Origin of the sequence: Chthonobacter rhizosphaerae (genome assembly GCF_013839525.1) — a bacterium.
GTDB classification, from domain to species: Bacteria; Pseudomonadota; Alphaproteobacteria; order Rhizobiales; family Pleomorphomonadaceae; genus Chthonobacter; species Chthonobacter rhizosphaerae.
Window position 1 is genome coordinate 1 of the sequence record NZ_JACDIS010000014.1, and the last position, 57,671, is coordinate 57,671.

The 57,671-nt window shown below is 65.9% G+C and carries 40 protein-coding genes, 1 tRNA gene and 3 pseudogenes (1 of these 44 running past the window's edge); 15 read left to right on the forward strand and 29 right to left on the reverse strand.

The window, feature by feature from the left end:
• Nucleotides 1–223 precede the first annotated feature (223 nt).
• On the reverse strand, nt 224–1,243 hold the full coding sequence (locus HND91_RS19395; protein WP_181708266.1) for an IS110 family RNA-guided transposase: 1,020 nt from the start codon (nt 1,241–1,243) through the stop codon (nt 224–226).
• A 376-nt stretch (nt 1,244–1,619) separates the two neighbouring features.
• Here HND91_RS19395 and HND91_RS19400 point away from each other — a divergent pair, with 376 nt between their 5' ends.
• A complete protein-coding gene (locus HND91_RS19400) occupies nt 1,620–3,578 on the forward strand; it encodes a sensor histidine kinase (protein WP_181708267.1) in 1,959 nt (652 codons plus the stop codon).
• A gap of 834 nt (nt 3,579–4,412) precedes the next feature.
• Here the strand turns inward: HND91_RS19400 and HND91_RS19405 are convergent.
• The 3 genes and pseudogenes from HND91_RS19405 to HND91_RS19415 all read right to left on the reverse strand — a co-directional run.
• Nucleotides 4,413–4,673: pseudogene (locus HND91_RS19405) on the reverse strand (integrase core domain-containing protein); the annotation flags it as partial.
• A 233-nt stretch (nt 4,674–4,906) separates the two neighbouring features.
• Entirely contained in the window at nt 4,907–5,758 is an 852-nt protein-coding gene (locus HND91_RS19410; RefSeq protein ID WP_181708268.1) for a transglutaminase family protein, read from the reverse strand.
• A gap of 187 nt (nt 5,759–5,945) precedes the next feature.
• Nucleotides 5,946–6,197, reverse strand: coding sequence for a hypothetical protein (locus HND91_RS19415; RefSeq protein ID WP_181708269.1), 252 nt, complete (start codon nt 6,195–6,197; stop codon nt 5,946–5,948).
• A 382-nt stretch (nt 6,198–6,579) separates the two neighbouring features.
• Between HND91_RS19415 and HND91_RS19420 the strand changes: the two are divergent.
• Nucleotides 6,580–6,873: pseudogene (locus HND91_RS19420) on the forward strand (Ros/MucR family transcriptional regulator); the annotation flags it as partial.
• A 299-nt stretch (nt 6,874–7,172) separates the two neighbouring features.
• On the opposite strand, the gene HND91_RS19425 reads toward HND91_RS19420, so the two are convergent.
• From HND91_RS19425 to HND91_RS19435, 3 genes are all read right to left on the reverse strand, one after another.
• Nucleotides 7,173–7,370 (reverse strand): IS3 family transposase, encoded by a 198-nt coding sequence (locus HND91_RS19425; RefSeq protein WP_181708270.1) that lies wholly within the window; start codon nt 7,368–7,370, stop codon nt 7,173–7,175.
• On the reverse strand, nt 7,370–7,720 hold the full coding sequence (locus HND91_RS19430; protein WP_181708271.1) for a helix-turn-helix domain-containing protein: 351 nt from the start codon (nt 7,718–7,720) through the stop codon (nt 7,370–7,372). Before HND91_RS19430 ends, HND91_RS19425 begins: the two co-directional genes overlap by 1 nt.
• Nucleotides 7,721–8,936: 1,216 nt before the next feature.
• Nucleotides 8,937–10,108, reverse strand: a protein-coding gene (locus HND91_RS19435) for an IS3 family transposase (RefSeq protein WP_246329587.1) whose coding sequence is annotated in 2 segments (ribosomal slippage) — nt 8,937–9,847 and nt 9,847–10,108 — 1,173 coding nt in all. Because the reading frame shifts where the segments join, the coding sequence is not laid out codon by codon here.
• Between the two features lie 840 nt (nt 10,109–10,948).
• On the opposite strand from HND91_RS19435, the gene HND91_RS19440 reads away from it, so the two are divergent.
• Nucleotides 10,949–13,099 carry a putative bifunctional diguanylate cyclase/phosphodiesterase gene (locus HND91_RS19440; protein ID WP_181708272.1) on the forward strand — a complete coding sequence of 717 codons (2,151 nt, stop codon included), beginning with the start codon at nt 10,949–10,951 and terminating at the stop codon, nt 13,097–13,099.
• Nucleotides 13,100–13,651: 552 nt separating this feature from the next.
• On the opposite strand, the gene HND91_RS19445 is transcribed toward HND91_RS19440, so the two are convergent.
• The 9 genes and pseudogenes from HND91_RS19445 to HND91_RS19485 all read right to left on the reverse strand — a co-directional run bounded on the left by HND91_RS19445 (nt 13,652) and on the right by HND91_RS19485 (nt 25,743).
• Nucleotides 13,652–16,468, reverse strand: a complete 2,817-nt coding sequence (locus HND91_RS19445; RefSeq protein WP_181708273.1) for an ATP-dependent Clp protease ATP-binding subunit — start codon at nt 16,466–16,468, stop codon at nt 13,652–13,654.
• A 243-nt stretch (nt 16,469–16,711) separates the two neighbouring features.
• Nucleotides 16,712–16,927 (reverse strand): hypothetical protein, encoded by a 216-nt coding sequence (locus HND91_RS19450; protein ID WP_181708274.1) that lies wholly within the window; start codon nt 16,925–16,927, stop codon nt 16,712–16,714.
• 154 nt (nt 16,928–17,081) lie between these two features.
• Entirely contained in the window at nt 17,082–18,368 is a 1,287-nt protein-coding gene (locus HND91_RS19455; RefSeq protein ID WP_181708275.1) for an EAL domain-containing protein, read from the reverse strand.
• A gap of 75 nt (nt 18,369–18,443) precedes the next feature.
• Nucleotides 18,444–20,153 carry a putative bifunctional diguanylate cyclase/phosphodiesterase gene (locus HND91_RS19460; RefSeq protein WP_246329588.1) on the reverse strand — a complete coding sequence of 570 codons (1,710 nt, stop codon included), beginning with the start codon at nt 20,151–20,153 and terminating at the stop codon, nt 18,444–18,446.
• Nucleotides 20,154–20,274: 121 nt separating this feature from the next.
• A complete protein-coding gene (locus HND91_RS19465; RefSeq protein WP_181708277.1) occupies nt 20,275–21,252 on the reverse strand; it encodes a GlxA family transcriptional regulator in 978 nt (325 codons plus the stop codon).
• Between the two features lie 623 nt (nt 21,253–21,875).
• On the reverse strand, nt 21,876–22,463 hold the full coding sequence (locus HND91_RS19470) for a hypothetical protein (protein ID WP_181708278.1): 588 nt from the start codon (nt 22,461–22,463) through the stop codon (nt 21,876–21,878).
• Between the two features lie 23 nt (nt 22,464–22,486).
• Nucleotides 22,487–23,662, reverse strand: a complete 1,176-nt coding sequence (locus HND91_RS19475) for a zinc-dependent alcohol dehydrogenase (RefSeq protein ID WP_181708279.1) — start codon at nt 23,660–23,662, stop codon at nt 22,487–22,489.
• Between the two features lie 589 nt (nt 23,663–24,251).
• Nucleotides 24,252–24,938, reverse strand: a complete 687-nt coding sequence (locus HND91_RS19480; RefSeq protein ID WP_181708280.1) for a TMEM175 family protein — start codon at nt 24,936–24,938, stop codon at nt 24,252–24,254.
• A 298-nt stretch (nt 24,939–25,236) separates the two neighbouring features.
• Nucleotides 25,237–25,743, reverse strand: a pseudogene (locus HND91_RS19485) (type 1 glutamine amidotransferase domain-containing protein).
• Nucleotides 25,744–26,370: 627 nt separating this feature from the next.
• On the opposite strand from HND91_RS19485, the gene HND91_RS19490 reads away from it, so the two are divergent.
• Both HND91_RS19490 and HND91_RS19495 read left to right on the forward strand, forming a co-directional pair.
• Nucleotides 26,371–27,468, forward strand: a complete 1,098-nt coding sequence (locus HND91_RS19490) for a glycosyltransferase family 4 protein (RefSeq protein ID WP_181708281.1) — start codon at nt 26,371–26,373, stop codon at nt 27,466–27,468.
• A gap of 12 nt (nt 27,469–27,480) precedes the next feature.
• Nucleotides 27,481–29,658: a glycogen debranching N-terminal domain-containing protein gene (locus tag HND91_RS19495; RefSeq protein ID WP_181708282.1), complete on the forward strand. Its 2,178-nt coding sequence runs from the start codon at nt 27,481–27,483 to the stop codon at nt 29,656–29,658.
• On the opposite strand, the gene HND91_RS19500 is transcribed toward HND91_RS19495, so the two are convergent.
• The 9 genes from HND91_RS19500 to sbmA form a co-directional block, all read right to left on the reverse strand.
• Complete coding sequence (locus HND91_RS19500; RefSeq protein ID WP_181708283.1) at nt 29,589–31,733, reverse strand: PAS domain S-box protein; 2,145 nt, start codon at nt 31,731–31,733, stop codon at nt 29,589–29,591. The genes HND91_RS19495 and HND91_RS19500 overlap by 70 nt on opposite strands.
• 1,049 nt (nt 31,734–32,782) lie before the next feature.
• Nucleotides 32,783–34,240: a site-specific integrase gene (locus tag HND91_RS19505; RefSeq protein WP_181708284.1), complete on the reverse strand. Its 1,458-nt coding sequence runs from the start codon at nt 34,238–34,240 to the stop codon at nt 32,783–32,785.
• A 103-nt stretch (nt 34,241–34,343) separates the two neighbouring features.
• Nucleotides 34,344–34,420 (reverse strand) — tRNA-Arg (locus tag HND91_RS19510).
• Between the two features lie 223 nt (nt 34,421–34,643).
• Nucleotides 34,644–36,110: an ATP-binding protein gene (locus tag HND91_RS19515; RefSeq protein WP_181708285.1), complete on the reverse strand. Its 1,467-nt coding sequence runs from the start codon at nt 36,108–36,110 to the stop codon at nt 34,644–34,646.
• Between the two features lie 54 nt (nt 36,111–36,164).
• Nucleotides 36,165–37,613 (reverse strand): dihydrolipoyl dehydrogenase family protein, encoded by a 1,449-nt coding sequence (locus HND91_RS19520; RefSeq protein WP_343057420.1) that lies wholly within the window; start codon nt 37,611–37,613, stop codon nt 36,165–36,167.
• Complete coding sequence (locus HND91_RS19525; protein WP_181708286.1) at nt 37,586–38,458, reverse strand: TVP38/TMEM64 family protein; 873 nt, start codon at nt 38,456–38,458, stop codon at nt 37,586–37,588. The genes HND91_RS19520 and HND91_RS19525 overlap by 28 nt, the downstream gene beginning before the upstream one ends.
• Nucleotides 38,459–38,614: 156 nt before the next feature.
• Nucleotides 38,615–40,204, reverse strand: coding sequence for a gamma-glutamyltransferase family protein (locus HND91_RS19530; RefSeq protein ID WP_181708287.1), 1,590 nt, complete (start codon nt 40,202–40,204; stop codon nt 38,615–38,617).
• Nucleotides 40,205–40,235: 31 nt separating this feature from the next.
• Nucleotides 40,236–41,075, reverse strand: a complete 840-nt coding sequence (locus tag HND91_RS19535; RefSeq protein WP_181708288.1) for a sulfite exporter TauE/SafE family protein — start codon at nt 41,073–41,075, stop codon at nt 40,236–40,238.
• Between the two features lie 114 nt (nt 41,076–41,189).
• The gene (gene sbmA / locus HND91_RS19540; RefSeq protein WP_181708289.1) at nt 41,190–42,452 is read right to left on the reverse strand and encodes a peptide antibiotic transporter SbmA; all 1,263 of its coding nucleotides are present in this window, start codon (nt 42,450–42,452) and stop codon (nt 41,190–41,192) included.
• A gap of 473 nt (nt 42,453–42,925) precedes the next feature.
• Here sbmA and rpmH point away from each other — a divergent pair, with 473 nt between their 5' ends.
• The 6 genes from rpmH (at nt 42,926) to HND91_RS19570 (ending at nt 48,261) form a co-directional block, all read left to right on the forward strand.
• Nucleotides 42,926–43,060, forward strand: a complete 135-nt coding sequence (rpmH, locus tag HND91_RS19545; RefSeq protein ID WP_181708290.1) for a 50S ribosomal protein L34 — start codon at nt 42,926–42,928, stop codon at nt 43,058–43,060.
• Nucleotides 43,061–43,134: 74 nt separating this feature from the next.
• Nucleotides 43,135–43,530, forward strand: coding sequence for a ribonuclease P protein component (gene rnpA / locus HND91_RS19550; protein WP_246329591.1), 396 nt, complete (start codon nt 43,135–43,137; stop codon nt 43,528–43,530).
• Nucleotides 43,523–45,328 (forward strand): membrane protein insertase YidC, encoded by a 1,806-nt coding sequence (yidC, locus tag HND91_RS19555; protein ID WP_181708292.1) that lies wholly within the window; start codon nt 43,523–43,525, stop codon nt 45,326–45,328. Before rnpA ends, yidC begins: the two co-directional genes overlap by 8 nt.
• Before the next feature lie 64 nt (nt 45,329–45,392).
• Nucleotides 45,393–46,001 (forward strand): ribosome biogenesis GTP-binding protein YihA/YsxC, encoded by a 609-nt coding sequence (gene yihA, locus HND91_RS19560; protein WP_343057422.1) that lies wholly within the window; start codon nt 45,393–45,395, stop codon nt 45,999–46,001.
• Between the two features lie 509 nt (nt 46,002–46,510).
• Nucleotides 46,511–47,383 carry an acetylglutamate kinase gene (gene argB, locus HND91_RS19565; RefSeq protein ID WP_425485502.1) on the forward strand — a complete coding sequence of 291 codons (873 nt, stop codon included), beginning with the start codon at nt 46,511–46,513 and terminating at the stop codon, nt 47,381–47,383.
• A 185-nt stretch (nt 47,384–47,568) separates the two neighbouring features.
• Complete coding sequence (locus tag HND91_RS19570) at nt 47,569–48,261, forward strand: pyrimidine 5'-nucleotidase (protein WP_210272808.1); 693 nt, start codon at nt 47,569–47,571, stop codon at nt 48,259–48,261.
• 9 nt (nt 48,262–48,270) lie between these two features.
• On the opposite strand, the gene HND91_RS19575 is transcribed toward HND91_RS19570, so the two are convergent.
• Nucleotides 48,271–49,392: a patatin-like phospholipase family protein gene (locus HND91_RS19575; protein WP_181708296.1), complete on the reverse strand. Its 1,122-nt coding sequence runs from the start codon at nt 49,390–49,392 to the stop codon at nt 48,271–48,273.
• A 275-nt stretch (nt 49,393–49,667) separates the two neighbouring features.
• Between HND91_RS19575 and dapD the strand changes: the two genes are divergently transcribed.
• The 3 genes from dapD (at nt 49,668) to HND91_RS19590 (ending at nt 52,711) form a co-directional block, all read left to right on the forward strand.
• Complete coding sequence (dapD, locus tag HND91_RS19580) at nt 49,668–50,531, forward strand: 2,3,4,5-tetrahydropyridine-2,6-dicarboxylate N-succinyltransferase (protein WP_181708297.1); 864 nt, start codon at nt 49,668–49,670, stop codon at nt 50,529–50,531.
• A 373-nt stretch (nt 50,532–50,904) separates the two neighbouring features.
• Complete coding sequence (gene dapE, locus HND91_RS19585; RefSeq protein WP_181708298.1) at nt 50,905–52,110, forward strand: succinyl-diaminopimelate desuccinylase; 1,206 nt, start codon at nt 50,905–50,907, stop codon at nt 52,108–52,110.
• A 4-nt stretch (nt 52,111–52,114) separates the two neighbouring features.
• Complete coding sequence (locus HND91_RS19590; protein WP_181708299.1) at nt 52,115–52,711, forward strand: hypothetical protein; 597 nt, start codon at nt 52,115–52,117, stop codon at nt 52,709–52,711.
• Nucleotides 52,712–52,752: 41 nt separating this feature from the next.
• On the opposite strand, the gene HND91_RS19595 is transcribed toward HND91_RS19590, so the two are convergent.
• From HND91_RS19595 to betI, 3 genes are all read right to left on the reverse strand, one after another.
• On the reverse strand, nt 52,753–54,141 hold the full coding sequence (locus HND91_RS19595) for an MFS transporter (protein WP_181708300.1): 1,389 nt from the start codon (nt 54,139–54,141) through the stop codon (nt 52,753–52,755).
• 225 nt (nt 54,142–54,366) lie between these two features.
• Complete coding sequence (betA, locus tag HND91_RS19600) at nt 54,367–56,022, reverse strand: choline dehydrogenase (RefSeq protein ID WP_181708301.1); 1,656 nt, start codon at nt 56,020–56,022, stop codon at nt 54,367–54,369.
• Nucleotides 56,015–56,599 carry a transcriptional regulator BetI gene (betI, locus tag HND91_RS19605; protein ID WP_181708302.1) on the reverse strand — a complete coding sequence of 195 codons (585 nt, stop codon included), beginning with the start codon at nt 56,597–56,599 and terminating at the stop codon, nt 56,015–56,017. The genes betA and betI overlap by 8 nt, the downstream gene beginning before the upstream one ends.
• Before the next feature lie 371 nt (nt 56,600–56,970).
• Between betI and HND91_RS19610 the strand changes: the two genes are divergently transcribed.
• On the forward strand, nt 56,971–57,671 hold the 5' portion of the coding sequence (locus tag HND91_RS19610) for a choline ABC transporter substrate-binding protein (RefSeq protein WP_181708303.1). The gene runs 241 nt beyond the window's last position; the window shows 701 of its 942 coding nt (coding positions 1–701); the start codon lies at nt 56,971–56,973; its stop codon lies beyond the right edge, outside the window.

Consider the following 57,671-nt stretch of genomic DNA (forward strand, 5'->3'; position numbering starts at 1 on the left):
TTCTGTATTCGGTCTATCTCCGTCAAGGCCGTTTCCGGAGCGCGCCGCGGGTTCCTTGCTTCTGTCCGTGGTCGGGCGAGCCGCCACATGATGGGATTCGGTGGATGGTCGGTCCAAGCTCTTCGGCGTAGTTGCCCGCTGGTAGGCGAGCGCCACGACAGATCATGCGAACTCAACCATCCCACGCCCCGCGACGGGCGCCTCGAGGACCAGCGTCGGGGGACTACGCCGCCGCAGTCCAACGGAACTCGGTTTCGTCGACCCACATGCGGTGGAGGACGACCGCCATCTTTCTCGCCAGGGCCACCTTTGCTCGCTTGGTGCCCTGTCGTTGCGCGATGCGGACGGCCCAGGCCTTGATGGGCGACCATCGGGTCGATGGTCTCAGGACGACGTTCGCAGCCTCGAACAGAGCCGTACGCGTCTCTCCATCGCCCACCTTTGTAATTCGCCCCACCCGGTCAACCTCTCCGGATTGGTACCGGCGCGGAGTGAGTCCGAGGTAGGCACCCACTGATCGGGAATGTCGGAACCGATGCGGGTCGTCGACGGTCGAGCGGAACGTCAACGCGGAGACTGGACCTATTCCCGGCATCGTCATCATGCGGCGGCAGGCGGCGTCACCGCGGACAATCTTCAGTACAAGGCGATGCAGTCGGGCATACTCCCGCATCAGCGCCTCGCGTGCGGCGAGAAGCGGCTCCATGATCGAAGCCAACATGGCGTCTCCTGCGACCAGATCGCGGACACGTGCGGCGAACGATATCCGCGACACCACTCCTACCTTCAGCCCGAAGGGACGCAGCAACCCTCGAATGACATGTTCAGCAGCGGCAACAGAACGAACGACGTGCTTGCGAGCGCCGGCGAGGGTGCGCGCCTGCTGACTGTCGATGCTCTTGACGTGGACCGGCTTGAACCATCCAGTCCTGGCCACTTGAGCAATGCCGCGGGCGTCGTTCCGATCCGTTTTCACAGGCATCGCAAGGAGCGCTGCCTTGACCTGGCGCGCTTCCATGCTCACAGCGGGAAAGCCCAGCTTCAGCAAATTGGCGGTTAGCCACTCCGACGTCGGCCCCGCCTCGAGGCCCACCCGCTCGATCGCGCCTGACCACGGCCCGAGAAAACCAGCGATCGAGGGCGGGTCCGCAGACGTGGTCCCTTCGCGGACGACCTTACCGCCGCCGTCGATCACGCAGATCGCAACGGAGTTCAGCGAGACATCGAGGCCGACGTAGACCATAGCGCTCCTCCCTGGTCGGATTCGGCCTGACATCGTGCAGATACCAACGCGCTTAAGCAAACAGGGTCACGCGATCGAGACCGAATACCCCATCTCCTCGCTGAACCGGCTCTTGCGCATTCTGCGTCTCCTCATCGACGGATCCTAGCTTCTGAGCGAGGGCATTCCAGGGGGCAAGGTCACCAAGCCTCCCCCGCGGCTTTCGATAACTCTCGGCAGGTACGCGGCGCGTTCTTCGGAGCCCTGGGTCCCTGTCAATTCGAACCGGATCAACGGCGTAAACCATTTCAGCTATACAGTCTCATTGAAGCTATGGTCGCTAAGCGAGGGCCGAGTGAGCCTAAGTCAACGTCTCGTGCTATTTGCGGTTATCGCGATGTTTCCGGTCGCGGCGGTCGTCATTTTCCTTGAACATGAGCTCAGGTCCGCCCGCGAGGTAGAGGTGGCCGATCAGGTCCGCCGTCAGGCTCAGGGCGCCGCTTCGGAGATGGGGCGACTCATTGAAAGCGTGAGGACGATGCTTGTGGCCGTTGCAGTGTCACCAGCCGTCCTGGGCACCCGAGAGCAATGCACGGCATATTTGTCTGAGGTCGTACGCCGACTGCCGCAGACCTACTCGATCGGGGTTGTCGGTCCCGACGGCGCCTTGATATGTCGCAACCATCTTGTTGAAGGTCAGCCGAATTTTTCGGATCGGGAATACTTTAAGGAGGCGCTCGCGTCCCACGAGACGCATGTCGGTCTGTACACCGTGGATAGGGTGACAGGGCGTCAGGTGCTACCGATCGCTCAGCCGAACCATGCGCAAAATGGCTCGATCAGGAACATGGCCATCGCCTATCTGGATCTTGAATACCTGAGCAGGATCGTTGAGCAATGGGACCTGACGCCTGGCAGCTCTCTGACTGTCGCAGACCGCCAGGGAGTGATCCTCGCCAGGAACCCCCTGCCCAGCCAGTTTATAGGACATAAAATACCTGACCAGTTTCTGCCGTGGGTCACGGGCTCCACTCCGGGCACGGCCGAAGTGCTCAGCCAGGATGGCGCGACCCGCATCCTTGCTTACGTTCCGGCGGGCGCTCCTCCTATCCGGGGGCTTTATGTCAGTTCGGGCGTCCTGAAGGAGGCCGCCTTCGCGGCCGTGAACCGGTCCCGGATACAGAGTCTCGCTGTCGTTGCGGTCGGCCTTCTCGCGTCGGTGACTAGCGCGATTGCAGCAGGGCGATATTTCGTCCGCCGCCCAGTCTCGCACTTGATCGGGATCGCGGACGCTTGGCGCGAAGGACGCCGGGAAACAAACTCCGCTCGGCCGTCGGGCCGCGAATTCGCCGAAATTGCGGAAGCGCTCGACCGAATGGGCACGGAGCTAAAAACACGCCAGGAAAGGCTTCATACGATCATCGGACAAGCGCCCTATCCTCTCCTGCTCCAGGCGGAGGGCGGGGAAATTATAGAAGCCAGCGAGAGCTGGTGGACCCTTTCCGGCCATACGCCAACCCGGTGCGCAAGAGAGTGGGTCCGGAACGCCTTCGGACGCGAGCTGGAGGGCGAAGTAGACCCTGTCCTAAACCCATTTTCTGTTCCAGACGGCGGCAGATCGACCCGGGCAGAGCGGGAGCTAAGGAATGTGGATGGCGAGCCACTATTCTGGGAGTTCGGCGTCGTTGCCCTTGGAACGCTTCCTGACGGTCGAGCTCTGCGGTTGCTTGCGGCCGCTGACGTCACCGAGCGGAGATTAGCCGCACGGCGGCAGGAGGTCCTCGTTGCTGAGTTGAACCACCGCGTGAAGAACACCCTGAGCGTGGTGCAGGCAATCGGGATGCAGACTGCAAAGGGGGTGCACGGCGGCCAGGAGTTCAGCGATAAGTTCACTGATCGCCTTGCCGCCCTCGCGCGCACGCATGACCTACTGACCCGCAGCTCGTGGCTACCGGTCAATTTAAGGGACATTCTGGACGCGGAGTTGTCCCATTTTGCGGAACCAGGTCGCCTCGAGATGACCGGGCCAGACATCCGCATTCCGGCCGAGGTAGCGGTCTCGCTATGCCTGATCACGCACGAGATGACTACAAATTCGGTAAAGTACGGTGCCCTCTCGCACGAGGGCGGGCGACTCTCAATCTGGTGGCGGGAGGGTGCTGGCCCCTCGCTTGAGTTGGAATGGGTGGAGTCGGCGGCAGTGCCTATCGTCCAACCCACGTCCCGCGGGTTCGGATCGCGCCTTATTGAACGGACAATCGCATCCATCGGCGAGGGCCGATCAGAATTTAAGGAGAACGGGCTCCATTTCTCCATAAGGGTGCGGCTGGACTCGGCGAATGCCGCTGCGGCCTAAGTTGCAGTGGAAGTCGTAGCGCAACCCATGTGAGGACTTCCGCGCGCCATCGTCTGTTGCGATGCCTTCCGTGCCTATCCACCGCTGGACGGCAGGCTCTTAACAGAAAACCATGGTCTCCTTGGCGCTCCTCGCTAGACCGAAGGATGTGCCGAATGACACTGCCGCGCGAACGCTGATGTGTCTAGGTGCAGCGGTAGCCCGTTAAGCTTTTAATGGTACAGGGCACGCGCACCACGGTCACGGCACGACTACGGCAATGAGCGCCGGGTTGTCCGGCCGCGGTTGCCGACTGCCAGTTTCATGGCCACTCAAGCGGTCGGAGGTACTTAGCACGGCCAGTCACGATGAGGTGCTGCAACTGATGCAGAATGTGGAGGCCGCGTAGGCCTCGGCGGAGGACACCTTTAACGGAGCGGAGGCCGTACTTGCCGCAGCTTGGGAGCGATACGACGTCTTTGTGGACGAGTTCGCCGCGCTAGGCCAGACCACAATGGTGTTGGAACGCCAGCGCCTCTCTAGGGAAGAGAAGCCGAAGACCTGCGTGTTGGCGGGGTGACTGCTCGTTGCGTAACGAACCGAGTGCGGTTAAGCCCGCAATCTTCTCCCTCGTCCCGGCGCCCGGGTTCGTGGTCAATGTCGGCGCGGGCAAACGCGTCGAGCATTGTCGCCCACGCCGATGTCGGCGGACTTGCTGGCGGTTCTAAAGGGAATGGGCGTTGGTGTTGGAGTGATCTGCCACTGCTTCTTTCCTCCACGTCGGGTTAGAGTCCGGCCTGACGTTGGACCGAACCCCAACGTTGGAGCGCCGGATGTTAGAGTTTCCGGTCTTCATCACGGTGGCGGGCTGGCTGTGCCACCGGGGTTCTGCAACGAGATCGGGACCTTGTTCCCGATCGCCCCATGCGGGCGCTCCTCGTTGTAGTAGCTGCACCAAGCCTCCAACTTTTCGCGCGCGTCGGCAAGGGTCAGGAACCAGTGCGCGTTCATGCACTCGCTCCGAATGCGGCTGTTAAAGGCTTCTGCGAAGGCGTTGTCGGTCGGCTTACCTGGACGGGAGAAGTCCCGGGCGACGCCGTGGGCATAAGCCCACAATCCCCTCAAGCTACCGTCTCCGCCCGAACCGTATCCAAAGTTCAAACGGTGGTAGGAGCGGAAAATCAACAAATTTATTGCTCCCAATCGGCCGGTGATTTCCGCTCGAGGCATAGCTAATGAAGGAAGCCCCCTGCTGCCACCGGGGGGCCTCCTTTTGAGCGATCCCGCGCCTCATCAACTGTCCTCTAGTGGGCGCCTGCATCGGGCGGAGCGTCACCCCGCGAAATCTGTCAGTCGGACATATAAACCTCGACCGTCATCCCGATGTAGGCACCGGATGGACCTGTGAAGCTCCCACTGACTGGCATGATCCGGTCCATGTCGGCTCCAATTGCGACAGGGACCAAGTTAAAGCTTCCCATGGCGGCGTTTGTCGGATCGAAGGCGATCCAGCCAGCCCCTGGAAGGAAAACTTCGCTCCACGCATGGGTCGAACGGGCCGGACCTGATGCGTTTCGGTCGTGATAGTAGCCGGACACCAGTCGTGCAGCGAACCCAAGCGAGCGCACGGCCTCAACGAAGAGAACAGCGAAATCCCGGCAGGAGCCTCGCTTGTTTTCTAGCGTTTCGAGTGGAGCCTGCGTGCCTTCCGGCTCCCGGGCCTCATACGAGAAGGCTCCGGCAATCCCAAAGTTGATGTCGCGAAGCAGCGCTAGGGAATTGGTCGGGGCGCTCGCAACAAAGCCACGCGCCCAGTTGGCTAGCACACCGTTGGGATCGGGATAGCTAGACACAATCAAGCTTCCAAGGTCCCGTATGTCCGCAGAGGCATAGGAAAACGGGTGTTGGATTACGGAGCCGGCGATATCAAAAACAGGCCAAGGCGGCGACGAGACGGCCAGATCCACGTCGCTCTCGATAACGAGGTGATCCGCCATGGACGAGAAGGTTGCCGTCGCGACCGCGTTTCCAAGCGCATCTTCGGCCCAACTCAGCGACGCTTGGGGGGTTGTCTGCAGGTCGCATCGGCGGACATGCACCGCAAGCCCGTCCCGAGGACGCAGGAGCAGACGATGAGGGTTGAGCGCGACGGGAGCGTTATAGCGATAAATCGTCCGGTGTCGAATTCGCATGTCGTCCATCTTCCCTGTCCGGTCGCAATCGCCACGCTGTAAGTGGATCATGCCCGACGACACTGCGGATTACCTAGTCTCCTGAGTGGGCTGGCTATCTCCGAGATCAAAATCGGGCAAGCTATCCCCTCGCGTTGCAGCCTAAGCATGCCGGGCATCCAATGTTGTAGGGCAACGGATGACCGCATACCGCCGGTCAGCGGCGGTCGGCTTCAATGGCAGCCGCTAACTCGCCGGGATCAATCTCAAACACTTCCTGCAGACCGCCTCGATGGCCGATAGGCGGCGTGAATAGACGGACGGTTTGGCGGAAAGCGAGGAAGGACAGGCCTGGAACCTCCTCATTGTCCGTAACGACGCGATACGTTCCTGCGCCCTGCTCACAGCCCACACCGGTCAGGGTGAATGGATGAGTGAAGGTCACGAGTGCTTCTTGGGAGTGTGACATTCTAATCTCCTCAAGCTGAACTGATCCTCCCCTCATCGTACAACTCATCAGCACGACGGAAAGTTGACCATTACGAGCAAAAAAGGCTTAGCTGTGCTTCTTGGTTCCGCTTGTGATTTAAGAGAGCGCTTCGCGATATGCGTGTAGCGGGGCGTTTCGCGCTATCGCTCAGAGCCGGCCGGCGCCGCAGGTGATTGCGAACTGGCAGGCGCCGGCCGGCTCCACCCCGCGCGTGGCCCCACGCAGGGCCGGTTCAGGATGCAATACGTCAGGGCATGTTGTCCTGATTTTTTCCTCTAGCAAACAACACACCGCCGCAGCTCTGGCGACGCCTGACCATTCGTGATGCTACAAGTGCCCGGTCGAACAAGGCGGCCACGAACCGCTTGGAGTAATCAAGAAGTCCGTAACACCGGACTACATCGTGTGCCTGGAGGATGGGAAAGAATTCAAATCGCTGAAGCGGCACCTGCACACACACCACAACATGTCGCCGGACGAGTACCGGGCCAAGTGGGGCCTGCCGGTCAACTATCCGATGGTGGCGCCGAACTATGCGGCGGCCCGATCGGAGCTCGCCAAGAGCATGGGCCTTGGTCAGCAACGGAAGAAGGCTGTGACCGCGGCGGTTGCCCCTAAGCGGACGCCCCGCAAGAAGGCCGAACCTGCGGCGTAATAGTCGAAGCTAGCTGGCGGGAGCCGCTCTCGCCGGCAGCACTCCAGGTTTCTCAGGGTCAAAAAGCAGTTTTCCCTTGGGCTACGTCGTGCTGGCGCTCACTGCGGGCAACGATCTGAAGTATGTCGTCCGGCAACGATTTATGCAGGGCCGACGCTTTGGATCATGACCTGGCATTCCAACATCAATCTCACTATCTGGTCTGAACCGTCGGGGAGCCGGTCCGCGACGAGATTGGGAAAGATCGGGTGGTCGTGGTCACTGTCGGCGGTCGCGACGTGACACCGGCGGGTGCGGGGTTAGAGGCCGTGCTCGCGTATCAACCTCCTGATCTTCTTGTAGTTCACGACGAGACCCTGATGCCAGAGCGCCGCGCGGACGCGCCGCCACCCGTAGCTCTCGAACGCTTCGCAGATGGCTGCGATCGCCTCGACGACGGCCGTGTCATCGCAGGCCTTGGCCTCTCCGTAGTAGTAGGTGGAGCGCGCGATCCCCATCAGTTCGCATCCGTCTGAGATGGAGAGATTGTTGGGCCGGTGATCACGGAGGTACTGCCGCTTCGCGCGCGCGGTGCGTTTTTCAGAGCCTTCTTCAGAAGCTCGAGCTCCATGGCCTGCTTGCCGACGAGCCGCTCCAGGGGAGCGGTCCGTGTCTCGTATTCCTGGCCCACGTCGGCCGCCACCGCCTCCTCGTCCAAGGCGCCGGCCTGATGCATCTCAAGCCAGATCCGGATGAGGTTGCGCGAGAGGTCGTGCCGTTTGCCGAGCGCGTGGAGCGTCTCGCCCGCCAGATACTCCTGGGCGGCCTGCCGTTTGAGCGCGGTGCTATGGGTGCAGTGTCTGCTCATGGGCTTTCATCCTTCGAAAGCCCGGACCCCTGTCAGTTCGAAGACCGGATCCTGTCGGCCGCAAGGGCCACTCCAGATCTCCCGCTCACGGGGTAAAAATCGCACCCGAAACACAGTTAGATGGCGAGTCACCAATTTTACGCCGGCAAAACCGGGCGTCCAGCAAGCATTATACCACGCCGGATTGCGGTCAGCATCCGAACGCTGCACCGCCCCCGGCAAAGTACTCACATATGTTAATTCGCTGAAGTTCAGCACAGTCTGAATGGAACGGTAGCGCGCTACATGAATTAAAGAGGAAACGCTCTAGTAGGTAAACTAGTCTGGAAGACAGCCGGACATATCGTGACAACGTCTGCAGCTAAGGTCTTTATACGTGGTCAGGAAACAATTCCGGTTCGGAATTAGCCCCTAAATAGGGCGGCTTTGGGAAATAACCGTTGCAGGCACAAGATCCTCTGAGGACGGCGTGCGGGCGCTAAGAACATATGCCGATAAGTTAGTCGAACGACTATGAGCAAAGAAGTTGGTGAAACATGGACCGGGCCAAAATCCTCGAGTCGCTGCAGGCATCAATCGGGCCGGACTCCAGTGCTCGCATTGGGGAATCTAATCCTGTTCGGGTTATCGTGTATAGGCCGGACGAAATTTCGGATCAGTTGATCGAAGAGGCGGTGGAGTCTCTCAGAGCCGAGGGCATTGTAGGAGCATCGGAGTTGTCGGCTGTTACTGTGGCCTTCGACTCGAGGCTCGGCACCACATGCAAGCGCATCAGAGTCAAACCAGCCAAGGCCTGATCGCAGGCGACGCACTTTTGCGCAGTGTTTTCCCGGCTCGCCTGAAGGTCGTGCCGGTGATCCTCACGACCATTGAAGGGGCTAATCTCCGAATGCGGGCACTGGTCTTTCTGCAGCTTCCCGTCACGCGTCGCCGTGCCCAGCGCCGGAGCTTTATCCTGTAGCCATTTTCGTAGCGAGGACGTGAGCCTCGATCTCATGCTCAATCAAAATAAGCTCCGATGCGCCGAATCCTAGTGTTAATCGTCGTTCTCGAGTGAACTGAACCACACGAGGCGGCTTGCCCGGAGAACATCGCCGGCGAGGCAGTATGATGGATCGACAAGCTTGGAAACTTGCAGCCGCATACCAAAGCAAGTACGGCGATGTAGGAGATCTTGCAAAAAAACTGTTGCACGCTCTCGCAGAGGCGAATGAGCTCAAACGAGCACTCGCCGAGCGTGATGCCGAAATCGCCAAGCTAAGGCGGGTGATCCTCGAACCAGACCGTAGGGGCGGAAGGTGATAATGGCTTGAGGGCATCGTTTGAGGGCGGGTGCATCTGACCTGCCACTAAACCTGCATCCAGCGGCGACTAGAACCTCGGCGGATTGTGCGCCATGTGGCGCAGCTGGAGCAATGGTTGATCGGCGGAGCTGTTCGGCGTTGAGCAGCTGATCGGCCACTGCGGTGAGATTAGCCGCGTAGACGGCCGGGGTTTGGTAGCCGAGAGCCGAGTGAGGTCGGCTCCGGTTGTAGTCGTCCGCCCAGGCGAGCATAACGTTTGAGGTGAACTCCGTCCCATGATCGGAGACGATCATGCCCGGCTTGCCACGCCGGGCGATCAGGGTCGTCAGTTCCCGCACGACACGCCGCCCCGAGATCGACGTGTCCGCAATCGCGACAAGGCACTTCCGGGTCACGTCGTCGACGACGTTGAAGACCCGAAAGCGCCGCCCGCAGGCCAACTGGTCATGGACGAAGTCGACCGACCAGCGGGCGTTCGCCTTCGCCTCGACGAGGATCGGCGCCCTGGTACCGACAGCGCGCCGCCGGGCCCGCCGCTTCCTCACCGTCAGCCCCTCCTCGCGGTAGAGCCGGTAGATCCGGTTGATGCCCGACGGCTCGCCGTCCCGGCGAAGGAGGACGAAGAGGCGACGGTATCCAAACCGGCGACGTTCGTTCGCCAGAGCCCGCAGACGCTCGCGTAGTGCCGTGTCCGTCGGGCGTTGTGAGCGGTAGCGTATCATCGTCCGATCTGCCGACACGATGCTGCAGGCCTGTCGCTCCGAAAGGCCCAGCACGGCCTTCAGATGCGCGACCGCTTCGCGCTTGGCGGCGGGCCCTAACATTTTTTTGCGAGAAGCTCACGAAGCGCGGCCGCGTCGAGCATCGACTCCGCCAGCAGCTTCTTCAACTTCGTATTCTCTTCCTCGAGCGTCTTCAGCCGCCTGGCTTCGGACTCGTCCATGCCGCCGTACTTGGCCTTCCAGTTGTACAGCGTCGCCTTGGAGATCCCGTGCTTCCGCGCGAGGTCCGCAGCCTTGGCGCCCGCCTCGTGCTCCTTCAGCACCCCGATGATCTGGTCCTCAGTGAACCGTGCTCGCTTCATCTGTCCGTCCCTCGTCAGGCCGGACTGTAACGCCACGTGGAGGAAAGAAGCAGAGGCAGGTCACCGCGCCTGCAAGACGCTCGGTCAGCACCGCTCAACACAGCGCAAGGTGCCGCGGGGGACGAGGCAGCTTCGCTACCGTCGAACTACACCACGCAGTGGGACACGACCCTTCCACGCTCGCGGCACTACCACTGACGATCATGAACACCGACCAAGACATCTCCTCCGCAATGACTCTGGAATTCCAGAGTGGCGGGCACCGTTTTCCATTCCATCTGCATCGGAGTACCCCTCTCACGATGGTCGTTGGATGTGAAAAGGGGGCACCGACTGACGCTGGTGGCCCCCTCAGCCGCCTCCCCGTTGAGGCGCGGAACAGCGATCCGTCTCTCGTTCTAAGCCGAATGACCAAACATATGTTGATTGGTTCCCCAGGTGAGAATGTCCTACGGGACGCTTGAACTTGGAAGCGCCGGCCGTGGCCTGGAGTGCACACAGCCGGCGCCAACGGTTCGCTGCGGGGCGCGCAACAAACCGTCGGCGTGAGCGCAGCAAAACATCTTATCTGAGCTCCAGTCCGGCTCGTCTAAGCGCTTCTTTCACCCCAGCCCAAGGTCGCAGTACCAGGACCCGAGGCGGTCTAACACAGGCCGGTTAACTTCTGCCACATGCTGCCGGAGGAACCGCATGACCGAGTAGATCATGCGGTCGAATCGCCGGTCTTGCTCGCCGGGCGGTTCGAACCGGGCAGCCAACACGCCGCCCGGTGCTCGAACCTGCAGTTAATCGTTTTAGTGCACCTTCACGTCCGGAATACAATGCCGGGCCGAGAGCACCATGGGTAACCTGAAAATCCAAGCCGCCATAAACTGGTGCATGTCGGCTTTTGTCGTGCTGCTGGTCATCATGGGCGTCGCGACCGTGAGTGGCTTGCGGATCGTCGACCAGAAGATCGACGCTCTCGAAGGCAAATGGCTGAACGGAACCCAATTGCTCGGCGCGATCAGCAGCGCCGTGTCGGAGTTCCGGATGGCGGAGATTTCGCGTGCACTCGCGCCCGACCGGGACGGCCGGGTCGAGGCGCAGCAGCGGATCATGGAAAGCACCATAAGGGTCCGAGACCTTCTGGATGAATACTCCTCCCTGCTGAGCAACGAAAAACCCAACGAGGAAGTCCACGCGTTCCTCGTCGCGTTCCATGACTACAGGCGAGCTAACCGGGTGTGGGTCGTCGCTGATTTTGCCGGAAACGACGACGGACCGGCCCGAGACGGGAGCGAACTGCACGCGCTCTACACAGCAACAAAGAAAGCCGTCGATCGGCTGGTCAAGGTAAATCATGAGCTTGCCAGCAAGGACGCGCAAGGCGCGGATGAAGTCAGCGACGTCATCCTGATTTCCGTTGGGATCATTTCCCTCGCCATCGGCATCCTCGCGACAGGTCTGCTCGTCTTCGTGCAGCGGCGGGTAACCGGTCCGCTGGGCGAGATGACGTCGGCACTGGCGCGCCTTGCGTCCGGGGACCGGAATGCCGGCGTTCCGGCCATCAATCGCCAGGACGAAATCGGAGTTCTTGCTCGCGCCTTTGGCGTCTTCAGCGCAAACGCGGCCGCCCTGGAACTCGCCCACCAAGCCGTCGTCGAGGCTCAGCGAGCGGCCGAGGAACTGGCCAGGCATGACGCGCTCACCGGTCTTCCGAACCGCCGAACCTTTTCTGCCGCACTCGCATCCGCCATCGATGATCCGAACGGCACATCCGTTGGGTACTCCGTGCTGTTGATCGACCTCGATCGTTTCAAGCCGGTGAACGACACCTACGGTCATGCCGCCGGCGACCAAGTGCTTTGCGAAGTTGCCCAAAGGCTGCTGCGTCTGGCGGGACCGGATGACATGGTGGCGCGCCTCGGCGGAGACGAGTTCGCAATTCTGTTTCGGCCGGAGGATCGCGCGAATGTCTTGGGCACCGCGACGGGCTTCGCCGGGCAGGTCATCGCGTCGATGCGAACACCGATTTCGGTCGGAGACGCAGAGGTCGAGATCGGGGCCAGCATCGGTATCGCCCTCCTGAGCACTGACGGAACCGATGCAGATGAAGTGCTCCGCGCCGCGGACATCGCCATGTACCGGGCCAAGCAGGGTGGCCGGAACACATACCGCAACTTCGAGCCTCTGATGGACGAAGAGCGGAAAGCCCGGGCAAAGCTAGAAGAGGATGTCCGAGCCGGTCTTCTCTCCGGCGCGATAGAGCCCTACTACCAACCTCTCCTGGACCTGAGGTCCGGCCACATCAGAGGGTTCGAGATCCTCGCCCGCTGGAACGACGAGACTCGGGGGTCGGTGTCCCCTGAACTGTTCATCCCAGTAATCGAGCAACTCGGCCTAGCCGACGAGCTTGCGACCCGGCTGCTGTCGCGCGCTTGCCAGGATACCCGAGACTGGGATGTCGACCTCTCCCTCAACATCTCACCGCTCCAGCTGCAGGATCCATTCCTGCCGACCAGGATACTGGCCGTCCTCACGCGCGAGGCCTTTCCCCCGTCCCGCCTCGAGATCGAAGTGACCGAAACAGCCCTGATGGGCGATGTCGACCGCGCGCGCCATGTCCTCAGCGAGTTTCGGGGACTGGGCATCAGCGTCGCGCTAGATGATTTCGGAACCGGGTACTCCAGCTTGAACCATCTGCGGGAACTTAAGTTTGACCGTCTTAAGATCGATCGCTCGTTCATCATGACGATGGCGGAGAACCCTGAAAGCGAGAAGATCGTCGACGCCGTCCTTGGTTTGGCCGAGAGCCTCGGGATCGCGGTTGTCGCGGAAGGTATCGAAAGCGAGGGAGCACGAGCCAAACTCGCCGACCGGGGATGCGAGTTCGGCCAGGGCTATCTGTTCAGCAGGCCAGTTCCCGCCAATGAAGCACGTGCTCTTGTACGGGGTTACGCACCGAAGATGGGGCACCCTCGGGCCAGAATGGTCAAGCTTTCTCGCTGAATTATTAGGACCGGCTATGCTGCTCGCCGCTATGGCCCGCTACATTCCCCTGCGCTTACTACCGCGAACCGCAATCGTTCTCCGAGGTGCTGCAGGCATATGTACCGGGGCGAAGTAGGATCGGCACGACACGTTGTACTGCGGCCGCCTCAGATCGAGCGCATCAGTCCTCCGTCGACGCGGATGTTCTGCCCTGTGATGTAGGCGGCGGCATCGGTTGTCAATCAATGTGGCATGATATGAGCATGTTGTACGGCACGCTAGAACACAGGGTGTTACAAACAGTGCAAATGTCATGCAGTACCTCTGGTACAGAACTGCCTGTGAGGGAGCGGCGACGGCGTCAGCTTCGCGCCAGGAGCGGACATCTTCGGCGCATGGGCGCTCACAATCACTACTAGGCGGCGAGGTCACTGAACAGGGACGACCCGCGAACGCCGCATCCATAGTTCCATGGAGCAGTGCGGGTTCGAACCCGCCGTCTTCGGCCCCCGGGTCGGAATGGAGCGGTGAGTACCATCCTTTGCTACTGGCTCGATCGCCAGCTCTGGATTAGGAGCCTTGCCCTCGGCTCGGCCGTATTGTGCCGCTCTGGCTGTCCGCTTCCGTTTGGGCGTCTTCGGCTTTGGGCCGGGGTTCCAGCACGGTCTTGTGTTGGTTGTCGTCCCACCGCGCGAGCACTCGGTCGCCTTCGTGAACCTCGTCCGTCAGCATCGCGCGTGCAAGCTGGGTCTCCAACTCGGTGCGGATGAGGCGCCGCAGCTCGCGCGCCCCGAACTCCGGCCGGAAACCAGCTTCCGCCAGGTGGTCGACGAGGCTGCCTTCGATCTCGAGCTCGACGCCCTGGCCACGGGCGGCACGTTTCACCCGCTCGAGCTGGAGCCCGACAATGGAGCGGATCTCGCTCCGCGCCAGGGCATGGAAGACGATGATCTCGTCGATGCGGTTGATGAACTCCGGCCTGAAACGGCCGCGGAGCACGTCCATCAGCTCGCGCTTGAGGCCGGCGTGGTCGTCTTCGTCCGTGCCACGCACGTCGAGACGCCGCTGGATCAGGTCGGAACCCAGGTTGGATGTCGCGATGATGATCGTGTTCGAGAAATCGACCACGCGACCTTTGCCGTCGGTCAGCCGCGCGTCGTCAAAAACCTGCAGCAGCACGTTGTAGACGTCCGGATGGGCCTTCTCGATCTCGTCCAGCAACACCACGGAGTATGGGCGGCGGCGGACGCGCTCGGTCAGCTGCCCGCCTTCCTCGAAGCCAATGTAGCCCGGAGGCGCGCCGATAAGGCGAGCGACCGCGTGGCGCTCCATGTACTCCGACATGTCGATGCGGATCATAGCGTCTTCCTCGCCGAAGACGGTTTCTGCGAGTGACTTGGCCAGTTCGGTCTTTCCGACGCCCGTTGGCCCGAGAAACAGGAAGGCTGCGATCGGCCGGCGGCCCTCCCGCAGGCCGGCACGCGCCAGACGCACGGCATCGCTAACCGCCTTGACCGCCTCCTCCTGGCCGATCACGCGCTGGCGCAGGCGCTCTTCCATCTTGACCAGGCGCTGGCGCTCTTCGGTCGTGAGTTCGGTGACCGGCACGCCGGTGAGCTTGGATACGACCTGGGCGATATGCTCGGTGCGCACCTCAGTTGAAGCCGATCCGCGTTCCCGCCGCCAGCGTTCGGTCGCATCCTGGAGGTCCTTGTTGCGCGCATCGTGCCGGGCCTGGATTTCCGACGCGCGGTCGAAGTGCTTCCGGGATGAGGCGTAATCCTGCTCGCGCTTGAGCTGCCGCACCTCGGCCTCGATGTCCTGCACGTCCGGGGGCCGGGCCGTGGCCGAGATCTTCACGCGGGCACCGGCCTGATCGATCAGGTCGATCGCCTTGTCGGGCAGAAAGCGTCCGGTCACGTAGCGGTCGGACAGTTCCGCCGCAGCGATGATGGCCTCGTCCGTGATCGTGACCTTGTGATGCGCCTCCAGGGTATCGCGCAGGCCGCGCAGGATGATGATGGTCTGGGCGACCGTCGGCTCGGGCACGAAGATCGGCTGGAAGCGGCGCTCCAGGGCCGCATCCTTCTCGATGTACTTCTGGTACTCGTTGAGCGTCGTCGCACCGATAAGGTTGAGCTCGCCACGGGCGAGCGCGGGCTTAAAGACGTTGGCGATATCAAGCCCGCCTTCGCCGCCGCCCTGGCCGGCACCGACGATGGTGTGGATTTCGTCGATGAACAGGACCAGCTCGTCCTCGCGCTCGGTCACCTCCTTGAGGATCTGCTGGACGCGCTCCTCGAATTCGCCGCGGTACTTGGAGCCGGCCACCAGGGAGTTGATTGAGAGTTCGACGAGACGCTTGTCGCGCAGGCTCTCCGGTACTTCGCCCGCGATGATGCGTTGCGCGAGACCTTCGACAATGGCGGTCTTGCCGACGCCAGGCTCGCCGATGAGGACGGGATTGTTCTTCTTGCGCCGGGCCAGAACCTCGATGGTGGTCTCGATCTCCTTGGACCGGCCGATCACCGGATCGAGCTTGCCTTCGCGAGCGAGCCTGGTGAGATCGCGCGAATACTTGTCGAGGTTGGCGGTGTTGGTGGGCGGGTCGACCCGCCCTTCCTCGGCGCCGCGGCCGACCACCTTGGTGACCTGCTGCCGGATGGCCTGCGGCGTGAGGCCGTAGCGGTTCAGGACGTCGGGTCCGATTCCCTCCGCTTCCTCGGCTAGTCCGATGAGCAGGTGCTCGGGGCCGACGTAAGAGTGGCCGAACTCCCCCGAAGCCGCGAAGGCCCGCGACAGGGCGCTTTTGACCCGAGGCGAGACGCCGATCTCGCCGCCGTCCTCCGGATCCAAATCACCTTGGGGACTTTCCCGGGTGATCTGGTCGCGCAGTTCGTCTGGCGAAACCTTGAACTGACCGAGGATGGTGCGGACGACGTCGCTTTCGGTCAGTGCCAGCAGGAGATGTTCGGTGTCGACCTCGCGCCGGCCGAATTCGCGGGCCCGCCGGGCGGCCGATTGCAGGATCTCCTCGGCATGCTCGCTCAGACGGTCCCCCACCGCTGCCGCGCCGCGCGTGCGTCCTCGCCCGGATCGGGCGGGAACCGACGTGCCGTCCTCCCCGACGGACGCCGCCCCACGGTCGCCGTTTCGCCTCGCGCTCCCTCCGCTCTCGCCGAATAAGTCGTTCCCGAAGAAGTCGTCGAACAGACTGCCGCGCCCGCCGAAGAGGGACTCGAGCGGCGAACTCGGCCGCTGCTGTCGCGCCAGACGACGGTAATCGACGTCGCAGAGTTCCATGGTCTGGCGCTGGCCGTTGCTGACCACCTGCGCACGAACAGTCGCAGGCCGAATGCCACAGATGTCGCACAGTCCGTCAGCCATGGCATGGCTCCTTGCTGGCTGTGCCACGCCCCCACGCGTTCCGTCGTTCAGTAGACGCTCGCCGCGGTGCAGAGTTCAGTTCGGCCCGCAGGTTATCAGGTGCGCGGGTCAACACGCAGTCCGGTCGGTTCCTCAGGGATTTTACGCAGGAACGAACTGCGCTGACGGGCTTCCTTCGTCCCGCCCGCGGTTTCAAAGGCAACTAAGCCGCGATCATTCCCCGTCCGGAATGCAATCACGGCATCAGAGCGCGTCGAAGCCCTTCGCGGTCAGTTGGACCGTATCTGCGTCCGGAGCGATCAAATAGCCTGCGACGCGCAGTTCCGTGATGGCCGCCGCGACTGCAGGATCGGTACCGAAGCGATGATCCAAAGTGGAAATCGCGATCCGGGCGCCGGGCCGCCGATGGGTCTCCTGAAGAAAATCAAGGATCTCGGAGGCGATCTCGCTGAGGTCCATGATTTCCTCCCGGCCGGTGATTTGTGGGCGACGCCTCACATGTCAGCGCGTTAGATCGAGGATTGGTTCCGCTCGAAAACATTCAGACGTAGCCCGTGGGAGTATCTGGAGCTATAGTCAGTGCGGAGCGAAACGGGCTTGGCGCCTCTGCAGTTTATTGCCCAGGATTTGAACTTCTGGCGTTTGTGATCGAACCACTCTGTGGATGATGCGCGCGCGCCCGGAGCAATTGGATGAACTGCGCCCTGGAAACCTCCGGCGAGAATACCAACCCTTGGCCGTATCGGACCGTCTCGCAACTCGACTTCAAGAAATCGAAGTCGGCCAAGCGGCTTACCCCTGTGGCGACGAGAGCAACGTTCTTTCGTGCAGCTTCGGCCTGGATTGCCAGGATTTCACTCTGCTTCTCCGGATCGTCCGCACACCGCGCGATTAACGTGCCGTTCAGCTTCGCCTCAGTGAAGTGACTGTTGATCTGAGCGATTTGCCCCGCGCTGACGACACGGTCGAGGACGAGCGTGACCTGCTCTGCCCGGACAGTCTTCCTGAAATTTTCGAGTTCGATTTGTTTAGGCGCTAATATGTCCGCATCAAGTTCGATCCGCAGGCCTTTCCAGCACCGCCGGCTCGGACGGATGCCGTCTACGACGGCGGCAACCTCGTGGCCATCAAAGACTTCGACCGGGAAGTTGATCGCGAACTCCATGTTGAAGCCGAGGCGCAGAAAGGATTTCCAATCTTTCACGGCCGCCTTAATCGCCGAAAAGCCGAGGAGCCTGAGATCGTTAGGGCTGGCCCGTTCAAAGCAGTCATGCGCCAGGATGCCGTACCGGGGATGATGGACCCGCGGAATCAACTCGGCACCCTGCAACTGACCTCGGAGCATATCGATCTTCGGCAGATACCAGAACTGTAACCATCCTTTGCGAATGGCCAGACCCAGATCGACGTTCACGCCGTTGCTTGAGCACCGAGAAACCGCGTCGTCCCGGAGGACGGTGGAGAGTTCGGTGGAAACGGCGTCTCCGGCGATGGCCGGGAGGATGCGGAGCCCCGGCGGAGGCAGTGTGCCGTGTAAGGAGGCGTTCCCGACGGGCTGCAGTGGCCCCTTGTATCCGGCGTCGTGCAGCGCGCGGGCGAGCCGGGCGGTATCCGGTCCCGCCTTGGCGATCACGAAGCCAGGCATCCGCTCGCTCACGAGACGCGGTATATCCGACTGATCGTTCGCACGTCGGATCTCGATCCTCGCTTCCCGCAGGACGTCGAGAACCGCTGTCTCCGAAGACCCGAGAGACTCTGCAATCAAGCAAAGTCCGGCTGCCATTTTTTCAGGGGCGATTTCCAATCGGTGCGGGCCTTCGTCTTGGTGCGGGCTCCTGCCAGCGAAGATCCGCCACACCAGGCGAAACAGTTCAGCGAGTCTAAGCCTCAAGAAGTTCATCTTCTATTCTCCGGCTCGCCATTTCGTCTCAGCCAAACGGCCCTGACTACCAAAGGAGCCGTGTCTCACCGCTTGTTAACTGCCGAAGGGATCCGACTGCGCACCGAGGCTTGCCTCGAAGCGGCCGCGATCGACCGGAGCACCGAAAAGGAAGCCTTGGCCGAAAGGGCACCCTATTCCGGAGAGCAGTGCGCGTTGAGCCTCCGTCTCTACGCCTTCGGCCACAACCGAGAGGCCGAGCGCACGCGCGAGATCGATCATGGCCCGGACGATCACCATCTTCGCGGGACCCGCTGTGAGTTCGCCAACGAAGCTCCGGTCGATCTTGATTTCGGTAATCGGAAACTTTTCGAGCAGACGGAAATTCGAGTATCCCGTTCCAAAGTCGTCCACGGAGAGGCCGATGCCGAGATCGCGTACCCTGCGGAAAGCCTCCAACACACTGGATGTCTCGTTGAGAAACATGCTCTCGGTGATCTCAAGCGTAAGCCACGACGGTTCAACGCCTGTTCGTTGAAGAACGCGGCTCAGAATTTCCGCAATGTCGCGATGAAGGAACTCGGTGACGGACACGTTTACCGAGAACCTCAGCGGCCTGACGCGGTGCGCGTTGACGCGTTGGGCAAAGGACGCGACGGCGATCAGCCCGCGCTCAGTGAAATCCAGCAGCAGGCCGGTCTTCTCGGCCGCGTCGATGAACCGGCCCGGGGGCTGGCTGCCAAACAAAGAGTGGTTCCACCTCAGGAGAGCCTCCGCCCCGACCCACTCCCCGGTTGCGAGGTCGATCTGAGGCTGGAAATGATGGGTGAACTCGTCGTTGTTGATGGCCGCCCTGAGTTCGCGGGTCATCTGGACGCGGCGGCGAGCCTCCTCCTCGTCCGCACGCTGGAACCGCCGCGGCCCGTTGAGCGGATCGGATTTGGCAGCATGAAGTGCCGTTCCGGCATTCCGGATCGCGGAAACCGCACTGCTGCCGGGATCGCCGACTGCAAAGCCGAACGCGAACCTCAGGGAGGCGTTCGCACCCGGCACCACGAAATCTTGTGAAAGAGTAGCGGACACCCGTTCCACGATCGCCGGCGCATTTGATTCGTCCTGCAACTCGAAAGTTAGAGCGAATTCGTTCGCCCCGACCCGGGCGACCAGCGCCGCCCCGGTCTCCCGCAGTCGGCGACCCGTCTCAAGCAGCAGCGAATCCCCGATGTCGAAACCGTATCCCGCATTGATGTCGTGGAAGCCTATGACGTCGAGCTTGAGGAACAGCACCGGTCCGGGGTGCATAGCGGCACGCCGTTCCGCGGCCACCAAGAAAGATTGCCGGTTGAGACACCCTGTCGGACCGTCGAAGTTCGCGGCGCGCTCCAGGGCGATCTCGGTCTGCCTGATGGTCGTGACGTCGCGAAGGATGCCTACATAGAGCAGTTCGCCGCCCACAGAGATCGGTCTCAGGCTGAGACTGTTCCAGAAAACCGATCCGTCCTTCCGGTGATTGCGCAAGGTGACGTCGATCGCTTCGGCAGCCTTGATCGCGGTGCTCATGAGCGCGATCTCAGGTTGGTCGCGCTCATTGCCTTGCAGGTACCGGCAGTCCTTGCCGAGGGCCTCATGCCGCTCGTACCCCGTCAGCCGTTCGAAAGCTTTGTTCACGTAGAGAAGGGGAGCATTCTCTCCAAGCACGCGAGCGACAGCCACACCGTCGGAGAATTCCTCAACCAGGGTGGGGAGGGTCGAGCGAAGAAGTTGGTTGGTTTCCGTAGCCATGTCATTGCCGAGCACCTTCGGCATGCGCTTCGCGGAAAGGGATGGTCTGGGTTTCTTGCCGTCATTCATGACCGAAGCAATGGCGCGGTTCGCTCCGGTGGGTCAATGCGCGTCCAGGACCGGCTCGGGACAATCTCGGGTCGTTTCAGGACAAAGGTGGACGTGCTCCGTCTCCGGAACTTTCGAAGCGCTCCCGGTACTCGGCGGGCGTCGCGCCGAGCCGGGCGAGAAAGGCTCGTCGCATGGCTCGCACCGACCCGAAACCGCTCTTTGCCGCGATCGTCCCAATGGACAGACTGGTGCCTTCGAGCAGGCTTCGGGCCACGTCGATCCGCGCTAGGTTGACGTATTCGGAGGGAGAGATCCCGACTTCCTTCGTGAACACCCGGGTGAAATTGCGTGCGCTCATGGCCGCGACCGATGCCAGGGCACTGACGGACAGATCGGCTGCAGGATGGTTCAGGATATGCTGTTGGACGTCGTAGAGACGGGTCCGGTCTGCGCCTTGCGCCAGGAGATGTATGCTGAACTGAGACTGGTCACCGGGCCTCTTGAGATAGACGACCAGGCGACGGGCGACATACAGTGAAACGGCTCGGCCGAGGTCTTCCTCGACGAGAGAAAGGCCCAGATCGATCGCGGCGCTTGACCCGGCAGACGTGATCAGGACGTCGTCTCGCACGAACAGGCGGTCGCTGTCGACGATCGCTTCGGGGAACCGCTCGGCCAGCAGTGCAGCGTATTGCCAGTGCGTCGTGACGCGGCGACCATCGAGGAGTCCGGCATCGCCCAGCAGGAAGGCCCCGGTGCAGACTGACCCGAAGCGCCTAGCTCGGGGGCCCGTGCGGGCCAACCACTCCAGAACACCCGTGTTCGGTATATCAGGTATGCCGACGCTGCCGGCGACGAGGAGAGTGTCGGGAGCACCCGGTAGGGCCTTGTAATCTGAGTCCGGCAGCAGTCGCATCCCCGACCCGCAGCAAATCGGGCGAGTTTCCTCCGCAATAATCCTGACGTCGTAGAACCTCTGTCCAGCGGGAGTGTTCGCCTCGGCAAACACGTCCATAAGCCCGGCAACCTCTAGCGAGTGAACATTGGTGGGGACGAAAATCCATACCTGCATGACCGCACTTTACCTTGCCGTCAACGTCTTCGTCAGCGAAATCATGGAGCCCGGCACAAGACTGTAGCGTTCAATGCCTGGAGGTCTTATCGGGAACCTGAAGGATGAGTGTGCGGGTCGTCTTGGATTTTTAGTCTCCAGCGAAACCCGAGAGAGTTCCAAAAGGCGGCTTGCCAGATCTCCACCTCGCTGACGAGTACCTGTCCGAGCTGATCTTGAGAAGTCTTTCTGCGTCCGTCATTGAGCTGCGATGGTCGAAACAAGTCGGAGGCGGCGTTTGTGACTATGAACTGTCTTAATTTCGAACGGGCAGGGTTCATGCCCTGATGGGAACTCGTAGAGGCGAGGAGCAGCGCCGGGTTTGGATTCGACATGGGCGACCTCTCCGGACGCTCGGAGAATCCCTGGAGTCGCTCATTGGCGAGTGTGCTCTTTTCCAAGCGAGGAAGAGCATCATCCGCCCACCCGCCCCTCTTTTCGAATGACGCGATGTCCCTGCGCGATCCGGCTAGCACCGGGGCATTCTCCAACCGGGACACGAGTCCGGCCGACGAGAGAATGCTCCGGCTATTTGCGAGGTCAGAGATATCCATCGACCGGGGAGATGGTCGATTCGAACATTGCTAAGACGCCTTGGCGGGAAGCGCGTCGGCGACCGTGCCTTCCGCCCGGTAGTCAGGCGGGGTCTTGAAATCCTTCCGGGCAAGGCCGCGCGAGGATTGCAGGCCTTTCGGCAGGCCGGCGCGGTCGGAGTAGTCGCGCTTTTTCCCCCTCTCACGGCTGTGCACGGCCTTGGCCCCAGCGTAGGCGACGATATCGAGTAACGTGATTCCAAGCACCAACGCTGTGGCGACGGCTGCGTTGTTCCGCTTCGGGTTGTCCGGTCGAAGTGCCGTTGAGAGGGTTCCAAGGTCGAGCGCGTCGCCGGCTATGCGGGCGGCGAGACCGACCGGCTTGTCTATCGACAACGTGGGCACGGCGCTCGCCAGTTCGCGCAGGCCATAGGCGCGGATGGTCCCTTCCTTGCCTTCGAGGCCGAGCGTGCGCGCAATCCGGCCCGGCGCTATCAGTTCGACGACGCCGAGCCCGATTGAGAACCAGCCGAGCGCGCGCGCCAGTTGGTCCGCGCTCGTGAGACTACTCGGGCCCTTGCGCAGGACCCAGGGATCTCCGTGGGATCGCGCGATGTGAGTGATATTGGTGAGCGGCATGGTCGTACCTCTTCAAATGGGTTCTAAGGCCGCAGCATGACCTTGATGCAGCTGTCCGCTTTGTCTCGGAACGTGCGGTACATCTCGGGCCCGTCGGACAGATTGACCTTGTGGGTGATCACGAAAGAGGGGTCGATCTGACCGTCTTCGATCCGGTGCAGGAGGTCGCCGGTCCAGCGCGGCACATGCGCCTGGGCCATCCGGAAGGTCAGGCCCTTGTTCATCGCCTGTCCCATCGGGATCTTGTCGACAAGCCCCGTGTAGACGCCGATGATCGAGATAACGCCGGCGGGTCGGCAGACGTAGATCATCTCTCTCAGCACATGCGGCCGGTCGTTCTCGAGCATCATCATCTGCTTGGCGCGGTCGAGCAGCGTGTCCGGCTGACCTGGATTGACGTGGCTCTCGGAACCCACTGCGTCGATGCACTTGTGCGGCCCTTCGCCTTTGGTGAGTTCGTTCAATCTGGCGACGACGCTCTCCTGCTCGAAATTGATGGTGATAGCGCCGGCGGCCTTTGCCATCGAGAGACGCTCCGGCAAGTGGTCGATGGCAATGACCTGTTCGGCGCCAAGCAGGATCGCCGAGCGGATCGTCATCTGGCCGACGGGGCCGCAGCCCCAGACCGCGACGGTGTCGCCGGGCTGGATGTCGGCCTGCACCGCCGCCTGCCAGCCGGTCGGCAGGATGTCGGAGAGGAAGAGGAGCTTCTCATCTTCGATCCCATCGGGCACCTTGATGTGCGTCGTATCCGCGAAGGGAACCCGCAGATACTCGGCCTGCCCCCCGGGGTATCCGCCGGTGAGGTGGGTATAGCCGAACAGACCCGCCGTCCTGTGGCCGAAGGCCTTGTCGCCGAGGTCGCCCTTGCGGTTCGACCGCTGGCACAGGGAGAAGTTGCCGCGGCGGCATTGGTCGCATTCGCCGCATTGGATGGTGAAGGGGATGACAACGCGATCACCCTTGTTGAGCTTGCCTTTGGCGACGCTGCCGACCTCGACGACTTCGCCCATGGTCTCGTGGCCCATGATGTCGCCGGGCAACATGGCGGGGATGAGGTCATGGAAGAGGTGGAGATCGGACCCGCAGATCGCGCAGCTCGTCACCTTGATAATCGCATCGCGAGGGTTCTCAATCTCAGGATCGGAAACTGTATCGCAACGGATATCTTCCTTGCCGTGCCAAACAAGTGCTCGCATGGGGGACATTTTCCTCTAGCTGGAGGATGCGGAGCCGGCCCATCATGAACCGGATGCTTCAAGGGCGGGTCTCTGAGGGAATGCTCGTCAGGACTTGATGCTCTAACCTTCCAGGATGTGAGGATGTGCCGCGGGTGAACCCTGAGGGACATACCGCTTCGATGCAGGGTCTGGCCGCTGGCCGACGCTCCGCAGGATTAAGCACTCCTAGGTAGAAGCTTAAACGTGAGCAAAGATCGACAGGGCGAGCCGGCGCTTTCATCGGGGTCTCAGATCACGACGCCATTCCAGGTTAGGCGGTCCATTGATCACGAGCCGCAGGTGCCCGCGCCCGAGTCTCTCCAAAGCGACTGGTGCATTCTTTTCCAGAAGGCACCGTCGCAAGAGCAGCAGCCTCGTTTCGAGTTTGTCTTTCAGGTCTGGCAACTTGAGGGAGGCGGTAAGCTGGAGCTCCCGGTCGGTGTACTCCGCACGCACTTCGCTCTGGTGGATCGAGAGACTGGCGCCGGCCACGGCGAACCTTCGGCTCGCGATCGTCACCAGAACGTCGCGGCATTCATCGAGAAGGATGAGCAGCACGCGCAAGCAGCTAGCGGCCGGATGCGTCCTCCGTGCTCGGCTCCTCGCCCGGCTTGTAGCGCGGCTTGGGTTGCGGCAGCAGGAAAAAGGCGACGCACGCCAGTGCAATGGCGACCCCGACACGCGGCGCGAGGACGGCGACAGGAACGACGGCGATCTGGATCAGCGTAGCAACCCCGTAGCGGCGCGTCATCTGCCCCAGGAAATCGGGCGCGAGGCGTTCGTCCATCACCCGCCGGCCCGGCTTTGCGTAGAACCATTTGAACATCCAGGTGCAGGCGATCAAGGCGAGTCCGGCGACCAGGGTCACCGATGCCGTGCCCTCGAATCGCGTACCAAGATGAAAGCTCCAGGCGCGGATCGGGTATGGGACGAGGCCAACGGCGAACAGGAACATAAGGTTGATCGCGCCGAACCAGTGATCGCTTCGGGCGTAGATGCGGCCCGAATAGTGGTGCTGCAACCAGTATGCGCCGATCACGCTGTAGCAGACGATCAGGGCGAGATGTTCGCGCCACTGCTCGGCCATGGCCCGGGCGAGGTCAGTGTAGCCCTGCGGCCCTTGCGGGGATCCCGGGACTTTGATCTCGACGAACAGTAGGGTGAGGATGATTGCGAAGACCGCGTCGCTGAAGCCCTCGAAGCGGCTGAGCCCGCGCTCCGCGCCCGCGGTTTTCACCTCCTTGGACTGCGCCATCCACCATTCCTCCAGACCTATGCAGGCGACCTGCTAGACAACTTCGCCACCAGAACCTCGACTTGCTTGATTGTGGGCGGCGCGGCCAAGAGCTCGGCGCCTCGCTCCTTCAATGCCGCTGCGACCTTGCCGGCTCGGTTCGCCTGCCGTCCCGCTTCGTCCGGGAAAGCGTCGAAAATTCCGAACGTCGAAGGACCCATCCGAATGGCGAACCACGCGATCGTTGCCGGTTCCTCTTGGACCAACGGCAGTCCGCTCCGAAGGAAGTCAGCGACATCCGATGCGGACACGGACTGTTTCAAGGTACCCGGTCCGGCTTGCGGCTCGTCAGAAGGTTGCCATCGATCACCGTCTCGCGGTCCTGCCACTCTACGCCAGCATTCAGAAGGTTGGTCTGGAGCGATGGCCAGGGGGTCATGCTACGGCCCCGGATTCGCCCCGTCTCGATGAGCGTCCAGGGCCCATGTCAGATCGAGGCGACGGGCTTGCCGGCGTCGAAAAAGGCTTGAGCGAAGGCGATGGCATCTGCGTTCATGCGGAGCGTGTCCGGATTAATGCCGCCGCCGGGCAGGAGGATCGCGTCGAATTCCTCCGGCCGCGCCTCGGCGAGCGGAACATCGACCGGCAGCTCCTTGCCCCAGTCGGTGAAGTTCCAACCCTTCACGCGGTCGGTCTTCGGCGAGACGATCCGGGTGCGCGCACCAGCCGCGTCGAGTGCCTTGCGCGGTTCCGTGAGTTCGACCTGCTCGAAGCCGTCAGTTACCAAGATCGCGACTCTGAGGCCGTCGAGGGGAGCATCTGCCATGGTCCTGTCTCCTGACTTCCTGCAATGTTCAGTGCTGCGCTTCCGCACCCGGTAAGGCGGCCCGACTATGCGTCGTCACCACCCGCGCACTGGCCGGAGTGCGCCTCGCGCCCCCCTTAGGGTGGCCGATCGAGGCCATCGGCATTCCAATCTTGTGCATGTCTCCGCCCGCTCTGCTCGTCTACAGTATCCCTGGCCGAGCGTAGCTGGTGAACCCGGAAACTGACCGGGCAAGGGGACGTTCCCTGGGTGGTCCCTCAGGAAACCCACGTGCCGGGCGATTGCGGCCGGGTCTTGGCAGTCCGAGCGGCATGGCGACCCTGTAGCGCGCCCCTTGTGCTGCTCTCCACGATGCCGACGCTGGGGAGATGGGGAATCTCTCGCCCGCCTGTCTTCTGAATGACGGGGCTGGCAAGCTGCCGCCCGAGCCGGCGCGAACCTCAGACCAGCAGCAACTCGTCCGAGGGCGCGAGTCGCGAAAGGCCCCGTGCCGCGGAACACCGCTGGGCCGGACGCATATTTCCCGGTCGGTTCAGCTCAGAATACGGATTTTCCCTCAGGGAGAAGCCCCAGGAACGACGCCGGGTTCGTTCCGTTTCTTTTCTCCAGACCAGGGAGATGAAGCTCATGCGTATCGCGCAGATCGCTCCTCTCGCGGAGGGAGTGCCTCCACGACGCTACGGCGGGACTGAACGGGTGGTCTCATGGTTGACCGAGGAACTCGTCGAGCGCGGTCATGAGGTGACGCTCTTTGCAAGCGGCGACTCCGAGACGGCGGCCGAGCTCGTCGCCTGCGTGCCGTGGGGCCTGCGACTTGCCGGGATCAGGGATCCGACAGCGAGTCACCTGGCGATGCTGGAAGATGTGCGCCGTCGTGAAGCCGAGTTCGATGTCATCCACTTCCACATCGACCTCCTGCAGTTCTCGGTGTTTCGATCCTCCTCGCAGGCGCGGCTCACAACAGCGCACGGTCGGATGGATCTGCCGGATTCCGCCCCCGTCTACCGCACATTTCCCGAGATGCCCCTAGTCTCGATCTCAAACAACCAGCGGGTGTTCGCGCCACTTGGCACGAACTGGGTGGACACGATCTACCATGGCCTTCCGACTTCGGCGGCTCCGTTCATCGCGCGCGGTGGCGACTACCTCGCGTTCCTGGGACGCATCGCGCCCGAGAAGCGTCCCGACCGGGCTATCGAGATCGCGACGCGAGCCGGTATTCCCCTCAAGATCGCCGCGAAGATCGACAGCGCCGACCAGGCATACTTTCGGGAGGTGATCCAGCCATTGCTGGACAACCCCCTCGTGGAGTTCGTCGGCGAGATCGGCGACCACGAGAAGGGCGAGTTCCTCGGCAACGCGCTCGCGCTCCTGTTCCCGATCGACTGGCCGGAGCCGTTCGGCCTTGTGATGATCGAAGCTATGGCGGCCGGCACGCCCGTGATCGCGTGGCGAGCCGGGTCGGTTCCGGAGATCGTCGATATATGCGTTACCGGCCTGATCGTGGACTCCCTGGCCGGGGCGGTCGAGGCTGTCGAACAGGCGATAGCCCTGCCACGCGCCCGCGTCCGGCAGCAATTCGACAAGCGGTTCACGGCGGGGCGCATGGCAGACGATTATGTCCGCCTCTACGACCGGCTTCTCGGCGGCGCGGAGACTTCCCTCCGTTTTCCACAGGTACAACCACCGCATTTCCCGGAAACGGCGCTCCGGGTCGGCAAGTAGGTGGAGAGCAAGGTGACAGAGCACCCACAGCCCGACGGGGACCGCAACGTCTGGTCGGAGCAAGAGATCGCGTCGCAGACCTCCGTCGTCGATCGACCGCAATACAGCCTCAAGCACGGCGAAGCCTTTGTGGTGCTCGACTGCTGCGGGAACATCGGCGCCATGCCCGGCACGGCGGAAGGGCTCTTTTACAAGGACACGCGCTACCTGTCCCGTTTCGAGCTGAGGATCGAGGGCCAGCGGCTGGTTCTTCTGAGTGCATCAGTGCATCAGGACAAGCCGGCGCTCGCGATCGACCTCACGAATCCCGACCTCGTCGTAACGGGCGAACCGGTCCCCCACGACACGATCGCGATCGAACGCACGCGGTTCATTCGTCGCGCCGTCGCCTACGAGCGGATCAAGATCCGCAACTACGGAAGTGCGCGCGCCCGGTTCGGGATGGACGTCCTGTTCGGGTCCGACTTTCGAGACCTCTTCGAGGTGCGCGGGATGAAGCGCCGCGCCCGCGGCAAGACCTCGGCCCGTGTTGTCGACCGCGCCGCGGTGGAGTTCGCCTATGCCGGGCTTGACGGCATCGAGCGGGCAACGGCGATCACTTTCAGCCCGGAACTCGCCCGCCTGACGGTCGATCGGGCTTCCTGGACTGTGGAACTGGCGCCCGGCGAAGAAACGGTGCTGTTCGTGGACGTTGCCTGCGGCGAGCAGACATTGCCGGAACCCGAGCGCTTCCTCGTGGGTTTGCACGGCGTACGACGGGAGCGGCGCGCTCTCTGCGCCGGCGCGGCACGGATCTCGACATCGAACGAACTTTTCGACGAGGTGCTCGGACGGGCTCGATCCGACGTCTATACGGTCACCACGGCGACGCCGCTCGGCCCCTATCCCTATGCGGGCATCCCCTGGTTCAGCACGATGTTCGGGCGGGACGGCATCATCACGGCGTTGCTCTTCGCCTGGATGGACCCGAGTCTTGCGCGGGGGGTCCTGGAAAACCTCGCGGCGCTTCAGGCGACGGGGTTCAACCGCGCCGCCGACGCGGAGCCCGGCAAGATCATGCACGAGATTAGACACGGCGAGATGGCGAACGCCGGCGAGGTGCCGTTCAGGCGCTACTACGGCTCGGTGGACGCGACGCCGCTCTTCGTGATGCTCGCCGGGCAATACTTCGAACGGACCGGCGATCGTGAGACGATCGGGCGCCTTTGGCCCAATGTCGAGGCCGCGCTCAGTTGGATCGACACCTATGGCGACCGCGACGGCGACGGCTTCGTCGAGTACCAGCGGGAGACCGAGAGCGGTCTCGCCAACCAGGGCTGGAAGGATTCGCACGACGCGGTCTTCCATGCCGACGGGACGATGGCATCAGGGCCCATCGCGCTCTGCGAGGTCCAGGCCTATGTCTTCGCCGCGAAGCGTTCAGCCGCGACTCTCGCCGAGGCGCTCGGGATGCCCGCCGAGGCGCGACGCTTTCGCGACGAGGCGGAGGAGATCCGCGTGCGCTTCGAACGGGCCTTCTGGTGCGAGGAGCTTGGTACCTACGCCCTCGCGCTCGACGGAGACAAGCACCCCTGTCGTGTCCGCACCTCGAATGCCGGGCACGCCCTCTTTGCCGGGATAGCCGCCCCGGAGCGCGCGGCCCGTGTCTCGGAAGGCCTGATGCGCCCCTCGGCGTTCAGCGGCTGGGGCATCCGCACGCTGGCTTCGACCGAAGCGCGCTACAATCCTGTCTCGTACCACAACGGCTCCGTCTGGCCCCACGACAACGCGATCATCGCGATGGGTTTTACCCGCTACGGGTTCATGGATGCGGCACAGCGGATCCTGGGAGCGCTCTTCGGCGCAGCGACGCATCAGGACGCGATGCGCCTGCCCGAGCTTTTCTGCGGATTCCAGCGCAAGCCCTATCGCGGCCCGACCGCGTATCCGGTCGCTTGCGCACCGCAGGCCTGGGCGGCAGCCTCCGTCTTCGGAGCGCTCGGCGCGTGCCTTGGCCTGCAACTGCGGCATCCCGAGAACGAGATCCTGTTCGAGGATCCAACGATGCCCGACTTTCTCCAGGCCATCACGCTGGAGAATCTCACGCTCGGCGACTCCCGCGCCTGCGTCGAACTCCGGCGCTACATGAGCGACGTCGCGGTCCATGTGCGCGACCGACAGGGATCTGCACGCGTGCTGGTCACGAAGTGATTGGCTGAGAGATCCGGAGGCCGAAGTAACTGGTGGAAAAGAATGCCAAGCTGAAGCAAGAGGTCAGCCACCAAACTTTGGCCATGTGGGCGAGACCGTCGAATCGAAGCATCTCTAGGCAGGCACAAGCGCCCCGGTAAAACCCTGGGCAAAGCGAAAGCCCGACGACGCAAGCCGGCCTCTTTGACGGGGTCCTGCCCTAAGCGGCGTGGAATCCGGATGAGGCTGCGACCAGGACTGCCTGCGAGAGGGTCGACACGCCCAGCCTTTGCATGACGTGAGCCCGATGCGTCTCTACCGTTCGAGGACTGAGGCCGATGTCCCGCGCGATCTCCTTTTTTATTCGTCTTGCCGGCGAGAAGGCCCACCAGAACGTCGCGCTCGCGGTCTGACATCTCGGCAATGCGCCGCCGCGCCCGGCGAGCTTCGTCGCTCTGTTGGCCGTCTTCGGCCGGGCTGGCCGCGGCGGATGCGACGGCGGTCAACAAATGACCGATGTCATAGGGAACGGGAAGGAAGTCCGCCGCACCGGCCTTCATGACCTCGACCGCGAAGGTCACGTCGCCCTCGGCGTTCCCCACGACGAGAACCGGAAGGTCGATTCGCCTGGATCGGAGCTCCCTGAGGAGAAACGGACCGTCCGCATCCGAGCGGTGGATCTCCAGGAGGACGCACCCTGGCGCGAGTGCAGGTGCTGCTTCTAGAAAAGACTTATCGGAAGAGAAAACCTGGACTTTGTAGCCGGCGTGGCGAAGGATATTGGAGATGTTCTGTCGGCCGACCTCTGGGCGATCGACGATGTAGACGAACAGCCCGTCCAGGCGCGTGATGTCTTGGGCGATGCCGCCGGCCCGGCAGATTCGCCCTTGTTGATCCCTGATCGGGAAGAACGTGTTTCGGATCCAGCGGATAGCCTGGTCTCGGCGGATGATCCGAAACTCCCCGGTGCTCGTCTCGCCGAGCTTGACACGTTCCAGCGCGCCGTGCGCCCGTTGTCGATCGTCCGGATGAAGCAAGCGCCAGACGTCGGGATTGCCGAGCACATCCTCCCTCCGTTCACCCCAGACCGGTTCGAACGCGGCGCTGAGATACTCCAGGGTCATGGATCCGAAGTCGAGGATCCAGAGAACGTCGGCTGAATTCTCGGCGAATTGCCGGAATCGTTCCTCGCTCTCCCGAAGGGTCGCTTCGGCCCTCTTGCGCTCCGAGATGTCCAAGGCAGCCCCGATGAAGGCGACGGGTCGGCCCTGCTCGAACATGGTCTGACCGTGCGTGGAGACCCAGCGCTCGACGCCATCGTTGCCCCACACGCGATAGTCGATGTGGTAGACGCCGTCACCGGCGGGATCGGTGCAATGGGCGAGATTTGCCTCGACGCGATGTCGGTCCTCGGGATGGATGCCGGCCAGCCAGACGTCCAGGGTGACGGGCGTTTCCGGGGACAAGCCCCACATCGCCCGAGCGCGGGCATCCCAGTCCAGCTCGCCGGTCGCCAAATTCCAGGTGTAGGGCGAGACGGCGACGAGATCGACGACGGCCTGTAACCGTGCCTCGCTCCGGCGGAGAGCGGTCTCGGTATGAACACGCTTCGTCGTCTCGTGAACGGTGCACAAAATCCCGCCGATCCCTCCGGTCTCGTCCCGAATGGGGCTGTAGGCGAACGAGAACCACGTCTCCTCCGGGAAGCCGCGGCGCATGAGGGTCAGCGGCAGATCCTCAAAATAGCTGGCTTCGCCCATCATCGCGCGCTCGGTGATCGGCCCAATGACGTGCCAGACCTCCGACCAGACCTCGGCGAACGGCCGGCCAAGGCTGTCCGGCTTGTTCCCCAAGATCGGGAGGTAGGCATCATTGTAGAAGCTGGTGAGTTCCGGCCCCCAGGCCACGTAGGTGGGAAAAGCGGAGTTCAACATGATGCTCAACGTGGTGCGGAGCGACTGAGGCCAGGTCTCGATCGATCCGAGCGATGTCGCCGCCCAATTGTGCGTCCGCACGCGGTTGCCCATGACCCCGCCACCAGGGAAAGTTTCCGCCATGGCCATTTCCTTTTCTGGAAAGGCATCGTACTCGCCCAAGTAGGAACTGACCCCTGTGTTCCAGGTCAGGGGAGATGGAACAGCGGCTAAACGGTGAGGGCAGCGATACTGTCGCCACCGTCATGTTGCGACCATTCTTGAACGATTATTCGTGTGGGTCAATCGCTCGGGCTTAGGTCATCATCCTCGCGGTGACGGCAATCGGCGAGAGAGTTAGTCGGTTGATGTCCGCTTCGGGTCATTAGCAGACGACCGGCTTGAACGAGCGACAGATCGCCATGCAAAGCGCTCTACCGTTGGGTTCTGGATGCCAAATCGGCGTTGGGGTAAAGACTAGGCAACAAAAGTTTCAAACGCTTTAACCGGCGCAAATACAGCAGCTTAAGCTCAAATAACGGCGGAGAGAGAGAGGGATTCGAACCCCCGATGCCCTTGCGAGCATGCCGCATTTTGAGTGCGATTGACCTGCCATCGAACCTTCATTTAGCGGCGAGCAGAGGCACACCGGATTATGCGCAAGCGTGCACAGGTGGAGCATAGGTCAATCGGCGGAGCTAATCGGGGTTGCGGAGCCGATCGACATTGCGTGAGGATTGGCTGAAAGGGCCGCCATCTTCTGGTATTCGAGTGCGAAGTGGGTCAGCTCCGGCTGTAGCTTGTCGGGCCAAGCAATGAACCTTTGCGCGGTCAAGGCCGAAGGACATGCTTCCGTACGGGATCTGGTGGCGCAAGCGGCCCAGGCTTATCACGCCAAGCGAAGAGGGTAGTCGCTGCGGCTACCGCGCGTAGGACGGCGCTGGTCACTGGTCCATGGGCGTGCTACATTCCTGCTCCATCGAGCACAAAAAAGCGTCGTAAAAACAGGGAGAAACAGAGCTGGCCGCCGTCTCCTCTAGGGAGCGGATCTAGGCGCTGGTTCCGTAGATGTATACGTTTAAACAATCTTGTCGATTTCGTCTTTTAGTCGCTTGAGGGGAATGCCGCAGTCGAGTGAGCCGTCCGTTCGGCGCTCCCGACCATAGCGCCTCCCGACCCCGCCGCCAGCGTGTCCGGTCAGCGCTTGATGAACCTCCTCGGCTATATGCGCCTCACGACACGCGCGTTTGAAGGTATGTCGAAACGAGTGGAAAGTTTTTGCTGGGCAAGAGGCCGAGCCGGATCAACTCACGATGAACCGGGACAGAGCGGACTGACGAGGCGGTTTTGAGTGACTGCTCATGTCCCTCATCGGTGAAGTCGAAAAACCAAATTCCATTCTCGCCCTGACGAAGGTCCCGGATCCGTAGCTGGGCTATCTCGGTCCGACGTGCACCGCTATAAAGAGCGATCAACGGCAGCCAGTAGGCGGCCTCGCCTCGCCCACCGAGCGGACGAGTTCCATGCACGAATACCGGCGAGGCGAACAGCTTTCGCAGTTCGTCGGCACTAAAGGGTTCGTAAGGTTCGCGCTCCGAGAGGGCGATCTCGAACCCGACATGGAAGGGGTTGCTCCAGGACGCAAGGACTTCGAAATACCCGTCCTTATCAGCCCGAGCCAGGATGCCGCCGAGGAGGGCGAGGGTCTTGTTGACAGTTTGAGCACTGCGCCTCGGGTAACGATTCAGGTCACACTTCAAAAGATCAGGGAGCGGCAGGCGGCGGAAATTGTCGGGGAGCCGCGCAGGAAGCTGTGCGAGAGCATCCCGGAAAGCGCGACCATGCGCTTTGGTAATTACACTGATGGGCAGGTCATCGTAGAGCTCGACAAAGCGGTCAACCGATCGCCGAGCTTCGTTGATTGCCCCTTCGGATGGCTTACGAGCGCCCCGCCCACCACCATTGGCCCAACGTTCGAAAACTTGTCGGAGTGTTACGCCAGGCCTGCTCGGGCTCTCCTCGACACGAGGGGTTGGCACTTCCTCCCCGGCCAGTCGCTGCTTGATGCCGTCTATCGCTCGGCGCTGCGCCTTCAGAAACTCGACCTCGAGCTGCCGCCAGGCGGGATCGTCTGGGTGAAGGACAACACCGCGCTCATGCATTGCCTTGTTTACGATGAACCCAACCTGGTCACCTGGACGCATTCGAGCAAGCTGCGAGCGGACGTCCTTGTCGAGGTACTCGATCAGTTTTTGATAAAGGGAGAGATCGTCGTCTGTCATCCCCAAACCGTCGTGACGCTTTGATCCTCCAGGCCGCCTCAGGTTTAATCCGATGCCAACGGTACGAAGTGTCTCATCGCCGCGCAAAATCGCAGCTTCGAAGCTTTGGACGGCGCTAGCCACTTCGTCATTGCGGAGACTTGAGGCGGGACCTCTAGCCAAAAGCGCCCGTGCCAAGTCGACGAGAGCATGAGCCTCTGCGATATGAAGCAGAACGGAGCGCTCGGCTGCCTTGACATCGTTGGTCCCGAGCGAGCGGACGAGCTCGGTTTTGAATCGGCCGCATTTGGTATTCACCGCTGGAGCCACCCCGTCCGGCCATGGCACAGGCACGAGCTTACCAGCAATGTCGTCGGGGAAGGGGAACCGAAACTCAAACCGGTTTGCCCGGCGCTGGACATACTTCATGCGGCCCATTCCAGCCTACCTGTAGCACGTGAGTGTAGCACGAGCCCGGGAGAAGTGCCGGAAAACAACGAGCTTTTTGAAACGAAAGCCATTTTCTAAGGACTGGCGCGCCCGAAAGGATTCGAACCTCTGACCCCCAGATTCGTAGTCTGGTGCTCTATCCAGCTGAGCTACGGGCGCTTGCCAATCATGTCGCCGGGCCGTCGTCCGGTCCGGGTCGTCGGGGGTGTCTCCCGGCGAGGCCGAACGTTTAGACGGTCGAGGGGGGGATTGCAAGTCCCTTTTTGAAGAGGTCCGGGCGGGGTCGGGAAAACGCGCCGGCTCATCGAAAAGCGAAGCTTCCGCAACCACATAGCCCGGCGGCGCGAGGGTCGCCGGGCACCGGTTCTCGCGGCCTTCCGGCTCACGACGCGCGGGAGCGGCGCACCTCGCCGAGGGGAACCGGACGGTCCGGAATCTCGATCTCGAACACCGCGCCGGGCGCCGCGTCGGCGAGCGCGATGTGGCCGCCGTGGGCGCGCACCAGTTCGGCCGCGATGGCGAGCCCGAGGCCGGTGCCGCCGCGCCGGGCGGAGCCCTGGAAGGGCTTGAACAGGTTCTCCCGCGCCTTCGCCGGCACGCCCGGGCCGGTGTCGCTCACTGTGATCCGAACCACCGCGCCGGTCCGCCCGGCCGCGATCGTCAGGCGCCGCACGAGTGCGTCGTCGCCCGATTGCTCCAGCGCCTGGGCGGCGTTCCGCACCAGGTTGAGGAGCACGCGGAACAGCTGGTCCGGGTCCGCGTCCACCTCCAGGTCCGGCGGCACCTGGTTCACCCATTCGATGCTCGCGTGGGCGGACACGCCCGTCACGTCGCCCACGTCCGCGGCCAGCCGGTGGAGGGCGATCAGCCGGCGCGCCGGCGGCGCCTCCTGGGCCTTGCCGTAGGCGAGCACCGCCTGGCAGTAGGTGATCGCCCGGTCGAGCGAGCCGAGCAGCTTCGGGGCGAAGCGCTGCACCGTCGGGTCCGGCAGGCTCACGAGCCGGTCCGACATCAGCTGCGCGCTCGCCAGCAGATTGCGCAGGTCGTGGTTGATCTTGGAGACGGCGAGGCCCAGCTCGGCCAACCGGCGCTGCTGCTTCAGCACGTCCTGCAGGTGGCGCTGCATGGCGGCAAGCTGGAATTCCGCGTCGCCGATCTCGTCACGCCGCCCGGATGGCACGATGATGCGCGACGGATCCTCCGGGTCCTCCGACCAGCGCTTCACCGCCGTGCCCAGCCGCTGCATGGGCCGAACGAACAGGCGCCGGAGGCTCACATAGACCAGGATGGCGGCGACGCCGGAGATCACCAGCGACAGGATCAGGATGTTGCGCGAATAGCCCAGCATGGCCTTCTTCAGGCCGGTCTCGGAGAACACCACCTCGATCTCGCCGGTGCCCTGGTAGGGGCCGAGCGCCCGGATCGTACGGCTGTTGCCGAAGAGCAGGGTCTCGAAGCCTTCGCGCACCGCGTCGACCGGCGACAGCCGGGTCACGTCGATCTCGCGCGCCACCGGCGGCGGCATCGCCGACATGGCGAGCAGGCGCTTCATGCCGCCCACCCGCACCGCCAGCGCATAGGCGTCCAGGTCCCTCAGAAGGCCCGACTGCAGGTCCGGCGGCAGTTCGCCGGTTCCCGTGGTGGTCAGCGCCCGGGCCGCCACGGTGGCGGTGCGCAGCCGGTCCTCGATCTCGGTCTTGTGGAAGTTGGCGATCGAGGGCACGTAGATCAGCACTTCGCCGATCATCACGAACAGCACAGTCAGGACGAGCAGCTTGGACGACAGGCCCAACCGGTGCGGCCGGCCCGCCACCGGCGGCTCCATGGCTGTTTCGGCGCCCTCGCTCATCCCGTCGCTCCCGCTCCCCGCGCCCCGCCTCCCATATAGGTCGCCACCGGCTCCCTATAAGGTCCGGCGCAACGCCTGGATCACACGGCGCACCAGCGGATGTTTACTCGTATCGGCATAAGATGTCACAGCCGCTCGTTTCGCCACCTCGGCCAGCGTCGGATAGGGCGTCACCATGCGGGCGAAATCCCCCACCTTCAGCCGGCTGGAGACCGCCAGCGCGAACAGCGCCGCCGTCTCGCCCGCCGCCGCCCCCACCAGGTCCGCGCCGAGGATCCGCCCGCCCGGCCCGGTCACGATCTTGACGAAGCCGTCGGTCTCCCGGTCGGCGCGCGCCCGGTCGTTCTCCGCGTACGGGGAGCGCAGCACCTTGACCGACCGGTGGCGCCGGCGCGCCTCGGCCTCGCCGAGCCCCACGTGGGCGAGCTCCGGATCCGCGTAGGTCACCCACGCGATGGCGTCGCGCCGCTCCGCCTGGGGCAGGCGCGTCAGGATGGTGCGCAGCACCTGGCCCGCCTGGTGCGACGCCCAGTGGGTGAACTGGAACGAGCCGGTCACGTCGCCGATGGCGTAGATCCGCCGGTTGCTGGTCATGAGCGTCGGCGTCACCGTGATGCCGCGCTCCGTCTCGGCGACGCCCGCCGCCGAAAGGTCGAGCCCGTCCGTCACCGGCGTCCGGCCCGCCGCCACCAGGATGTGGCTGGCCGGGATCCGCTCCGTCCCGCCGGCGGCGCCGACGGTCACCAGGATGCCGTCGTCCGCCCGCTCCACCCGGTCCACGGTCGCCCGCTCGCGGATCTCCACGCCCTCCGCGACGAGCCGGTCGCGCACCACGGCCACGCAGTCCCGGTCGTCCTTGGGCAGGATCTCGCTGCGGGCGATCACCGTCACGGCGGAACCGAGCCGGCGGAACGCCTGCGCGAGTTCGACGCCGATCGGCCCGCCGCCGATCACCACCAGCCGCTCCGGCAGGGCGGCGAGGTCGAACACGCTCTCGTTGGTGAGCACCGGCACGCCGTCGAGGCCCGGAATGGGCGGCACCGCCGGTCGCGATCCGGTGGCGATCACGAACCGCTTGGCGCGGATCTCGCGCCCGCCCGCCACCAGCCGGTCGCGCCCGGTGAAACGGGCGTGGTCGGTGATCACCGTCGCGCCCAGGCGTTCGAACCGCTCCACCGAATCGTGGGGCGCGATGCCGGCGATCACGTCGCGCACGTGGGCGCGCACCCGCTCGCCGTCCACCGCCACCGCACCGGCCGTCACTCCGAAGGCGGCCGCGCGGCGGATCGCGTGGGCGTGCCGGGCGGCCGCGATCAGCGCCTTGGAGGGCACGCAGCCGGTGTTCAGGCAGTCGCCGCCCATGCGGTGGCGCTCGATCAGCACCACGGAAAGGTCCAGCGCCCGGGCGGCGGCCGCGAGGCTGAGGCCCGCCGATCCGGCGCCGATGATGCAGAGGTCCGGCGTCAGCGTCTCCATCAGCAGCCGCGCCCCCGTCGCCGCCACCGCCGCACGGCCACCGGCAGCAGCGCCACCGCGGCGAGCGCCAGGAGCGCGCCGACCAGGCCCGGCGTCAGAAGCGCGCCGGGGTCCAGCGTCAGGTGGCACGTCCCGGCCTGGAGGCAGGCCGCCTTGGCGGCCCGCTGGGCCTCGATCACCGAATCGAGCCCGGCGCCCACGGTCGCGAAGGCGAACGTGGCCGGCAGGATGCCGATCACCGTGGCGGCCACGAAGGTGCGGGTCGTGACGCCGAGAAACGCCGGAACGAGGTTGACCAGCCAGAAGGGCGCCACCGGCGCGAGCCGCAGGAAGAGGAGATAGTTGAACGCGTCGCGCCGGAAGCCCTCCGCGAAGCAGCCGAGCCGGCCGTGGATCCGGGACCGCAGGAGATCGCCGATGGAGGTCCGGGCAATGAGGAAGAGGAGCGTGGATCCCGCCGTCGCGCCCGCCACCGCCGCAAGCCCCCCGAGCGCGGGGCCGAACAGGAAGCCGGCCGTCACCGTCAGGATCAGCCCGCCCGGCACGGAAAGCGCCACCACCACCGCGTAGAGAAGCGCGAAGCCCGCCCACGTCTGCAGCGGGCTCGCCGCCACGGCCGCCACCAGGGCCTCCCGTTTCGCCAAAAAGCCCTCCAGGGTGAAGTGATGAAGCGCCCCCATCCGCCAGGCGACGAGGGCGACGAGCGCCAGCGCGGCGACCGGCGCGAGACGCCGAACCAGGCTGCGCGGCCGGGCCGGCGCGCAGGCGTCCGCCTCGCAGGCCTTGAGGCGGGCGGTGTCCGCGTGGCGGACATCGGCCGGCCGGAGGCCCGGCGTCGGAGGCGCCTGTCGGGTGCGGCTCGTGCTGCTCATCGCGCGGCGGCGGGAAAGGGGAAGGACGAGGTCATGACGGAGACCTTGCCGGCCACCGCCGCCCCCCGCAAGCGTCTCGCGCGCCCTGTCACGCCGTCTTGATGCGCCCGGCACCGCGCGCCGGGCGCCGATCCCGCCCGCGTGCGGCGGCCGGCTTCACCAGGCCGCGACGGCGCCGTCGCTGCGCGGGTCCGTGGCGCCCTCGAAGGTGCCGTCCGCGTGGCGCACGATCGCGCCCGCGTGCCCGAGCGCGCTGTCGAACGGCCCCATGAGGGCGAGATCGTGCCCGGCCGCCCTCAAGGCCTCCACGAGCGCCGGGTCGAAGCGGTTCTCCAGCACGAGGTTGGTCATGTCGTCGCCCCAGGTCTTGCCCAGGCGCCAGCGCGGCGCGGTCAGCGCCTCTTGCAACGGCATGCCGAACATGGCGTAGCGGGAGAAAAGCGCCGACTGGGTCTGCGGCTGGCCCTCGCCGCCCATGGTGCCGTAGACCATGTGCCGCCCGTCGTCGAACAGCGCCATGGCCGGGTTCAGAGTGTGGAACGGCTGCCGGCCGGGGGCGAGCACCCGCGGCCCGTCGCCCGCGAGCGCGAAGGCCGAGCCCCGGTTCTGCCACACGATGCCGGTCTCCGGCAGCACGCAGCCCGATCCGAACTCGAAGTAGATGGACTGGATGAAGCTCACCGCCCGGCCTTCGCCGTCGATGACGCCGAGCCAGATGGTGTCGCCCGGCGCCGCGTCGTGCGGCCAGCGGGCCGCGCGCGCCCGGTCGATCCGGGTCGCCCGCATGGCGAGCGCGCCGTCGGTCAGGAAGGCTGCCGGGTCCACGGTCATCACGCTCGGACAGCCGATCATGCCGTCGCGGATCAGGAAGGCCTGCTTGGTGGCCTCGATCAGCCCGTGGATGTGGTCGAAGCCCTCGCCCTCCGTCACCCCCAGGCGATCGAACAGGGCGAGGATCATCAGCGACGACAGCCCCTGGGTCGGCGGCCGCTGGTTGAAGAGCCGCGCGCCCCGGATCGCCACCGACAGCGGCTCCACGCGAAGCGCCTGGTGCCGCGCGAGGTCGCTCGCCGTCACCGGCGAGCCGACCGCCTCCAGGTCCGCCGCGATCGTGCGGGCGAGGGGGCCGCGGTAGAAGCTGTCGAGGCCCTCGCGGGCGAGCCGGCGCAGGGTCTCCGCCATGGCCGGCTGCTTCAGGAGCGCGCCTTCCGCCGGCACCTCGCCGCCCGGCAGGAACACGTCCGCGAAGCCCGGCTGGTCGCCGATCTCCGGCCGCTTCTCCGCCGTCAGCCGGCTCTGGATGCCGGTGACGACCATGCCGTTCTCCGCGTACCAGGCCGCCGGCTCCAGAAGCGCCTCGAGCGGCATCGGGTCCTGCCAGTGGGCGGTGGCGGCCAGCGCCTCCGCCCAGCCGGAAACGGTGCCGGCCACCGTGTTGGCGGCCAGCGGGCCGCGCAGCGGCACCGCGCTCAGGCCGCGCGACCGGTAGAGGTCCGGCGTCGCCGCCTCGCCGGCCCGGCCGGCGGCGTCGATCGAGATCGGCGCCTCGCCCTTTTCGGCGATCAGCCAGAAGCCGTCGCCGCCGATGTGCGTCATGTGCGGGTAGACCACCGCCAGCGCGGCGGCCGTCGCGATCGCGGCCTCCACGGCCGTGCCGCCCGCCTTCAGGACGTCGAGTCCCGCCTGCGACGCCAGGTGATGCGGCGAGGTGACCATGCCGCGGCGGGATCGGGGCGTCTGCAACATGAGGCGTCGGTCTCCAGAAGGGGAGGGATGGTCAGCCGAGGGAGGAGGCCAGCATGCGCAGGCCGGTGAGGAAGAGGAAAGCCGCGAACGCGAGCTTCAGCTTGCGCGTCGGCAGGGCGTGGGCGGCGCGCGCCCCATAGGGCGCCATCAGCATGGAGGTCGGCAGGATGAGCGCGAGGCCGAGGAGGTTCACGTAGCCGAACGAGAAGGGCGGCAGATCCTCCGCCCCGAGGCCGCCGATCACGAAGCCGATGGTGCCCGGAATGCCGATCAGGAAGCCGATCGCCGCCGCCGTGCCCACCGCCCGGTGGATCGGATAGTTGAAGAGCGTCAGGGTCGGCACCGAGAGCGTGCCGCCGCCGATCCCCATCATGGCCGACACCATGCCGATTCCGGCGGCGATCAGCTGCTCGCCGAAGCCCCGCGGCGGGTGGTCCGACACCCGCCAGTGCGGCCTGGAGAAGCCCATGTGGGCCGAAACGATCAGCGCCACGGCGCCGAACACGGCCGTCAGCGCCGGCCCCTTCACGCTGGAGGCGAGCGCCGTGCCGGCGATCACGCCGACGACGATCGCCACCGACCAGCGCTTCAGCATGGCCGTGTCCACCGCGCCCTTGCGCCAGTGCGCCCGCATGGACATAGCCGAGGTGGCGATGATGGTGGAGAGCGAGGTGCCGACCGCCACGTGCATCTTCACGTCCTCGTCCATGTCGAGGAGGGTGAACACGTAATAGAGGACCGGCACGATCACGATGCCGCCGCCCACGCCGAGGAGGCCGGCGACGAAGCCCGCCACGGCGCCGGTGACGAGAAGCGAGACGACGAGGACGGCGATCTCGGTGAGGTCGATGGAGGCGAGCACGCTGGACATCCCCGTCCGTTATCGGAACCGGCGTCGGTTGGAAAGCGGCGGTCGCGGCCGGAGGGGAGGGGCGTTCCGCCGCCCCCCGCTCCCCGCCGCGGAGTCCCGGCCCACCGGCCGCCCTCAGTCCACCGCCTTGCCGGCCGCCTGGAACTGCAGGTAGTCCCGGTCGATCTCCGGTAGCGGCTCGCCCTCGATCGCCGCCTCGAACGAGCGCAGGCGCTTGTAGACCGACAGGAGGTCCACGATCGTCGTCCAGGAGGTGACGAGATACTGGAAGGACGAGCGCACCTGCCCGAACGCGTTCAGGATCTGGTTCATCGCCCCGAGGGTGATCTTGCCGGCCACGATGGTCGGCGCCAGCACGATGTAGGGGAAGATGTTGTCGGTCTGCAGGTAGGCGAACCGGGCGATGTTGAAATAGAGATAGTGGAAGTAGAGCCGGAAGTAGTTGCGCCGCACCGCGCCGAACAGCTCGCCCACGGTCGGCGGCTGCGCCCGGTTGTCGTCGTCCTCGCCGTAGACCAGCTCCTTGCGGTAGGCCGCCTCGGTGCGCTGGTTCTTGAACTCCAGCCCCGGCAGCTTGATGCCGACGAGCGCCAGGAAGGCGGTGCCGAACAGCGACCAGAGGATCGCCACCACCACGAGCGGCTGCGGCACCTCGCCGACGATCGGCAGCTCGGTCACCTGGGCCGACAGGCGCAGCAGCACCGGCAGGAAGGCGATCAGCGTCATCACGCTGTCGATCAGGTTGACGCCGAGGCCCTCCATGGTGGCGGAGAACCGCATGGTGTCCTCCTGCACGCGCTGGGAGGCGCCCTCGATCCGGCGCAGGCGCGGCCAGTGGCTCATGTAGTAGCCGTTCATGGCCGTCCGCCAGCGGAAGATCCAGTGGCTGACGAAGAAGCGCGTCAGCACCGCCACGGTCACGGCGATGAAGGCGATCTGCGAAAAGGTGAGGAGCTGCAGGTAGAACTCGGCCTGGGTCACCGGGCGCGACTGCGACAGCGCCGCCTGGATCAGGTCGTAGAAGGGCCCGTACCAGTTGTTGATGGCGACGCTCACCTGCACCTGGAAATAGGTCACGAACAGGATGAGCGCGGAGCCGAGGATGGACCACCGCCACCACGGATGCGGGGCCACCACCTGCCAGGCGCCCGCGAACAGGCCCACCGCCGCAGCGTAATAGACGTAGAACCACAGGAAGCCGCCGGAGACGAACACGCCGGCGCCGGCCGCTGCCGGGTCGAAGTCCGGCGGGTCGGCGAGCCCGAAGGTCGCCCCGAGGGCGTGCGCGCCGCCGTACCAGCCGATCACGGCCACCAGCGTCCAGATCGCCAGGGACAGGAAGAAGGCCTTCGGGCGCGGGAAGAAGGATACGAACACGGGCGGGCGGCTCCAATGGGGAACGGCGGGTGACGGCGCGCCCCGGCGGAGGGCCGGAGCGGCGCCGGCGCGGAACACGGTGTCCTTGCGTCCGGCGGGCGGGTGCGATGCGACGTGAGACCGGCCGCGGAACCCCACGGTTCGCGGCAGCCGGCGCACCGTGCATCAGTGGTTTTGACCGGTCAAGCGCGCTCCCCGGCATCATCGGCGCCCGGCGCTTTCGGCGGGGGAGGACCCGCCCGCGCGGCCGCCCTTGCCGTTGACGGGCGGAAACGGCTCCCGTATAAGCCCGCATCGATTGGGAACCGGCGCCCGGCGTCCCCGCGCGGGCTCGCCTTCGCGCGAACCGCAGGCGCCGGCCCTCGTTCACCGTCAGAGGACGCGACGTACGGCGAAGCCGCCCGAAGAGGGCGCTTGGGGCCGGACGCACCGTCCGAACACCAGGAAGGACCGCCGGTCGGCGGACATCACCCATGAAGCGGACTTACCAACCCTCCAAGCTCGTGCGCAAGCGTCGTCACGGCTTCCGCGCCCGCATGGAGACCCCGGGCGGCCGCAAGGTGATCGCGCGCCGCCGCGCCCGCGGCCGCAAGCGCCTGTCGGCCTGATCGGGTCGTCCCGGGCCGCGGCCTCGTCCGGCCGGCGCCGGTCGCGAGGCCGGCCCTGCGGACGGATGCGCCCGATGGAGCGGCTCACCAAGCGCAGCCAGTATCTGGAAGTCGCCCGGGGCGCCCGCACGCCCCGGCGCGGCTTTTTGCTGCAGACGGCGCCGCGCAAGGCCGGTCCGGACGAGCCCGCCTCGGCCCGGTTCGGCTTCACGGTGACCAAGAAGATCGGCAACGCCGTGGAGCGCAACCGCATCCGGCGCCGCCTCAAGGAAGCCGTTCGTCTCCACGGGGCCCTGGCGGCGAAGCCGGGGACCGATTATGTGCTGGTCGGCCGCCGCGCCGCGCTCACGCAGCCCTTCGCCGACCTGGCTGCCGACGTGGTCGGCGCCATCGAAAGCGCCGCTCGTCCGCGCGCCGGTTCCGACGACCATCGTTCGCGCCGCGAACAGAAGAGACCGCACCATGGGTGACAATCGCAACATGATCCTGGCGGTGGTGCTCTCGGCCATCGTCCTCCTCGGCTGGCAGTACTTCATCGCCGGCCCGCAGCTGGAGAAGGCCAGGATCGCCCAGGAGGCCCGCCAGGCCGAACAGGCGGCGCAGCAGCCGCCGGCCACCGGCACGGACCCCGCGGGCTCGCCGTCCACCGTCGCGCCCGGTGGCGCCGCGGGCGGCCGGGCCACCTTCGCCACGCGGGCCGAGGCGATCGCCGCCACGCCGCGCGTTCCCATCGACACGCCGGAACTGTTCGGCACCGTCAACCTGAAGGGCGGCCGCATCGACGACGTCAGCCTGAAGGGCTACCGGGTCAGCGTCGACCGCGACAGCGCCAACGTCACCCTCCTGTCGCCGGCCGGCACGGCGGACGCCTATTTCGCCGAGTTCGGCTTCGTCGCCGCCGCCGGCGACACCACGCCCGTCCCGAACGCCGAAACGGTCTGGACCGCGCCCGCCGGCGCCACCCTGACGCCGCAGACGCCGCTCGTCCTCACCTACGACAACGGCCAGGGCCTCGTCTTCCAGCGCACCCTGTCCGTTGACGAGCACGCCATGTTCACGGTGCGCGACGAGGTGCGCAACACCGGCTCGGGCGCCGCCACGCTCTATCCCTACGGCTTCGTGATGCGGCACGGCACGCCGCAGACCTCCGGCAACTACATCCTCCACGAGGGCCTCATCGGCGTCCTCGGCGAGGAGGGGCTCCAGGAGGTCCACTATTCGGACCTCGCCGAGGAGGGCGCCCTCAAGCCGCCGGCGGTCAAGGACGGCTGGCTCGGCATCACCGACAAGTACTGGGCGACCGCCCTCATCCCGGCCGGCGAGGCGGGCTTCCAGCCGCGCTTCCTGCACACCCGGGCCGGCGCCATGGACGCCTATCAGGCCGACTACCTGCGCGACCCGCTGGTGGTGGCGGCCGGCCAGAGCGCGGCGACGGACACGCGCCTGTTCGCCGGCGCCAAGCAGGTCAAGCGCATCGACGCCTACGAGGCCGAGCTCGGCATCCGCAACTTCGACCTGATGATCGACTGGGGTTGGTTCTACTTCCTGACCAAGCCCATGTTCTACCTCATCGACACCCTGTTCATGCTGGTCGGCAACTTCGGCGTCGCCATCCTGGCCGTCACCGTCATCATCAAGGGCCTCTTCTTCCCGCTCGCGAACAAGTCCTACGTGTCGATGAGCAACATGAAGAAGATCCAGCCGGAGATGCTGGAACTGCGCGAGCGGTTCAAAGACGACAAGATGAAGCAGCAGCAGGCCATGATGGAGCTCTACAAGCGGGAGAAGATCAACCCGCTCGCGGGCTGCCTGCCCATCCTGGTCCAGATCCCGGTGTTCTTCGCGCTCTACAAGGTGCTGTTCGTCACCATCGAGATGCGGCACGCGCCCTTCTTCGGCTGGATCCACGACCTCAGCGCCCCGGACCCGACCTCGCTGTTCAACCTGTTCGGCCTCATCCCGTGGGATCCGCCGCATATCCTGATGATCGGCGTGTGGCCCATCATCATGGGCATCACCATGTTCGTCCAGATGAAGCTGAACCCGACGCCGCCGGATCCGGCCCAGGCCGCGGTGTTCACCTGGATGCCGCTCATCTTCACCTTCATGCTGGCGTCCTTCCCGGCCGGTCTCGTCATCTACTGGGCGTGGAACAACACCCTTTCGGTGGCGCAGCAGTCCTTCATCATGCACCGCCAGGGCGTGAAGATCGAACTGTGGGACAACATCAAGTCCACCTTCTCGCGCAAGAAACCGGCGAGCGGGTGAGCCCGTGACCGATCCCGCATCCCCGCCATCCGGGCCCGTCGACGCGGCCGAGCGGCGGGAGGCGATCCGCCTCCTGTTCGCCCGGCCGTGGCGCTTCGTGCGCGGCATGGCGACGGTTGCCGACCTGCCGTTCGCGACCGGCGGCCTGGAGGTCGCCTTCGCGGGCCGCTCCAACGTCGGCAAGTCCAGCCTGATCAACGCCCTCACGGGCCAGGGCGGCCTCGCCCGCACGTCCAACACGCCCGGCCGCACCCAGGAGCTGAACCTGTTCGTGCCCGAGCGCGACGCCGGCATCGCCCTCGTGGACATGCCGGGCTACGGCTACGCCGAGGCCCCCAAGGACAAGGTGGACGTCTGGAACGAGCTGATCCGCGCCTATCTGCGCGGCCGCCCGAACCTTCGCCGTGTCTACGTGCTGATCGACGCCCGCCACGGCATCAAGAAGAACGACGAGGAGGTCATGACCGTCCTCGACAAGGCGGCCGTCTCCTACCAGGTGGTCCTCACCAAGATCGACAAGATCAAGCCGGCGGGCGTCGACAAGCTCCTCGCCGACACCGCCGAGAAGATCCGCAAGCGCCCCGCCGCCTACCCGCAGGTGATCGCCACCTCCAGCGAGAAGGGCGCCGGCCTCGACGACCTCCGCGCCGCCATCGCCGCCATCCTGGACTGAGCCGCCCCGACCCGCTGCCATCCGTCCCTGTTTGCGGCCGCCTCTTATCCTTCCCCTCAGGGGAAGGTGGCCGGCGAAGCCGGCCGGAAGGGGTCGTCTTCCCCGCCCGCGCCCGTCCCCGCGCCCTCGACCCGTCCCCCTGACCCCGCATCCTCTCCGCGCTCGGCCTCGTCCAAAACGCGCCCACGCCCACGGACAAAGACGACCCCTCCCAACCCTCCCCTGAGGGGAGGCATCGCCGCGAGGATCCGGCGCGACATCTCCCGGATGGACCGCCCCCATCCTTCCCCTCAGGGGAAGGTGGCCGGCGAAGCCGGCCGGAAGGGGTCGTCTTCCCCGCCCGTTCGAAACGCCCGGCCGACCGCGGCCCGCGCTCCCCGCCCGCACGCCCTTCCTTGAGGCCCGGCCCGGTTTCGGCTATACGCCACGCCCAACCGTCCCCGAACCTGCAAGGCGCCCGTCCCATGTCCATCACCGGCGAGCTGGAATCCGCGCTCAGCGAGGAGGCCATGGTCTCCCGCGCCCGCATCATCTCCGAGGCGCTGCCCTACATGCAGCGCTACGACGACAAGACGATCGTGGTGAAGTACGGCGGCCACGCCATGGGCGACGAGGCCCTGTCGCGCGCCTTCGCCCGCGACATCGTGCTTCTCAAGCAGTCGGGCATGAAGCCCATCGTGGTGCACGGCGGCGGGCCGCAGATCGGCGCCATGCTGGAGAAGCTCGGCATCAAGTCGGAGTTCAAGGCGGGCCTGCGCGTCACCGACAAGGCGACCGTGGAGATCGTCGAGATGGTCCTCGCCGGGTCCATCAACAAGTCGATCGTCGCCGCCATCAACGCCGAGGGCGGCCGGGCCATCGGCCTCTGCGGCAAGGACGGCAACATGGTGGTCGCCGAGAAGGCCACCCGCACCATGCGCGACCCGGACAGCAACATCGAGAAGGTTCTGGACCTCGGCTTCGTGGGCGAGCCGAAGACCGTCAATCCGGCGGTCCTCAACATGGTCGTCCAGGACGAGCTGATCCCGGTCATCGCGCCGGTCGCCCCCGGCGAGGACGGCGAGACCTACAATGTCAACGCCGACACCTTCGCGGGTGCCATCGCGGGCGCCCTCGGGGCCACGCGCCTCCTCTTCCTCACCGACGTGCCGGGCGTGCTCGACCGCCAGGGCCGCCTCATCAAGGAGCTGTCGGTCGCCGACGCCCGGGCCCTGATCGCCGACGGCACCATCTCCGGCGGCATGATCCCGAAGGTGGAGACCTGCATCGACGCCCTCGGCCGCGGTGTCGACGGGGTGGTGATCGTCAACGGCAAGACGCCCCACTCGGTGCTCCTGGAGATCTTCACCGAGACAGGCGCCGGCACGCTCATCACCCGCTGAGCCGGCTCGTCCCAACCGGGTCCGCCCGTCGCCGTTCGGCGCGATCGGGCGGCCGTGATTTCCTTTGTTCACCTTCGTGCCTATATACTCGTCTCCCGAAGGCGAACGAGGATGCCCTTTTGACCGTCGCGCCCGCCCGTCCGAATGCCCCCTCCCGCGAGGGACGCCACGCCCACGTCAACGATCTGCGCACCTTCAAGGGCGTCGAGGCCTGGGTGTTCGATCTCGACAACACGCTCTATCCGGCGCACAGCAACCTGTTCGCCCAGGTGGACGAGCGCATCCGCGACTATGTGGCCAAGCTCCTCGACATCCCGCCCGAGGCGGCCAACAAGGTCCAGAAGGACTATTACCAGCGCTACGGCACCACGCTCCGCGGCCTGATGCAGGAGCGCGGCATCCAGCCGGACGATTTCCTGGACTACGTGCACGACATCGACCACTCGGTGCTCGCGCCCGATCCGGAGCTCGGCGCCGCCCTGGAGCGCCTGCCCGGCCGCAAGTTCATCTTCACCAACGGGTCCCGCACCCACGCGGAGAAGACCGCCGCCCGGCTCGGCGTCGACCACCACTTCGACGACATCTTCGACATCGTCTCCGCCGGCCTGCTGCCGAAGCCGAACCGGGAGGCCTACGACCTCTTCGTGAAGCAGACCGGCGTCTCGCCGGCCCGTGCCGCCATGTTCGAGGATCTCGCCCGCAACCTCGCCGTCCCGCACGCCCTCGGCATGCGCACCGTCCTCGTCGTGCCCCAGGGCACCCGCGAGGTCTTCCGCGAGGCCTGGGAGCTGGAGGGCGACGCGGAGCCCCACGTGGAGTTCGTCACCGACGACCTGACCGGCTTCGTCACCGCGGTCGCCGGCGCCGTCAAGGCCTGACCGGTCCGGTCACGGCGGGAACGCGGCGGCGAGCTGGCCGACGAGGGCGTCCATCTGGGCGCCGTTCTTGGCGACGATGCCGTCCGCGAAGGCCTGCAGCGCCCGGAGGTTGTCCGCCCGGGCGTTGTCGATCCGCTCCATGCTGGCGTGCGGCAGCTTGTCGTCCCAGCGGTAGTAGAAGAGCGGCTGGTGCGCCGGCCCGGCCGGCACCGTGGCGCCCTCGGTCTTGTGGATCTTCGCCTGCCGCCGGTTGAGAAGCGCGTTCAGCTGGTAGGAGGCGGTGGACGCCTGGCCGTCCATGAAGATGGAGATCAGCGGCGAGCCGCCGTCCCGCTGGATCCACGACAGCGCCGACCAGCCCTTCGCCGACCGGTAGGTGTAGGGCTCCAGCGCGTAGCCCGTGCCGAGGCTCACCACCACCGTGTCGTCGTCCGTCTTCGGCTCCCACGCCGCCTTGAAGCGCAGCTTCAGCCCCTCCACGTAGCCCGCCATGGCCGGGTCGTTGGCGAACACGCCGCCGTCCACCAGCACCGGCTTGCCGGCCTTCGGGTCCGGCGCGGCCGTGCCGTCCGGCGAGGGCAGCTCCTCCAGTTCCACCGGCGGCAGGAAGGTGGGCGCCGCCGCGGTGGCGAGCGCCGCCTGCCAGACCCGGGCGTCGATCTCGCCCGGCGTCACGTTGGAGAGGAAGCGCGCCCGCCGGTGCAGGATGTCGTAGGTCGTCAGCACCAGCCGCGTGCGCGCCGCCGACAGGCGGGTGTCGTCGCCCACCACGCTGCGGATCATCGCCTCCAGCGGCCGCGGGTTGTAGCGGTGGCTCCAGAGCAGGGTCCGCGCCTGGTCCCACCAGTCGAACAGCGGCTCGGGGAAGATGCCCGGCCCATGGGACACGTAGAGCGCCTCCAGCTCGAACGCCGTCAACGGCAGGCCGCCCCGGCCCGGGCTGGGCACCGTCAGCCCCGCCGCCAGGATGCCGCCGGTGGACGTGCCGATCACCAGGTCGAAATAGTCCGCCAGCGGCCCGGTCAGGCCGGCCCCCCGCAGCCGGCGCTCCAGCGCCGCCAGCACCCGCGCCGGGATCACCCCGCGGATGCCGCCGCCGTCGATGGAAAGAATGAAACGCGGTCGTGCCATGGTCGCTGCCCCCTGCCTGCCCGCCCGGATCTCCGGGTCCCGGCGAGGCGCCACCATAGCACTCTCCCCGAGGGAGGGGATAACCCTGGCGCGCATCAGTCGCGCCCTGCACGCGTCTTTTCGCCGCCCGGCCCGCGTCCCTGGCCTTTCCGCCCGCCCGCAGCCGGCCCTGCCGGCCCGGCTCCCGCGCGCGCCCAACCGGCCGCGTTGCATCCCCCGCCGCTTTTCACTACGGTCCCGCCCCATTCCGTTCGGGCACCTCGGGGATCCCCGCCATGACCACCAGCACCGCCGCCGCCACCTACGCCGATCTCGCCGCCACCCTGGAGGCCGCCTGGGAGGACCGGGCCAACGTCTCCTTCGCCACCAAGGGTCCCGTCCGCGAGGCGGTGGAGGAGGCGCTCTCGCTCCTCGACGGCGGCAAGGCGCGGGTGGCCGAGAAGGTGGGCGAGACCTGGGTGGTCAACCAGTTCCTCAAGAAGGCGGTTCTCCTCTCCTTCCGTCTGAACGACATGACGGTGATCCCGGGCGGCCCCGGCGGCGCCACCTGGTGGGACAAGGTGCCGTCGAAGTTCGAGGGCTGGGGCGAGCCCCAGTTCCGCGAGGCCGCCTTCCGGGCCGTCCCGGGCGCCATCGTGCGCCGCTCCGCCTACATCGCCCCCGGCGTCGTCCTGATGCCGTCCTTCGTGAACCTCGGCGCCTACGTGGACAGCGGCACCATGGTGGACACCTGGGTGACCGTCGGGTCCTGCGCCCAGATCGGCAGGAACGTGCACCTGTCCGGCGGCGTCGGCATCGGCGGCGTCCTGGAGCCCATGCAGGCCGGCCCCACCATCATCGAGGACGACTGCTTCATAGGCGCCCGGTCCGAGGTGGTGGAAGGCGTCGTGGTGGGCCGCGGCTCGGTCCTCTCCATGGGCGTCTACATCGGCGCCTCCACGAAGATCGTCGACCGCGCCACCGGCGAGGTCTTCGTCGGCCGCGTGCCGCCCTATTCGGTGGTGGTCTCCGGCACCCTTCCGGGCAAGCCGCTCCCCGGCGGCGAACCCGGCCCGGGCCTCTACTGCGCCGTCATCGTCAAGCGCGTCGACGAGCAGACCCGCTCCAAGACCTCGATCAACGAGCTCCTGCGGGATTGACCGGAGGGGCGGCCGGCCAAGGCGCCACCCTCGCCGGCGCCGTCCCTCCACCGCCATGGCGCCCGTCAGGCGCACCGCTCACGCCTGGACCGGCGGCAGGTCTCGCTCCAAGACCAGCCGCCCGTCATCCTTCCCCTCAGGGGAAGGTGGCGCGAAGCGCCGGAGGTTGTCTTCGGGCGGAGGCTCGCCGCCAACCGAAGGCAGCCAACCTCCCACCAGAAAACGAATGGCGCCTTCGGACGACGACAGGCCTTCGCCCGTCGCGCCGCCCGGCACCTTCACCTGACAGGAACGCCGAGGCCCAGCCACCGCCTCGCCACTCACTCCCTCCGGCCGATTGACCCCCGCTCCGTCCGGGGGCTACACCGGGGCCATGACAGCTCCCTCCGCCCCTGCCGATCCGGTCGCCATCGCGCGCGATCTTCTCCGCTGCCCGTCCGTCACGCCGGCCGAGGGCGGCGCGCTGGCCGTCCTCGAGGCGCTGCTCGCGCCCGCCGGGTTCGAGGTTCACCGGCCGGTGTTCTCCGCCCCCGGCACGCCGGACGTGGAGAACCTCTTCGCCGCCATCGGCAACGGCCCGCGCCACCTCTGCTTCGCCGGTCACACCGACGTGGTGCCGCCCGGCGACGCGGCCCGCTGGACCCACGACCCGTTCGCCGGCGTCATCGCCGACGGCGTGCTCTACGGCCGGGGCGCGGTGGACATGAAGGGCGGCGTCGCCGCCTTCGCGGCCGCGGCGCTCGATTTTGTCGCCGCCCGCGGGCCGGACTTTCCCGGCCGCATCTCCTTCCTGATCACCGGCGACGAGGAGGGACCGGCGGTCAACGGCACGGTCAAGCTCCTGGACTGGGCCGCCGCCCGCGGCGAGCGCTTCTCCGCCTGCGTGGTCGGCGAGCCCACCAACCCGGACCGGCTCGGCGACGCCATCAAGGTCGGTCGCCGCGGCTCGCTGTCCGGCACGCTCGTGATCCGCGGCATCCAGGGCCACGTGGCCTATCCGCACCTCGCCGACAACCCGGTCCGGGCCTTGCCGGCCTTCCTGTCCGCCCTCATGGACCCGCCGCTCGACGCCGGCACGGACCGCTTCCAGCCGTCCAACCTGGAGGTCGCCGCCGTCGAGACCGGCAACCGCGCCTTCAACGTCATCCCGCCCGAGGTGCGGGTCAACTTCAACGTCCGCTTCAACGACCTCTGGACCCCGGAGACCCTGAAGGCGGAGATCGTCCGCCGCGCCGAAAAGGCCGCCGCCGAGACGCCGCTCCGCCGGGCCGAGGCCGGCCCGGCCCGGTACGAGCTCGCCTTCGAGACCACCGTGTCGGACGTCTTCCTCACCCATTCGCCCGACCTCGTCGACGGCCTCGCCGACGCCGTGGAGGCGGTCACCAGCCGTCGTCCGGAGCTGTCCACCGGCGGCGGCACCTCGGACGCGCGCTTCATCAAGAACCATTGCCCGGTGGTGGAGTTTGGTCTGGTCGGCCAGACCATGCACCAGGTCGACGAGCGCGTGGACACGGCCGACCTCGTCACCCTTGCCCGCATCTACCGCGTCTTCCTGGACCGATATTTCGAGGGTCACTGACGCCATGCTGCTGACGTCGGACGAGATTTCCCGCTCCACCCATGCGGCCTGGACCCTCTTCAAGGGCGACCCGGCCGGCCTTCGCCAGCTCGACGTCTCCTTCGACGGCTTCTGGCGCTCGTTCGGGGTCATCCTCCTCCTGCTGCCCGCCCTTGGCATCCTGATCGCGTCGGAGCGGCTGTTCATCCTCGGCCACACCGCCATGACGCCGGAAACCTTCCCGGCCGGCGCCTTCCTGCTCACCCGGCTCCTCGCCGTCGGCCTCGACTGGGTGGACTATCCGCTCCTCCTCGCCCTCCTGGCCCGTCCTCTCGGCCTCACCCGGCGCTACGTGCCCCTCGTGGTGGCGCTCAACTGGGCGAGCCTCGTGGCGGTCATTCCCATCACGGCGCCGGGGCTTCTCCACGTGCTCGGCCTCGTCGGCGACGAGACGGCCTCCTTCCTCGGCCTCTTCGCCCTCGGCGTGGTGCTCCGCTACCAGTATCTGGTCACCCGGATCGCCGTCGGCGGCCCGGTCGGCTTCTCCATCGGGCTCGTCGCGCTCGACTACGTGAGCGGCCTCGCCGTCCGCACCATCGCCACCGCCATCGGCGGCATCTGAGAGGCCCCGGCGACGATCGGACGCGAACGGGGCCGGCCGCCTCAGCCCCGGCCGATGCTTCGGCTCGTCACCACGGCGGCGAGCGAGAACGCCAGCGCCGCCGAGAACAGCGGCTCGGCCACGGCCCGCACCGCATCCGGCGACGCGGCGGCCCCGTAGCCGAGCCCGTTTGCCGTCAGGCCCGCCACCGCGCCGCCAAGCGCGTAGCCGGCCGAATGGAGGGTCGGCAGCAGCGCGGAGGCGCGCGCCCGGTCGCCGTCGCCCGCCCCGTCCATGATGGTCTGGCTGAGGAAGGCCCAGCTCATCCCGAAGCCGGCGCCCGCCGCCATCTGGCCGGCGAACACCAGAGCCGGCTGGTCGAGCGAGAAACCCGCCGCCACCGCCGCGAGGCCGCCGGTCTGGAACACCGGGCCGAGCCGGATCGCCGTCGCCCGCCATCGGCCGGCCGCGAGCGTCGCCACCACCAGCGCCACCGCGCTCCAGGAGAGCGCCATCACGCCGCTGAACGCGCCCGCCAGCGTCGGCCCGTAGCCCCACACGCTCTGCAGCGTCATCACCAGGTAGACCGCCACGAACGCCTGGGCCACCGGCATCAGCAGCACCATCCAGAGCCCCGGCCCCACGGGCGCGCGGCCCGTGAAGGCGTCGCGCGGGAACAGCGGCACCGCGCTCAGGCGGTCGCGCCGCACCATCAGGGCCAGCACCGCCAGCGCGGCCGCCACCAGGGCGCCGGCCTGGAGCGCCGACGGCAGGATGCTCGCCACCGACACCAGCAGGATGCCGCAGCCGATGCCGGTCAGCCGCACCAGCGGCACCGATCCCGCCGTCGCGTCGCCCGTCGTCTTCGGCACCACGGAGAGGACCAGCAGGATGAAGACCACCGCCATCGGCACGTTGATCAGGAAGGCCGCCCGCCAGGAGAACCATTCGGTGAGGAGCCCCGCGAGGATCGGGCCGCCGAAGGCCGCGATCGCCCACATCAGCGCCTCGGCGCCGAACACCTTCGGCATCAGCCGGGGCGGGAACAGGTCCGGGATCAGCGTGTAGCAGAGCGCCGCGATCAGGCCGTCGCCGAAACCCTGGATCGCACGGCCCATGAGCACCGCCGGCATGCTGCCGGCGCTCGCCACCGCCACCGAGCCGACGAGGAAGACAGCCGCGCCGCCGATCAGCGCCGCCCGCGCCCCGTGCCGGATCTTCAGCACCGCGGCGGCGGCGCCGCCCACGATGGAGAAGACGAGGTGCACGGTCAGCGACCAGGAGATCAGGTCGACGCCGCCGAGGTCGCGCACGGTCGACGGGATCGCCGTGGTGACGATGAACTCGTTGAAGGCGAACAGGATCACCCCGAGGCAGAGGGTCGTCGTCGCGGCCGCGTATCGGGGGGCCATCAGCTCGGCCCACCGGCCCGCGTCCACGTCCGCCATCATCCGACCGCCTTTCCGGTGGCGGCGCCGGAGGAGCCGGCGCCAGCCCGCCGGCGGGCCGACGCGCGAAGGCGCGCGTCCAGGCCGGCCGGCCCTCAAGGCGTGATCGCAAGCGCTCCGCCCGTCAAGGGGGCGCGGTCCGATGCGGCTCCGGCCGGAAGCGATGCAGCGCCCGCCAGGCGGCGTGCCGCGCGGCGGGCCGAGGGGAGGGCGGCCCGCGCCGGCGGGTCAGCGCTGCTCGGTCCGCCAGCGCGGGTGGATCCAGGGCTCGTGGTTGGCGCGCGGCAGCGGCGCCCGGCCGAGGATGTGGTCGGCCATCTTCTCGCCCACCATCATGGACGGGCCGTTCAGGTTGCCGTTGGTGATGAGCGGGAAGATGGAGCTGTCCGCAACCCTGAGCCCCTCCACGCCGATCACCTTGCCGGTCGGGTCCACCACGGCGTCGCGGTCGTCCGGGCTCCCCATCCGGCAGGTGCCGCACGGGTGGTAGGCGCTCTCCACGTGCTCGCGCACGAAATCGTCGATCGCCTCGTCCGACTGCACGTCCGGGCCGGGCGCGATCTCCCGGCCCCGGTAGGGGTCGAACGCCTTCTGGCCGAACACCTCGCGGGCGAGCCGGATGGCCGTGCGGAAGTCCTCCCAGTCCTCGTCCGTCGACATGTAGTTGAAGCGGATCACCGGCTTCTCGCGCGGATCGTGGCTCTTCAGCGTCACCGCCCCGCGCGACTTCGATCGCATCGGCCCCACGTGCACCTGGAAGCCGTGGCCGGGCACCGGCGCCCTGCCGTCGTAGCGGATGGCGGCCGGCAGGAAGTGGAACTGGATGTCCGGATATTCGACGCCCGCCTTGGAGCGCACGAAGGCGCAGGCCTCGAAATGGTTGGTGGCCCCGAGGCCGGAGCGGAACAGCAGCCATTCCAGGCCGATCCGCCCCTTGGCGAAGAGGCTCAGGTGGCCGTTGAGGGTGATCGGGAGCTTGGCCTCCTGCTGGATGTAGCACTCCAGGTGGTCCTGCAGGTTCCGCCCCACGCCCGGCCGGTCGGAGAGCACCGCGATGCCCTGGCGCTTCAGGTCCTCCGCCGGCCCGATGCCGGAGAGGAGCAGGAGCTTCGGCGAGTTGATCGACGAGGCCGAGACGATCACCTCCCGGCGCGCCCGCACCACCTCGATCCGGCCGCCCCGCTCCACCTCCACGCCCACGGCGCGCCGGCCCTCGAACAGGATGCGCCGGGCGAGCGTGCGGGTGGAGAGCGTCACGTTCTCCCGCTTCAGGGCCGGCTTCAGGTAGGCGTCCGCCGCCGACCAGCGCTTGCCCTTCCAGACGGTCATCTCCATGGGGCCGAAGCCCTCCTGGCGGAAGCCGTTGTAGTCGTCGGTCGGCGCGAACCCGGCCTCCACGCCCGCCTCCACGAAGGCCTTGTAGAGCGGGTTCTTGCGCGAGCCGCGGGTCACGTGCACCGGTCCCTTGGTGCCGCGCCAGCCCTCGTCGCCGCCGTGGGCGGTCTCCATGCGCTGGAAGTAGGGCAGCACGTCCGCGAAGGCCCAGCCGCGCGCGCCCATCTCGTCCCAGGTGTCGAAGTCCTTCGCGTGGCCGCGCACGAACACCATGCCGTTGATCGACGACGACCCGCCGATCACCTTGCCGCGCGGGGTGGCGAGCGAGCGGCCGTTCAGCGCCGGCTCCGGCTCCGCCTTGTAGCCCCAGTCGTAGATGGGCATGTTCATCGGGTAGGAGAGCGCCGCCGGCATCTGGATGAACGGGCCGAAGTCGGTCCCGCCGAATTCCAGCACCAGCACCGTGTTCCGCCCATCCTCCGACAGGCGCGACGCGAGGGCGCTGCCGGCCGAGCCGGACCCGACGATCACGAAATCCGCTTCAAGCATGGCGTTTCACCGTTTCGGACACATAGTCGCGGACGAGGCGGACCGCCTCCTCCGCCGGAACGTCGATGGCGCGCAGCGCCGCCCTCAGCCACAGCCCGTCGATCATGGCGGCGGCGCCGCGCGCCGTGTCGCGCGCCACCTCCGGCGGCACCAGTTCGCCGAGGGCGTGGAGGAGGTTGGATTCCAGGCGCCGGAGATAGACCTTCAGGAGCCGCATGGCCTCGGCGTCGTGCTGAGCCTGCATGTAGAAGGCGAGCCAGGCGGAGATCACCGCCGGCTGGAACTGGTCGGCCGCGAAGTTGCCCTCGATGATCGCCTCGATGCGCTGCTGCGGGGTCGCCGCCTCGGCCAGCCGGCGCCGGAACTCCTCGCCCAGCGCCTCCAGGAGGTGCCGCATGGTGGCGATCAGGAGGTCGTCCTTGGACCCGAAATAGTGGTGCGCGAGCGCCGACGAGACGCCGGCCCGCTTGGCGATGTCGCCCATGGTCAGGCCCGCCATGCCACGGTCGTGGATGGCTTCGATGGCCGCCGAGATGAGCGCGCGCCGGCGAACCGGCTCCATTCCGACCTTGGGCATCCTGTCCCGCTCGCCGCCGTCCGGCTCCGTCCCGGCTCCCGGTTTGAACCCTTCCGCCGTTCCGGGTCGACAGGATCGACATCGGCCCGTCCGGCGCCTCTGAACGGTATTTTTGATTGATCCATCAATCAACAAAAACTTGCGCGTCCGTCCAGACGGTGTTTGGATGACCCTACGAAGAAACCCGAACGACGCTTGCGCGGACAGGGACGGCCGGCGATGCGGCCGCCCGCGCCGGCGTCGGACCGGGACGAGGTTGGCCGCCACCGTCCGTCCACAAGGGCGGGTCGGCCGTCCGAATGGGGATCCGCAGCGGCTGCGTCTCTGCTAGGAGGGGCGGCACGCATAGTTTCGGGAACAGGGAGTCGTTCATGTCCAAACGCACGTTCACAGCCGCCGCCCTGGCGCTACTTGTCGGCGCGGCCCCCGCGCTCGCCGCCGACCCGGAAGCCTGCCACACCGTCCGCTTCTCCGACGTCGGCTGGACCGACATCACCGCCACCACCGCCGTCGCGTCCGTGGTGCTGGAGGCGATCGGCTACACGCCCGAGGTGAAGGTGCTGTCCGTGCCGGTCACCTACGCGTCCCTCGACAACAAGGACATCGACGTCTTCCTCGGCAACTGGCAGCCCTCCATGGAAGCCGACCGGGCCCCCTACGTGGCGAAGGGCACCGTCGAGGTGCTCGGCGCCAACCTGGAGGGCGCCAAGTACACGCTCGCCGTGCCGAAATACGCCTTCGACGCCGGCCTCAAGACCTTCGACGACATCGCCAGGTTCAAGGACCAGCTGGACGGCAAGATCTACGGCATCGAGCCCGGCAACGACGGCAACCGCCTCATCCTCGGCATGATCGAGGAGAAGAAGCACGGCCTCGACGGCTTCGAGCTCGTGGAAAGCTCCGAGCAGGGCATGCTCGCCCAGGTGGCCCGCGCCGTGAAGGCGGAGGAGCCCATCGTCTTCCTCGGCTGGGCGCCCCACCCGATGAACTCCAACTTCGAGCTCGAATATCTGGCCGGCGGCGACGACACCTTCGGGCCGAACTTCGGCGGCGCCACCATCTACACGAACGT

What these genes read in the sequence shown, in the direction of transcription:
- HND91_RS19480 (WP_181708280.1), bottom strand. Translation starts at nt 24,938, where the DNA reads ATGGCGCAGTCCAAGGAGGTGAAAACCGCGGGCGCGGAGCGCGGGCTC.
- HND91_RS19395 (WP_181708266.1), bottom strand. Translation starts at nt 1,243, where the DNA reads ATGGTCTACGTCGGCCTCGATGTCTCGCTGAACTCCGTTGCGATCTGC.
- HND91_RS19470 (WP_181708278.1), bottom strand. Translation starts at nt 22,463, where the DNA reads ATGCCGCTCACCAATATCACTCACATCGCGCGATCCCACGGAGATCCC.
- HND91_RS19425 (WP_181708270.1), bottom strand. Translation starts at nt 7,370, where the DNA reads ATGGGGATCGCGCGCTCCACCTACTACTACGGAGAGGCCAAGGCCTGC.
- rpmH (WP_181708290.1), top strand. Translation starts at nt 42,926, where the DNA reads ATGAAGCGGACTTACCAACCCTCCAAGCTCGTGCGCAAGCGTCGTCAC.
- argB (WP_425485502.1), top strand. Translation starts at nt 46,511, where the DNA reads ATGGTCTCCCGCGCCCGCATCATCTCCGAGGCGCTGCCCTACATGCAG.
- HND91_RS19595 (WP_181708300.1), bottom strand. Translation starts at nt 54,141, where the DNA reads ATGATGGCGGACGTGGACGCGGGCCGGTGGGCCGAGCTGATGGCCCCC.
- HND91_RS19535 (WP_181708288.1), bottom strand. Translation starts at nt 41,075, where the DNA reads ATGTCCAGCGTGCTCGCCTCCATCGACCTCACCGAGATCGCCGTCCTC.
- dapD (WP_181708297.1), top strand. Translation starts at nt 49,668, where the DNA reads ATGACCACCAGCACCGCCGCCGCCACCTACGCCGATCTCGCCGCCACC.
- HND91_RS19525 (WP_181708286.1), bottom strand. Translation starts at nt 38,458, where the DNA reads ATGAGCAGCACGAGCCGCACCCGACAGGCGCCTCCGACGCCGGGCCTC.
- HND91_RS19530 (WP_181708287.1), bottom strand. Translation starts at nt 40,204, where the DNA reads ATGTTGCAGACGCCCCGATCCCGCCGCGGCATGGTCACCTCGCCGCAT.
- HND91_RS19430 (WP_181708271.1), bottom strand. Translation starts at nt 7,720, where the DNA reads ATGAGCAGACACTGCACCCATAGCACCGCGCTCAAACGGCAGGCCGCC.
- HND91_RS19490 (WP_181708281.1), top strand. Translation starts at nt 26,371, where the DNA reads ATGCGTATCGCGCAGATCGCTCCTCTCGCGGAGGGAGTGCCTCCACGA.
- HND91_RS19505 (WP_181708284.1), bottom strand. Translation starts at nt 34,240, where the DNA reads ATGAAGTATGTCCAGCGCCGGGCAAACCGGTTTGAGTTTCGGTTCCCC.
- HND91_RS19445 (WP_181708273.1), bottom strand. Translation starts at nt 16,468, where the DNA reads ATGGCTGACGGACTGTGCGACATCTGTGGCATTCGGCCTGCGACTGTT.
- HND91_RS19590 (WP_181708299.1), top strand. Translation starts at nt 52,115, where the DNA reads ATGCTGCTGACGTCGGACGAGATTTCCCGCTCCACCCATGCGGCCTGG.
- HND91_RS19410 (WP_181708268.1), bottom strand. Translation starts at nt 5,758, where the DNA reads ATGGACGACATGCGAATTCGACACCGGACGATTTATCGCTATAACGCT.
- HND91_RS19415 (WP_181708269.1), bottom strand. Translation starts at nt 6,197, where the DNA reads ATGTCACACTCCCAAGAAGCACTCGTGACCTTCACTCATCCATTCACC.
- betA (WP_181708301.1), bottom strand. Translation starts at nt 56,022, where the DNA reads ATGCTTGAAGCGGATTTCGTGATCGTCGGGTCCGGCTCGGCCGGCAGC.
- HND91_RS19450 (WP_181708274.1), bottom strand. Translation starts at nt 16,927, where the DNA reads ATGGACCTCAGCGAGATCGCCTCCGAGATCCTTGATTTTCTTCAGGAG.
- yidC (WP_181708292.1), top strand. Translation starts at nt 43,523, where the DNA reads ATGGGTGACAATCGCAACATGATCCTGGCGGTGGTGCTCTCGGCCATC.
- HND91_RS19515 (WP_181708285.1), bottom strand. Translation starts at nt 36,110, where the DNA reads ATGAGCGAGGGCGCCGAAACAGCCATGGAGCCGCCGGTGGCGGGCCGG.
- HND91_RS19460 (WP_246329588.1), bottom strand. Translation starts at nt 20,153, where the DNA reads ATGCCGAAGGTGCTCGGCAATGACATGGCTACGGAAACCAACCAACTT.
- HND91_RS19440 (WP_181708272.1), top strand. Translation starts at nt 10,949, where the DNA reads ATGGGTAACCTGAAAATCCAAGCCGCCATAAACTGGTGCATGTCGGCT.
- betI (WP_181708302.1), bottom strand. Translation starts at nt 56,599, where the DNA reads ATGCCCAAGGTCGGAATGGAGCCGGTTCGCCGGCGCGCGCTCATCTCG.
- HND91_RS19475 (WP_181708279.1), bottom strand. Translation starts at nt 23,662, where the DNA reads ATGCGAGCACTTGTTTGGCACGGCAAGGAAGATATCCGTTGCGATACA.
- HND91_RS19400 (WP_181708267.1), top strand. Translation starts at nt 1,620, where the DNA reads ATGTTTCCGGTCGCGGCGGTCGTCATTTTCCTTGAACATGAGCTCAGG.
- HND91_RS19465 (WP_181708277.1), bottom strand. Translation starts at nt 21,252, where the DNA reads ATGCAGGTATGGATTTTCGTCCCCACCAATGTTCACTCGCTAGAGGTT.
- rnpA (WP_246329591.1), top strand. Translation starts at nt 43,135, where the DNA reads ATGGAGCGGCTCACCAAGCGCAGCCAGTATCTGGAAGTCGCCCGGGGC.
- HND91_RS19455 (WP_181708275.1), bottom strand. Translation starts at nt 18,368, where the DNA reads ATGAACTTCTTGAGGCTTAGACTCGCTGAACTGTTTCGCCTGGTGTGG.
- HND91_RS19575 (WP_181708296.1), bottom strand. Translation starts at nt 49,392, where the DNA reads ATGGCACGACCGCGTTTCATTCTTTCCATCGACGGCGGCGGCATCCGC.
- dapE (WP_181708298.1), top strand. Translation starts at nt 50,905, where the DNA reads ATGACAGCTCCCTCCGCCCCTGCCGATCCGGTCGCCATCGCGCGCGAT.